53 protein-coding genes (1 of these 53 running past the window's edge) are annotated in these 57,671 nt (G+C 45.8%); 22 read left to right on the forward strand and 31 right to left on the reverse strand.

Annotation, left to right across the window (positions count from 1 at the left end):
- Positions 1-49: 49 nt before the first annotated feature.
- Positions 50-889 (reverse strand): PIN domain-containing protein, encoded by an 840-nt coding sequence (locus tag GA0116948_RS17725; RefSeq protein ID WP_089714691.1) that lies wholly within the window; start codon positions 887-889, stop codon positions 50-52.
- A gap of 22 nt (positions 890-911) precedes the next feature.
- A complete protein-coding gene (locus GA0116948_RS17730) occupies positions 912-1,145 on the reverse strand; it encodes a hypothetical protein (protein ID WP_123891855.1) in 234 nt (77 codons plus the stop codon).
- A 655-nt stretch (positions 1,146-1,800) separates the two neighbouring features.
- On the opposite strand from GA0116948_RS17730, the gene GA0116948_RS17735 reads away from it, so the two are divergent.
- The 3 genes from GA0116948_RS17735 (at position 1,801) to GA0116948_RS17745 (ending at position 5,293) form a co-directional block, all read left to right on the forward strand.
- Positions 1,801-3,552 (forward strand): N-acetylmuramoyl-L-alanine amidase, encoded by a 1,752-nt coding sequence (locus tag GA0116948_RS17735; protein WP_165798522.1) that lies wholly within the window; start codon positions 1,801-1,803, stop codon positions 3,550-3,552.
- Positions 3,553-3,863: 311 nt separating this feature from the next.
- Positions 3,864-4,208 carry a carboxymuconolactone decarboxylase family protein gene (locus tag GA0116948_RS17740; RefSeq protein ID WP_089714697.1) on the forward strand — a complete coding sequence of 115 codons (345 nt, stop codon included), beginning with the start codon at positions 3,864-3,866 and terminating at the stop codon, positions 4,206-4,208.
- A 47-nt stretch (positions 4,209-4,255) separates the two neighbouring features.
- Positions 4,256-5,293: a 2-oxoacid:ferredoxin oxidoreductase subunit beta gene (locus GA0116948_RS17745; RefSeq protein WP_089714699.1), complete on the forward strand. Its 1,038-nt coding sequence runs from the start codon at positions 4,256-4,258 to the stop codon at positions 5,291-5,293.
- A 93-nt stretch (positions 5,294-5,386) separates the two neighbouring features.
- Here the strand turns inward: GA0116948_RS17745 and GA0116948_RS17750 are convergent, their stop codons facing one another.
- On the reverse strand, positions 5,387-6,022 hold the full coding sequence (locus GA0116948_RS17750; protein ID WP_089714701.1) for a LysE family translocator: 636 nt from the start codon (positions 6,020-6,022) through the stop codon (positions 5,387-5,389).
- A 94-nt stretch (positions 6,023-6,116) separates the two neighbouring features.
- Entirely contained in the window at positions 6,117-7,655 is a 1,539-nt protein-coding gene (locus tag GA0116948_RS17755) for a GH3 family domain-containing protein (protein ID WP_089714703.1), read from the reverse strand.
- 183 nt (positions 7,656-7,838) lie between these two features.
- On the opposite strand from GA0116948_RS17755, the gene GA0116948_RS17760 reads away from it, so the two are divergent.
- From GA0116948_RS17760 to GA0116948_RS17770, 3 genes are all read left to right on the forward strand, one after another.
- Positions 7,839-8,612, forward strand: a complete 774-nt coding sequence (locus GA0116948_RS17760; protein ID WP_089714704.1) for an inositol monophosphatase family protein — start codon at positions 7,839-7,841, stop codon at positions 8,610-8,612.
- 120 nt (positions 8,613-8,732) lie between these two features.
- Positions 8,733-9,764, forward strand: coding sequence for a thiamine-phosphate kinase (gene thiL, locus GA0116948_RS17765; RefSeq protein WP_089714872.1), 1,032 nt, complete (start codon positions 8,733-8,735; stop codon positions 9,762-9,764).
- A gap of 151 nt (positions 9,765-9,915) precedes the next feature.
- The gene (locus GA0116948_RS17770; protein WP_165798523.1) at positions 9,916-10,584 is read left to right on the forward strand and encodes a DUF2490 domain-containing protein; all 669 of its coding nucleotides are present in this window, start codon (positions 9,916-9,918) and stop codon (positions 10,582-10,584) included.
- A 141-nt stretch (positions 10,585-10,725) separates the two neighbouring features.
- Here GA0116948_RS17770 and GA0116948_RS17775 read toward each other — a convergent pair whose 3' ends face one another.
- The 14 genes from GA0116948_RS17775 to GA0116948_RS17845 all read right to left on the reverse strand — a co-directional run bounded on the left by GA0116948_RS17775 (position 10,726) and on the right by GA0116948_RS17845 (position 27,585).
- Positions 10,726-12,402, reverse strand: a complete 1,677-nt coding sequence (locus tag GA0116948_RS17775; protein ID WP_089714707.1) for an ArnT family glycosyltransferase — start codon at positions 12,400-12,402, stop codon at positions 10,726-10,728.
- Positions 12,403-12,417: 15 nt separating this feature from the next.
- Positions 12,418-13,515, reverse strand: coding sequence for an N-acetylglucosamine-6-phosphate deacetylase (nagA, locus tag GA0116948_RS17780; protein ID WP_089714709.1), 1,098 nt, complete (start codon positions 13,513-13,515; stop codon positions 12,418-12,420).
- An 11-nt stretch (positions 13,516-13,526) separates the two neighbouring features.
- Positions 13,527-13,940 (reverse strand): VOC family protein, encoded by a 414-nt coding sequence (locus tag GA0116948_RS17785; RefSeq protein WP_089714711.1) that lies wholly within the window; start codon positions 13,938-13,940, stop codon positions 13,527-13,529.
- 70 nt (positions 13,941-14,010) lie between these two features.
- Positions 14,011-14,799, reverse strand: a complete 789-nt coding sequence (locus tag GA0116948_RS17790) for an amidohydrolase (protein ID WP_089714713.1) — start codon at positions 14,797-14,799, stop codon at positions 14,011-14,013.
- Positions 14,800-14,921: 122 nt separating this feature from the next.
- A complete protein-coding gene (locus tag GA0116948_RS17795; protein WP_089714715.1) occupies positions 14,922-15,380 on the reverse strand; it encodes a regulatory protein RecX in 459 nt (152 codons plus the stop codon).
- 75 nt (positions 15,381-15,455) lie between these two features.
- Complete coding sequence (locus GA0116948_RS17800; protein ID WP_089714717.1) at positions 15,456-17,783, reverse strand: ATP-dependent helicase; 2,328 nt, start codon at positions 17,781-17,783, stop codon at positions 15,456-15,458.
- Positions 17,784-18,020: 237 nt separating this feature from the next.
- A complete protein-coding gene (locus GA0116948_RS17805) occupies positions 18,021-18,515 on the reverse strand; it encodes a Dps family protein (RefSeq protein WP_165798524.1) in 495 nt (164 codons plus the stop codon).
- A 971-nt stretch (positions 18,516-19,486) separates the two neighbouring features.
- The gene (locus GA0116948_RS17810) at positions 19,487-21,001 is read right to left on the reverse strand and encodes a M28 family peptidase (protein WP_089714721.1); all 1,515 of its coding nucleotides are present in this window, start codon (positions 20,999-21,001) and stop codon (positions 19,487-19,489) included.
- A gap of 114 nt (positions 21,002-21,115) precedes the next feature.
- Entirely contained in the window at positions 21,116-21,574 is a 459-nt protein-coding gene (gene rpiB / locus GA0116948_RS17815) for a ribose 5-phosphate isomerase B (RefSeq protein WP_089714874.1), read from the reverse strand.
- 178 nt (positions 21,575-21,752) lie between these two features.
- Positions 21,753-22,607, reverse strand: a complete 855-nt coding sequence (gene tatC, locus GA0116948_RS17820) for a twin-arginine translocase subunit TatC (RefSeq protein ID WP_089714723.1) — start codon at positions 22,605-22,607, stop codon at positions 21,753-21,755.
- An 822-nt stretch (positions 22,608-23,429) separates the two neighbouring features.
- On the reverse strand, positions 23,430-24,698 hold the full coding sequence (locus tag GA0116948_RS17830; protein ID WP_089714726.1) for a hemolysin family protein: 1,269 nt from the start codon (positions 24,696-24,698) through the stop codon (positions 23,430-23,432).
- A gap of 149 nt (positions 24,699-24,847) precedes the next feature.
- Positions 24,848-25,417 (reverse strand): guanylate kinase, encoded by a 570-nt coding sequence (gmk, locus tag GA0116948_RS17835; RefSeq protein WP_089714728.1) that lies wholly within the window; start codon positions 25,415-25,417, stop codon positions 24,848-24,850.
- 120 nt (positions 25,418-25,537) lie between these two features.
- On the reverse strand, positions 25,538-26,848 hold the full coding sequence (gene murA / locus GA0116948_RS17840; protein ID WP_089714730.1) for a UDP-N-acetylglucosamine 1-carboxyvinyltransferase: 1,311 nt from the start codon (positions 26,846-26,848) through the stop codon (positions 25,538-25,540).
- Complete coding sequence (locus GA0116948_RS17845; RefSeq protein ID WP_089714732.1) at positions 26,845-27,585, reverse strand: DUF4290 domain-containing protein; 741 nt, start codon at positions 27,583-27,585, stop codon at positions 26,845-26,847. Before GA0116948_RS17845 ends, murA begins: the two co-directional genes overlap by 4 nt.
- 400 nt (positions 27,586-27,985) lie before the next feature.
- Here GA0116948_RS17845 and GA0116948_RS17850 point away from each other — a divergent pair, with 400 nt between their 5' ends.
- The gene (locus GA0116948_RS17850; RefSeq protein WP_089714734.1) at positions 27,986-28,771 is read left to right on the forward strand and encodes an SDR family oxidoreductase; all 786 of its coding nucleotides are present in this window, start codon (positions 27,986-27,988) and stop codon (positions 28,769-28,771) included.
- Positions 28,772-28,924: 153 nt separating this feature from the next.
- On the opposite strand, the gene GA0116948_RS17855 is transcribed toward GA0116948_RS17850, so the two are convergent.
- A complete protein-coding gene (locus tag GA0116948_RS17855; RefSeq protein WP_089714736.1) occupies positions 28,925-29,851 on the reverse strand; it encodes a tryptophan 2,3-dioxygenase family protein in 927 nt (308 codons plus the stop codon).
- 329 nt (positions 29,852-30,180) lie between these two features.
- Entirely contained in the window at positions 30,181-30,648 is a 468-nt protein-coding gene (locus GA0116948_RS17860) for an Lrp/AsnC ligand binding domain-containing protein (RefSeq protein WP_089714738.1), read from the reverse strand.
- Positions 30,649-31,115: 467 nt separating this feature from the next.
- Here GA0116948_RS17860 and trmB point away from each other — a divergent pair, with 467 nt between their 5' ends.
- The 7 genes from trmB to GA0116948_RS17895 all read left to right on the forward strand — a co-directional run bounded on the left by trmB (position 31,116) and on the right by GA0116948_RS17895 (position 36,091).
- Positions 31,116-31,817 (forward strand): tRNA (guanosine(46)-N7)-methyltransferase TrmB, encoded by a 702-nt coding sequence (trmB, locus tag GA0116948_RS17865; protein WP_089714740.1) that lies wholly within the window; start codon positions 31,116-31,118, stop codon positions 31,815-31,817.
- Positions 31,798-32,004 carry a DUF5522 domain-containing protein gene (locus GA0116948_RS17870; RefSeq protein WP_089714875.1) on the forward strand — a complete coding sequence of 69 codons (207 nt, stop codon included), beginning with the start codon at positions 31,798-31,800 and terminating at the stop codon, positions 32,002-32,004. The genes trmB and GA0116948_RS17870 overlap by 20 nt, the downstream gene beginning before the upstream one ends.
- The gene (locus GA0116948_RS17875) at positions 31,928-32,455 is read left to right on the forward strand and encodes an MGMT family protein (protein WP_317041931.1); all 528 of its coding nucleotides are present in this window, start codon (positions 31,928-31,930) and stop codon (positions 32,453-32,455) included. Before GA0116948_RS17870 ends, GA0116948_RS17875 begins: the two co-directional genes overlap by 77 nt.
- 38 nt (positions 32,456-32,493) lie before the next feature.
- Positions 32,494-32,937 (forward strand): IPExxxVDY family protein, encoded by a 444-nt coding sequence (locus GA0116948_RS17880; RefSeq protein WP_089714742.1) that lies wholly within the window; start codon positions 32,494-32,496, stop codon positions 32,935-32,937.
- 76 nt (positions 32,938-33,013) lie between these two features.
- Positions 33,014-33,244 carry a 4a-hydroxytetrahydrobiopterin dehydratase gene (locus tag GA0116948_RS17885; protein WP_089714744.1) on the forward strand — a complete coding sequence of 77 codons (231 nt, stop codon included), beginning with the start codon at positions 33,014-33,016 and terminating at the stop codon, positions 33,242-33,244.
- A gap of 21 nt (positions 33,245-33,265) precedes the next feature.
- Complete coding sequence (locus GA0116948_RS17890) at positions 33,266-35,344, forward strand: histidine kinase (protein WP_123891856.1); 2,079 nt, start codon at positions 33,266-33,268, stop codon at positions 35,342-35,344.
- 6 nt (positions 35,345-35,350) lie between these two features.
- Entirely contained in the window at positions 35,351-36,091 is a 741-nt protein-coding gene (locus tag GA0116948_RS17895; RefSeq protein WP_089714748.1) for a LytR/AlgR family response regulator transcription factor, read from the forward strand.
- A gap of 118 nt (positions 36,092-36,209) precedes the next feature.
- Here the strand turns inward: GA0116948_RS17895 and rho are convergent, their stop codons facing one another.
- Positions 36,210-37,928, reverse strand: coding sequence for a transcription termination factor Rho (gene rho, locus GA0116948_RS17900; RefSeq protein ID WP_089714751.1), 1,719 nt, complete (start codon positions 37,926-37,928; stop codon positions 36,210-36,212).
- Positions 37,929-38,422: 494 nt separating this feature from the next.
- On the opposite strand from rho, the gene asnS reads away from it, so the two are divergent.
- The 3 genes from asnS to GA0116948_RS17915 all read left to right on the forward strand — a co-directional run bounded on the left by asnS (position 38,423) and on the right by GA0116948_RS17915 (position 41,573).
- Positions 38,423-39,862, forward strand: coding sequence for an asparagine--tRNA ligase (gene asnS / locus GA0116948_RS17905; RefSeq protein WP_089714754.1), 1,440 nt, complete (start codon positions 38,423-38,425; stop codon positions 39,860-39,862).
- Between the two features lie 165 nt (positions 39,863-40,027).
- Entirely contained in the window at positions 40,028-40,558 is a 531-nt protein-coding gene (locus tag GA0116948_RS17910; protein WP_089714879.1) for an ExbD/TolR family protein, read from the forward strand.
- A gap of 58 nt (positions 40,559-40,616) precedes the next feature.
- A complete protein-coding gene (locus tag GA0116948_RS17915; protein ID WP_089714757.1) occupies positions 40,617-41,573 on the forward strand; it encodes an isopenicillin N synthase family dioxygenase in 957 nt (318 codons plus the stop codon).
- 76 nt (positions 41,574-41,649) lie between these two features.
- Here the strand turns inward: GA0116948_RS17915 and GA0116948_RS17920 are convergent, their stop codons facing one another.
- The gene (locus tag GA0116948_RS17920; RefSeq protein WP_089714759.1) at positions 41,650-42,690 is read right to left on the reverse strand and encodes an alpha/beta hydrolase; all 1,041 of its coding nucleotides are present in this window, start codon (positions 42,688-42,690) and stop codon (positions 41,650-41,652) included.
- 134 nt (positions 42,691-42,824) lie between these two features.
- On the opposite strand from GA0116948_RS17920, the gene chrA reads away from it, so the two are divergent.
- The gene (gene chrA, locus GA0116948_RS17925; RefSeq protein WP_089714761.1) at positions 42,825-44,024 is read left to right on the forward strand and encodes a chromate efflux transporter; all 1,200 of its coding nucleotides are present in this window, start codon (positions 42,825-42,827) and stop codon (positions 44,022-44,024) included.
- A gap of 44 nt (positions 44,025-44,068) precedes the next feature.
- On the opposite strand, the gene GA0116948_RS17930 is transcribed toward chrA, so the two are convergent.
- The gene (locus GA0116948_RS17930; RefSeq protein WP_123891857.1) at positions 44,069-44,299 is read right to left on the reverse strand and encodes a hypothetical protein; all 231 of its coding nucleotides are present in this window, start codon (positions 44,297-44,299) and stop codon (positions 44,069-44,071) included.
- Positions 44,300-44,340: 41 nt separating this feature from the next.
- Complete coding sequence (gene ku / locus GA0116948_RS17935; RefSeq protein WP_089714881.1) at positions 44,341-45,150, reverse strand: non-homologous end joining protein Ku; 810 nt, start codon at positions 45,148-45,150, stop codon at positions 44,341-44,343.
- An 88-nt stretch (positions 45,151-45,238) separates the two neighbouring features.
- Between ku and GA0116948_RS17940 the strand changes: the two genes are divergently transcribed.
- The gene (locus GA0116948_RS17940; protein ID WP_089714764.1) at positions 45,239-45,592 is read left to right on the forward strand and encodes a hypothetical protein; all 354 of its coding nucleotides are present in this window, start codon (positions 45,239-45,241) and stop codon (positions 45,590-45,592) included.
- A 62-nt stretch (positions 45,593-45,654) separates the two neighbouring features.
- Here the strand turns inward: GA0116948_RS17940 and GA0116948_RS17945 are convergent, their stop codons facing one another.
- Both GA0116948_RS17945 and GA0116948_RS17950 read right to left on the reverse strand, forming a co-directional pair.
- Positions 45,655-46,755 (reverse strand): DNA topoisomerase IB, encoded by a 1,101-nt coding sequence (locus GA0116948_RS17945; protein WP_089714765.1) that lies wholly within the window; start codon positions 46,753-46,755, stop codon positions 45,655-45,657.
- Between the two features lie 25 nt (positions 46,756-46,780).
- The gene (locus GA0116948_RS17950; RefSeq protein ID WP_089714766.1) at positions 46,781-47,065 is read right to left on the reverse strand and encodes a hypothetical protein; all 285 of its coding nucleotides are present in this window, start codon (positions 47,063-47,065) and stop codon (positions 46,781-46,783) included.
- A 283-nt stretch (positions 47,066-47,348) separates the two neighbouring features.
- On the opposite strand from GA0116948_RS17950, the gene GA0116948_RS17955 reads away from it, so the two are divergent.
- Positions 47,349-48,776: an ATP-binding protein gene (locus GA0116948_RS17955; RefSeq protein WP_089714767.1), complete on the forward strand. Its 1,428-nt coding sequence runs from the start codon at positions 47,349-47,351 to the stop codon at positions 48,774-48,776.
- A gap of 63 nt (positions 48,777-48,839) precedes the next feature.
- Positions 48,840-50,282: a hybrid sensor histidine kinase/response regulator gene (locus GA0116948_RS17960; protein WP_089714768.1), complete on the forward strand. Its 1,443-nt coding sequence runs from the start codon at positions 48,840-48,842 to the stop codon at positions 50,280-50,282.
- Between the two features lie 68 nt (positions 50,283-50,350).
- Here the strand turns inward: GA0116948_RS17960 and GA0116948_RS17965 are convergent, their stop codons facing one another.
- The 3 genes from GA0116948_RS17965 to GA0116948_RS17975 are packed head-to-tail and all read right to left on the reverse strand — an operon-like array spanning position 50,351 to position 54,540.
- The gene (locus GA0116948_RS17965) at positions 50,351-51,841 is read right to left on the reverse strand and encodes a sigma-54-dependent transcriptional regulator (protein WP_089714771.1); all 1,491 of its coding nucleotides are present in this window, start codon (positions 51,839-51,841) and stop codon (positions 50,351-50,353) included.
- A gap of 55 nt (positions 51,842-51,896) precedes the next feature.
- Complete coding sequence (locus tag GA0116948_RS17970) at positions 51,897-52,241, reverse strand: response regulator (protein WP_240619250.1); 345 nt, start codon at positions 52,239-52,241, stop codon at positions 51,897-51,899.
- 25 nt (positions 52,242-52,266) lie between these two features.
- Entirely contained in the window at positions 52,267-54,540 is a 2,274-nt protein-coding gene (locus tag GA0116948_RS17975; protein WP_165798525.1) for a glycosyltransferase, read from the reverse strand.
- Positions 54,541-55,278: 738 nt separating this feature from the next.
- Here GA0116948_RS17975 and GA0116948_RS17980 point away from each other — a divergent pair.
- The gene (locus GA0116948_RS17980; RefSeq protein ID WP_123891859.1) at positions 55,279-55,515 is read left to right on the forward strand and encodes a hypothetical protein; all 237 of its coding nucleotides are present in this window, start codon (positions 55,279-55,281) and stop codon (positions 55,513-55,515) included.
- Positions 55,516-55,662: 147 nt separating this feature from the next.
- On the opposite strand, the gene GA0116948_RS17985 is transcribed toward GA0116948_RS17980, so the two are convergent.
- Both GA0116948_RS17985 and GA0116948_RS17990 read right to left on the reverse strand, forming a co-directional pair.
- On the reverse strand, positions 55,663-56,688 hold the full coding sequence (locus GA0116948_RS17985) for an NAD(P)H-dependent glycerol-3-phosphate dehydrogenase (protein WP_089714777.1): 1,026 nt from the start codon (positions 56,686-56,688) through the stop codon (positions 55,663-55,665).
- 125 nt (positions 56,689-56,813) lie between these two features.
- Positions 56,814-57,671: the 3' portion of an efflux RND transporter periplasmic adaptor subunit gene (locus tag GA0116948_RS17990; protein WP_089714778.1), read on the reverse strand. It continues 504 nt past the right edge of the window; the window shows 858 of its 1,362 coding nt (coding positions 505-1,362); its start codon lies off the right edge, out of view; it ends in the stop codon at positions 56,814-56,816.

Here is a 57,671-nt window from a genome sequence, read left to right on the forward strand (position 1 = left end):
GGAAATTGAATCAGGAAAATATGTAGAAAAATTCAGGCATTCGACAAAGTTAACCTTCAAACCAATACCGCCTTTTTAACTTCCCGGAGGGACACACATAGATTTCATTTACTTTTTGAACGTGCGCATTATCGAAGATTATTTTCAAAAACCTTTCACCAATTTTATAACCATTAGTTGTGACCTTTAATGTGCCGATTTTCAATCTTCGTTTTTTGGTAAAAACAGGTATTATATCTCCGTAATTTTCGTCAACGTCTTCTACCTTAACAAAAAGAAAGGCAGATAAGACATCATTTTGATAACATACATAGGAAATTTCATCTGCTTTTTTGTTAAACCATTTATCAAATCCTTGGTAGTCTTCTCTGAAGCTGTCAAAAAAATTATTCGCCAAATCTACCTCACCAAAAAATTGCTTTTTTACAGATAAAACTTTGTAATCGACTAATTCGGGATGTTCGGCAGTTATTTTCTCTAAGAAGGTATCTATTTTAAATACCTTCTCTGATATGTTTAATAACTCAGCCTTGTAATGTATCTTTCTGTCTTCTGAAATCAATAAGTCAACACGGCCAGCATAAACTTCTGCTAGTATCCTTGAATCGTTGATATCATTATCGCCTTTATCAACCTTATCACTAACCTGCTTTACCTCACCGCTGAAAGGTGCTTGCGTCTTTAAGGTATCATAATTGGCAACTTTAATACCCATCGTTTTGACGATATCAGGATTGCCATGTTTGTTTAATTCTTCAACAGTAATAGGGTGAATACATTTCGTTGCCCTAATTTTATCAAGCCAGTTAAATAGTATTCCTATGTCAGGATTATTACCGCGTCCAGCTTCTCTATGAATTATAATATTGGTGTCTAACAAAACTCTCATTAATGACTATATTTTAACGTGGTTATAATTGCAGAATATTTTCTGTCCTCCAGATATTTATTGGGATTTTAAGAATAATTGATTTCTTATTAGGGTAAGCTAATTTTTGAGATTGGAATTTACTTAACAAATTCCAATCATATTGTTTTTTATCTCTTTTTTCAATCATTTCTTTGATAGCTGTTACATCGTCGACAATGATATTTAAGGAGAAAGGGTTGATTTTCTTAAATGTTTCAAGAGGTATTTTAGACACTGAATTATCTGTACCTAATAGGCAATAATGGCCATCGAGCAAATATTCTTTTCCTTTGCTGGGGGACCACACCTTGATGGTTACAAAGGGTGGTTGGAGGATAACAACTTCCGAAGCTTTCTTTATTCAAAAACGGATAGTTGAATAGACCTAAAAACTCTTTGATCGTGTCGTCCATTTTCCAATTAAAGGTTCGCGGGTCAATCTTCCTGGCAACTTAATATCTTACCTATCATGCCTTAGGAAATTTACTGACTGTTCACTACTGTATAATTTTATCAGATTTCCCAGCATGCCATCAATAATTTTGTATCGATTATTGTCTTTGAACTTTACTTGTGCAATTAATATCAATGGCACAGGATGATCTCTCAAATTACCAAAATTTACCCCTAGAGGGTACTGGGAGGGTGCTAGGAGGGTGCTAGGAGGGTGCTAGGAGGGTACTTGATAGGTACGGGAAGGTACGGGAAACAAAAAGAACCTATGAATAATTCATAAGTGCCTGATTTTCAGAAGTAAATAATAATGGTGTCGAAACGATGGCCACTTGCATGCCATACATAAAAGTGCCGGGAGCTATATGGCTTCCGGCATTTTTTTGTGCCGTAATACGGGTAAGAAAATATCCTATCTTCACGGCAGACAGGAACCCATGAAGCGATTAATACAGCGTATAGCTATCACCGTTATACTAGGACTTTCCACTGCACCCGCATTTTCCCAGGCCGGCATCTTCCTGGTGCAAGGCAACCGCGAGCGTTATAATGTAAGCAACCCTAGACAATTTCTTTCCGGGCACGTATGCCGCGACTGCCGCCTATGGCTGAATAATGATAGCCTGCACGTGTACCCCACAGGGTCTTTTGCTACGGTTGTAAACTTACAGCAGGGAGAAAATACGGTGACCCTGCGCAGCGAAGATCCCGAGGGCCACAGCATACTCAAATCCATTTTATACTACTTTACACCCACCCCTGCCCCCGTGGCCACCAGCAGCCTGCGCGTGGAAACTATTAATATTATGCCTTCCGGCAACCTGTGGCTAAGCGAAGGCGACACCCTGCGCATCCGCATGAAAGGTTACCCCGGCTGCCAAGCCACCTGGATTAATGAGCAGCCCCTTCAAGAACTACCGGCCAGCCGTAGCGGCGGAATACCCGGTTATTACGAAGGTGCTTATATAATTCAGGCCACAGATTCTTTACTGAATAACAAACTGAAAGTAGTACTCCGCGATCCGCAAGGCAGTACAGTGGTAAAGGAAAGCGCCTATCGCTATCGCTTCCTACCCGGTAAATTCCTCTACGGCCGCACGATCGACAACCGGTGCTACCTTACCACATCGCCCGTGGGCGACCGGCTAGGACCCGAGAAACTGGAATACCTAGACCAGGACGTGCTGCTGCGCATCGTGGGCAGGGTAAATGATTATTACAAAGTAAAACTCTCACCACAGCGATACGCCTACATTCCCGAACCACTGGCAGACACCGCCAGCTCAGCCGCACCGGTGCTCCCCAGCCAGGTAGGATCACTCATCACCTGGTCTGATGTGCTGTACGACTACGCCGCCATCCAGCTCAGCGAAAAGCTGCCCTATGCCAGCACCCAGCAGGTAGCGCCAGGGCGCATTTCCATAGATGTATTTGGGGCCAACCTGGCCCCAGGCACCACCTACCGGGATAGCACCTCCACCAGGGAAATAACACATCCCTTCTTGCAGCAGGCGCAGCCTGATGTAGTGCGTATTACGCTTCCCTTGCAGCATGCCCAACCCTGGGGATATAAAATTTATTACGAAGGCACCCGCCTTATTGTGCTGGTAAAACGGCCACCACCCCATCTGGATTTTGCCCACCTGACCATTGGCATAGATGCCGGACATGGGGGCAGTAATCCTGGTTCCATGGGCCCAACCGGCATGAATGAAAAAAATCTGACCCTGCAACTGGCGCTGGCCCTGCGCGATACGCTGGCAAAGCGGGGAGCCACCCTGTTGATGACCCGCACCCGCGACGAGTCGGTAAACAATGAAGACCGCTTTTCTAACTTCCGCAACCGCAACCCAGACCTGTTGGTAAGCATTCACCTGAATTCTTCTGCCAACCCCGTGGACGTAAAAGGTAGCGCCACCTATTATAAACAGCCCATGAGTGAACCCCTGGGCTCGGCGGTGCACGAGCAGTTACTCCAAACCGGCCTGCGCGATTTTAAGAATAACGGCCATTTCAACTTTGTGCTGGTGCAACCCACGGAGTTTCCCAGCCTGCTGATCGAGACCCTTTTTATCAGCAATCCCGATGATGAAACGCTGGTGCTGGACCCTAGCTACCGGCAACTGCTCGTTGATAAGATGGTGCAAGGCCTGCAAAATTTCCTTGACAAAGCAGCTAAAAATCAATAATTGCCCGGCAGACCTTCTCGCCTAAAATGCTTACCGGGTCTGTCTTTGATGTGTCATAATTCCAAACCTGCCATTTATCAGTTTACAAAACAGGCTAAAAAGCTACATTAGCCCCCTGGCCAGGAGGCCGTGCTGCCACCCTTTCCAGGCCAGTGTAACCATAACGTCTGTTATCCCGGATAACCAATAGTTATAGGTACTACCCTACAAAGCCAGTAGGTTTAACCTATATTTGTGTATGGTGCTTTTTGCGGCGAATAGCCTAATTTTGCATCCCTATCCGGTACCCCGGGGGGGAAAATATTAATCACATGTCCGATCAGATCAAGGAATTTAACGACTACCGTGGCAAAATGAATGAGGTGATACTTGGTAAGCAGAATAAGGTGATAAACCGCCTTTTTAACCTGGATACCAACACCTATGCAGAAGGCGCGCTAAGCACCAAAGTAAAAGAAATGTTAGGCCTGGTATCCAGCATGGTACTGCGCTGCGACGATTGTATAAAATATCACCTCGGCAAATGCTACGAACAGGGCATTAATACCGAAGAAATGTACGAGATCTTCGCAGTGGCAAACATCGTAGGCGGCACCATCGTAATACCGCATACCCGCCGGGCAGCCGAATACTGGGAGATATTGCAGGCACAATAATTAAAACCAATCGAATTATTTTAAACAGATTACCAATCGTTTTATAAATGTCAACAGCTACTATCGCTCCGCAGGCATTAACATCCAAGGATTTTGCAACAGACCAGGAAGTGCGCTGGTGCCCGGGCTGCGGAGATTATTCTATACTTAAGCAAGTGCAAACGATTATGCCAGGACTGGGTATTCCCCGGGAAAATATCGTGATCGTATCCGGCATAGGCTGCTCCTCGCGCTTCCCGTATTACATGAATACTTATGGTATGCACTCTATCCATGGGCGGGCCACCGCTATTGCCTCTGGTCTTAAAGCCACCCGCCCCGAACTGAGCGTGTGGATTGTGACTGGTGATGGAGACGGCCTCTCCATTGGCGGCAACCATACCATACACCTGCTGCGCCGTAATTTTGATGTGAACATTATGCTGTTCAATAACCAGATTTACGGGCTTACCAAAGGCCAGTATTCTCCTACTTCCGAAGAGCATAAAATTACTAAGTCTACCCCCATGGGTAGCATAGATCACCCATTTAATCCCCTGGCCCTGGCCCTGGGTGCAGATGCCAGTTTCATAGCCCGCAGCATGGACCGAGATCCCAAACACCTGCAGGAAATGCTGAAACGTAGCAACGCCCATAAAGGCGCATCGCTGCTGGAAATTTATCAGAACTGCAACATCTTTAACGACGGCGCCTTCGAGGTATTCACCGAAAAAGGTAGTAAGGCAGAAGAAACCTTGTTCGTAGAGCATGGCAAACCCATGATCTTCGGTGCCACCAAAAATAAAGGCATCCGCTTCAACGGCCTGCGTCCCGAAGTGGTAAGCCTGGAAGACGGGCAGTACAGTGCTGATGACTTGTGGATACACGATGAAAACGATTTTTATAAAGCCCAGGTACTGGTGCGGATGTTTGACGATCCCCGTGTGATCGGGCACTTCCCCCGCCCCTTCGGCGTATTTTACACAGCGCATCGCAACACTTACGAAGAAAGCCTGCAACTGCAACTGGACGACGCCATTGCCCGCAGAGGCCCTGGCGATCTTGACAAACTACTGGCCGGCAATGAAACCTGGGAAATCAAATAATACCCACATTCACTTATAAAAAAGGGAACCTTCGTCAGAACGTTCCCTTTTTATTGGCACGGAAACCCGCGTTTGCATTGGCCACAAGCCGGATCAATGACCCATTGGCATATCAAATACAACTTTGTACAATAGCACTATCCCGAAAATAATCATACTGCCCCCCGCGATCTTATTGAGCAGGATCACGGTTTTGAGGGTAAGTTTATGCCTTATTTTATCAGCTACCACCACCTTTCCGATATCGGTGGCCAGTACAAAAGCCAGGCATACGCCAAACATGATTACCCGGTGAAAAACCGGAGTAGCACCCGCACCCACGCATACCGTAAGCCAGAAAATAATAACCCCGGGATTGAACGCATTCATCAGGAAACCGGTAAGCCAAATGCCAGCATAGTGGTGGGTTTTAAAGGTTTCTGGTTTTTCATCGCCGGTACTGATCTTTACCTTTTTAAATAGCAGGCCATAGGTACCCATGGCAATCAATAAGCCGCCGCCGCCTATGCCAATATAATTAGAATACTCCTCGATGTTGCCTATGAAAGAAGAAGCCAGGTTACCAATTACCACGTAAAGAATATCAGAGAAAGATACCCCCAGCACGAAACAGATGCCCGCCTTGAAACCATTGTTGATGCTATGTTTGATGATGGCGAAAATGACCGGACCCACAGAAACGGCCAATGACAACCCTAGTGCCAAACCTGCTAAAATCGCTGCTATCATGTATTATTCCAAAATTAAAAGGATGGTTGGTCCTATAGAAAAAGGGTAACCCGGCTAAAGTTACCCTTTTTTTATAAAGTGAAAAATGAGATCGCTATGGCTTCACCGTTTTGCCGGTAGTAAAGGCTTCCCAATCCTTGAGCTTGTCGCCCTTGAGTACACGGGGAAATTTATTCATGGCGCCCTCCTTGCCCTTGTTACGCAAATAATCAATGAAAACCTCGTTGGGCAATACTTCCACAAATACTTCTTTTAACGCAGACGTGCGCTCCACGGCATAGTCATCGTTCACTTCGCTGAGGGTTTGGTCTATGATGGCACGTATCTTAGCAGGATCGGCGTCCACATCGTCCGTGCCAATGTACCAACGGTGCGCAAAAAGGTTCTGGTAGGGAAACCCAGCCACGGTAAATTCTTTCACCGTAATGCCCAGTTTTTTCTGCACGGTATCGATGGCCTTGTTCATGTTGTCTACGCTCATGTGTTCTCCACACAGGCTTAGGAACTGTTTGGTGCGGCCCACGATGGTGATTTCGTGTTCTTTCACGGAGGTGAATTTTACCACATCGCCAATGATATAGCGCCAGGCGCCGGCACAGGTACTCAGCATCACGGCATATTCCACATCTTCCACCACCTCATGAATCATGTATGCTTTAGGATTTTCCTTGATCTCGCCCTCACTATCGAAGTTCTCTTCATTGAATGGGATGAATTCAAAGAAAATACCGGCATTGAGTACCAGTTTTATCCCTTTCACACCTGGTCGGGCTTGGAAGCCAAAGCTGCCTTCGGAGGCCATGTAGGTTTCGATGAAAGTGATGGGCTTGCCCAGCACACGCTGAAAGCTCTCGCGGTAAGGCTCAAAGGATACACCGCCATGAATGTATACGGCCAGGTTGGGCCATATTTCATGAATATTTTTTACGCCGTGATATTTTACAATCTCTTCCAGCACAATCTGTACCCAGGCCGGTACACCGCATACGGTACCTACATCCCATTGGGGTGCCTTGCGTACAATGAGCTTAATACGCTGCTCCCAATTGGTCTTCTTGGCAATTTTGCCACCGGGTTTGTAAAAACGGCGGAACCAACGGGGAATATTTTTGGCCTGTATGCCACTCATATCCCCTTCGTAATAATCTCCTTGGTCATATAGCGAGGTGCTGCCTCCCAGCATGAGAATACCCTTCTCAAAAGAACGGGGCGGGATGTTAAAGTTGGCCATGGAGTACAATTGCTTCACGCCCACCTTCCTCACTGTCTTGAGCATGTCGCGGGTTACCGGGATATGTTTGCTGGCAGATTCTGATGTACCGGAGCTGAGGGCAAAATATTTTACCTTGCCGGGCCAGGTAACATTTGGCTGCCCGTCCAGGCATTTATGCCACCACTCCTCGTGCATTTTATTGTAATTATGTACGGGAACACGTTCTTTATAGAGGGAGATAAATTGCGGGCTAGACAATATCTCTTCAAAATCATAATGTTGGCCAAATTGTGTATCCTGGGCTTTGAACAATAACCGGTGCAGTACCTGCAGTTGGTATTGGCGTGGCGTACCTAACTTTAAAGAGAACTTTTTCCTGATACGCAGGGACCTTGATATAAGATTACCGATGATGGCCATTAAAAATTTCGCTGAGTTTTGTTACAAAAGTACGTAGTATCTGGCATATACCTGCAAGCACAGCCAGCGCGTATTAAAAATATAAAAAAGGTGTTATGTATACTAGTTTAAAGTAATGTTAATATGACCAGCCCGGGAGAATTAAGGATTGGGCATTTAAAATTTACCATCGATCTTTGCGACATGTTAAAAGCAACGCTATTGAAAGCCGCCCATGCCGGCGGGCAAGTAATACTGGATTATTTCGACGGCTCATTCGAGATTTCCAGCAAAAGCTCTGTAAACGACCTCGTAACGGCAGCCGATAAGGCTTCGGAAACCGCTATTATTGCCGTGATCCGGGAAACGTTTCCCGACCATTACATTCTCAGCGAAGAAGCCGGTGTATTAGACACTGCCTCTACCACCCGCTGGATTATAGACCCGATAGATGGTACCGTGAATTTCGCCAATGGTGTACCCATTTGCGCCGTGAGCATAGGGGTAGAAGTAAATGGGGTGATGGAGCTGGGTGTGGTGTACAATCCGGTGATGAAAGAATTTTTCTTCGCCGAAAAGGGACAGGGCGCTACCCTCAATGATAAACCCATCCATGTATCTGTGAAGGACGATCTGAACCGCTCCTTCCTGGTAACGGGTTTCCCTTATCATTGGGAAGATATGCCTAACGACCCGATGGTTGTTTTTGGCCGTTTCATTAAAGCTGGCGTACCCGTACGCCGCCTGGGCTCTGCCGCTATAGATCTTTGCTGGGTGGCTTGTGGTCGCTTCGACGGGTTTTATGAACATAGTCTCAATGCCTGGGATTCCGCTGCCGGTTACCTTATGGTGCAGGAAGCAGGCGGACAAGTCACCGATTTTGAGGGTCATCCTTATTCGCCCTACCAACCCAAAATCCTGGCCACCAATGGTAAGATCCACCAGGCATTATTAAAAATGATTAACGGTGAGGAATAATATAGCATAAAGCAAGGGCCTACGGGCCCATGCAAACACGCCACCTTCATGCCTGGTGCATGGTACCACGTACACCGGGCAGGGCACCCCTACATAGCACCTGGTACAGCAATAAAAATTATGGAAGAAAGAACAGAAGTTACCACTCTCGGAGAGTTTGGGCTGATCGATTATCTGACCCGCAATATTGAGATTCAGCAAGCCAGCACCATCGTAGGTGTGGGAGATGATGGCGCCGTGATAGACCATTTCGGCAAGCAAACCGTTATTTCCACCGACTTGCTGGTTGAAGGCATTCACTTTGACCTGGCCTACGTGCCGCTGAAACATTTGGGCTATAAATCGGTGGTGGTAAACTTGTCAGACATTTACGCCATGAATGCCATTCCCACGCAAATCACTATGAGCCTGGCTTTCAGCAATCGGTTCCCGGTAGAGGCGCTCAATGAATTTTATGAAGGCGTATATGCCGCCTGCGAAACATATGGGGTAGACCTGGTGGGTGGCGATACATCCGCCTCCCTGAAAGGCCTGCTGATCAGCGTTACCGCCATCGGCGAAGTAGCCCCCGGCCAATTTGTAAAACGCTCTACTGCACAGAAAGGCGACATCCTCTGCGTAACGGGTGACTTGGGCGCAGCCTTCCTGGGACTTACCATGTTGGAAAGGGAAAAGAAAATATACCTGGAAAGCCCAGGCGTACAGCCCGATCTGGAAAACCGCACCTATATCCTGGGCCGCCAGCTAAAACCGGAAGCCCGCAAGGATATCATTGAATTCCTGGCCGATCAGGGCATTACCCCCACATCTATGATGGACGTAAGTGATGGCCTGAGTTCGGAAATCCTTCATATCTGCAAACAGAGCAACCTGGGCGTAGTATTGTACGAAGAAAAAATTCCCATACACCAGGAAACCAAGGAAGTAGCTATGAATTTTGGCCTAGATCCTACCGCCGCAGCCCTGAGTGGCGGCGAGGATTATGAGCTGCTCTTCACCTTAAAACAGGATGATTACGATAAGATCACCCTCAATGAAAACATAAGTCCCATCGGCTACATGACGGAAAATAGCGAAGGTGCCCATATCCTTACCAAAGGCGGCAACAAGTATAAGCTGGTGGCCCAGGGCTGGAATGCTTTTGAACAATAACAAATAACTAAGAACTATTACTGCGCAACACCTTAGCTGGCGAATAATACCGCCGGTTAAGGTGTTGCGTTTTTTATGACCACCTTTTTTTATAGCAACTTATATGTATTTGAAGCGAATCTTTTTATCCCTAATTTTTTGCGGCGTTGCAATGGTGCAGGCGCAGGATGTTAAACATAATTACCAGCAGTGGTATACTTACTTTGGCAATATGAAACTGGCCCCGCACTGGGCCATTCATTTCGATGCCCAGGCCCGTATCCGAAATGGGTTCAGTGATAAAGGCCAGTTGCTGGTGAGGCCCGGCATTCAGTACGTGCAAAACAAAAAAATTAATTACACGCTGGGGTATGCCTATGCGCCAACTTACAACGACGCCACTGGACGCTGGTTTCCGGAACACCGCCTCTTTGAACAATTCATATATCGCGACCAGGAAAAACATTTTGATATGCATCACCGCGTGCGACTGGAACAGCGCTGGGTAGGTCAGAAGAATGCGCACGGCGATATCACTACCTGGAAATACGGCAACCGCTTCCGCTACTTTAACCGTACTTATCTGCCCCTGGGTCCCAAGCCCCGGAAAGGCAGTTATTACCTGGCCCTGCAAAATGAGATCTTCCTCAATCTCTGGGGCAATACCATTAACCCTAAAGTATTTGATCAGAACCGTTTCCTGGTGGCTCCTGGGTACCAGCCTACTGCTTCCCTGCGGCTGGAAGCGGGTTACATGAATCAATTTGTTCAGGCTGCCAGTGGCGATAAAAGTATGAACCACATTTTACACCTGTCGGTGCTGCATAATTTTGCCTGGTAGTTTCGCGGTGTTGAGCCGAATAATACAATTAATTGGCTCATGACGTATAATTGGCAGCAAACACACTGGCAGTATGGATATGTAGGCGGACGCCTTAAAGCAAACGGGCCGTTCTTTTTTAGAAGCGCGGCCTGTTTCCAATTATTGCACGTTTAAGGTAATGTTCTGGCTATTGTGCGTAGGCGGCAATGGACTGTCGAATACGCTGAATTTTAGTTTGTACAGACCTGGAGTAGCGGGTGCTTTTACCGCAATGTCTACGCTATCCTGCCCCAGCACTGCGGGTAGTGTAAGCGCCGTTTTTACCGGGGGCAACTCATCTTCCAGGTGCAAAAAGCTATATCCTATCAAGGGAATATTCGCCGTATCATAGGCTATACTCGATGCATAATTATTCTTTACTGCCAGGCGAAAATGCAGGTCTGCATTTGTTTTCACAGCGCGGGTAGCGGTATTGGTCTCAAACTGAATGAGCTGGTAACTATAGTAGCGCGGCGATGCATATTCATGCAAACGGATGTAAGGCAGGATCAGGCTATCTGTTACCGGCAGGTAGTCTTCCTGGTGAAAAACAACCAAGGCGGGCTTGCCCCAGAGCTGGGTTTCCGTATCCCAGAAATTATATTGGTTGCGACGGCTGGCGCGGTCGTTCACGCAGTAGGCCGTTTCGCCGGTGTAGAACATGTACTTGGAAGGTAACTGATAACTATTGATAAACACTACCGGCCTACCGGCCGCCTGCTGCTGTAAACGGGCCGTCCAGTTTTTGTTATTATGCACCTCCGGACGTATACGGATACCTGGTATAAAATCATATACCAGGTAAATGCGTGCCGCAATTACAATCAGCAGGGTAATAGGCACCAGTATGTACAAAGGCTTGCGCGAAACCCGCCGCCGAAGTATATATTGATGGGCAAGGTACATTACCGGGGTAAACAGCATCACCGTCCAGTTGCCCTCTACCCTTCCTTTCAAAGTGCTGAGTAGGAAAAACAGGAGAACGCCTATCAGGCAGTATTTCAACCCTCGCTCAAAGGCCGTTTTCAACGGGCAGGCAATACCATAATACAGGAGGAGCCAGCCTGCTACCGGCCCAAAAAGTAACACCTGGCCAATCAGATAATCCGTGGTGAAAGCGCTTTGATACACTACCGCATTGCGCTCCACGAGGTGGTATTGCAGAGAAGGAAAATGATGTGAGTACTGCCAGTACAGGTGAGGGAAAAACAGCACCGTGGTAATGGCCACCGCCACATAAAAGCGGAACACGCGCAGCAGGTTCAAATTAGAAAGCACGATAAAAAACACCAGCAGGATGCCATGGTATTTACTATAAAACATTAATGCCATGCTTAGCCCCAGCAGCAACGTATTTTTCCAGTTTTGTTTTTGCAGGAAGTTGCGGTATACCAAGAAAAAGTAAGTGGCAAAAAAGATCAGTGGCAAATCTGGTACGGCTATCATACCACCCACTTGCATAGCACCCATAGCTCCCAGCAGCCAGTAGTATAAGCGATTGTCTTTCTGAGGAAGCATGCGTTGCAGCAGCCACAGGGTAGCAACATTAAGTAGCACCACTAACAAACGCACCCCCAGTTCGTTATGAAACAGGGCATAACCCATTTTTATAAGCAGGGCAATCATGGGCGGGTGATCAAAGTAGCCCCAGTCCAGGTGACGCGAGTATACCCAGTAATAGGCCTCATCGTCCATCAACTCCGTATAGCAGGCCTGCAAGAGTCCCAGCAGCAGCCATAGGAGCAGGAACAGATTTTTATATTGGTCTTTCTTGAAAAATCGTCGAAGTGCCTTCATAAGTACAAATATAGCCTATACAATCACTTCCTTCAATTGCAACGCTGCATCCAGCACCACGAAGTGAGCGTTATATCCGGGGGCTATACGGCCCATGCTATGCAAACCTGCCACCCGCGCAGGGTACAGCGAGGCCATGCGCAGACTTTCGGCCAGGGATAGACCTACTTTCTCTACGCAGTTTTTTACGCCCTGCAATTGGGTAAGGCAAGATCCTGCCAGCACCCCCTGGCCGGTTACGTAGCGATCCTCCCGGAATACGTATATATAATCACCGGCAGCATTTTCGGTTACCGCGTCGGTAATCAGGAAAAGGCGGTCGCCCAGTATCTGTTTGCTGATACGGATGGAGTTAAAGTCTACATGCACCCCATCTGCTACCACGCTCACCGCCACCCGCGGATGGTCGTAAATAGCGCCCACCATACCTGGCTCACGGCCCTGCAAGGCCGACATGGCATTGAACAAATGTGTGGCGGCAGGAATGCCCCGCTGAAAGGAAAGGATGGCTTCCGCGTAGGTAGCATTGCTATGCCCCGCCGATATTACAATGCCTGCTGCCTGTAAACGCGCTACCAGCGCAGGATCGCAACGCTCCGGGGCCAGGGTCATATATTTTACGGTTGATTTGCCCTTTTCCAGTATCCAGTCAATATCCGCCGCAGTGGGTTGTTTAATGTATTTTTCAAGGTGCGCCCCTTTCTTTACCGGGTTCATAAAAGGCCCTTCCAGGTGCAGGCCCAAACAACCCTGCCCACCCTGTGTCCAGTAGTCGCTTATGGCTTGCATACCTTGCTCCATGATCTCAAAAGAGGTAGTGGGCAGGGTTATCATAAAGTGGGAAGCGCCGCCAGCCAGGCAATAAGCGTAGGTAGCTTTGATAGTGGCCACATCCGGCTGCTGCATAAGCAGGCGGCCATTGCCCCCGTAAATCTGCAAGTCTATGAAGGCCGGGGCCAGCAGCGCTCCTTGCAGGTCTATTTGTTCCGCACCAGCGGGTATGGCGCTCACCTGCAGCACTGCTACTACGCGCTTGTCTGCTACTAATACGGCATGATCTTGCACGAAAACTTCACCCGTGAAAATGCGGGCGTTATGATAGGCTGTAAGCATGGAATATTCTTTTAGGCTTTTTCGTCTGATCGTGGCTTGGCAATTTCATACAGCTCCAGTGGCAACCCGTCTGGGTCCTGGAAAAAAGTAAAGCGCTGCCCGGTGTAAGGATCTACCCGGATAGGTTCTGTAAATACCCCTTTGGCTTGCAGGGCATTCACCGATTGCGCTATATCAATTACGGCAAACGCCAGGTGGCGCAGTCCCTGAGCCTCAGGCCGGCTGGGCCTTGGCGGAGGATCAGGGAAGGAAAATAGTTCAATAATATACTGCCCCTGAAGGGCCAGATCCAGTTTATAAGACTGGCGTTCCTCCCGGTACACTTCGCGCACCACGGTAAGGCCCAGCACATCGGTATAAAATGCCTTACTGCGCGCGTAGTCGCCGGCAATGATGGCAATATGGTGAAGGGAATGTAAATTCATAAGCCTTGTTTTGGTGCAAAAACAAAAACGTTCCTTACCAGGGCAAGGAACGTTTTTTTATCCGTACCCATTAAAGTACCTGGAATTTGTCGGCGTCTTTCAGGAAGGGAATGTTTTTGCGGATCTCTTCCAGCTTTTCACGGTGCAGGGTGTAAGTAAATACATCTTCATCATGGGCTTTCTGATACAGGATTTCGCCCAATGGGTCAATAATGCTGCTGTCGCCACTGTGGTAAATATTATTGCCATCGTTGCCCACCCGGTTCAGGCCTATCACGTAGGCCTGGTTTTCAATAGCTCTTGCCTGCAACAAAGCTTTCCAGGCAGTATTGCGGCGCTCCGGCCAGTTGGCCACATTGATGAGTACATCATAAGCCACTCCATCCTGCTGAATGGCATTGCGCGACCATACGGGGAAACGCAGGTCGTAACATACGTTGAGATTTATCTTCCAGCCCTTCACCTGTGCAATGAGGCGTTTATCACCGGCATGATAGTGATTGTCTTCGCCGGCATAGCCAAACAAGTGGCGCTTATCGTAAATGCCATACACGCCATTGGGCTGCATCCAAAGGAGGCGGTTCACGTAGTGGTCTCCATCTTTGATAATAAGACTGCCAGTGAGGATCACATTTTTTTCCCGGGCCTTTTGTTCCATCCATATCACTGCGCTGCCTTCCATCGTTTGGGCAAGTACTTCTGGGCGCATACTGAAACCAGTGCTAAACATTTCCGGAAGGATCACCACTTCAGTGCGCCCTTGGATGGCATTAATCTTTTCATCGAACAAACGCAGGTTAGCGTCAATATTCTCCCAATTTAAATTTGCCTGGATAAGTGTTACGGTAAGATCGGCCATGATGGTTACTGGTAATATTTAACAAATTTACGAAATGTGGGATAGCTTTTTTTTAAAAAAGGGGCGCTGGGAAATGGTATTATTCAACAGCCTACCCTCCGGCAGGCTTGGAAGCGCAAGAGTTAATCATCCTCCTTGGTGAGTTGTTCCACCACAGCAGCTACCAGCCCTGGCTCATATCCTTTCTGCGCCAGGTAGGCCCAGGTTTTTTGCTTACGCCTGAGTAACGGCTCCCGTTGCAGGCTTTCAAATTTTTTACGGGCCAGCTTATGCAGGGTAGCCTGGTAGTCGGCATCCTCAATTTCCAGTAACCCCTTTTTGATACAATACGCCGCCACCTGAAGCTGCTGCAATGCTGCGGCAATCTTTTTCCGGCCCCACTGCTGCATGCGGAATTTGCCACCTGCAAAGGCAATGGCAAACCGCTCCTCGTTCAGAAAATCTTCACTGATCAGTTCCACGATGGCCTGGTCTATTGCATCGCCGCGCAGGCCCAGCTCCAGGCATTTTTGCCTTACCTCGCTGTGGCAGCGCTCCTGGTAAGCACAGTAATTCCTTAATTGCAATATGGCTGTATCCATAACATTTAAAATACAGGAATGGCCGGAACGCTGCTATTAGCAGGCTTTTCCGGCCATTCCTATTTATTAAGAAGGTTATCGTTTAGTGATCATCAGCTTGGCGTAGTTGAGCATGATTTTTTTCTCCCCTCCGGCTTTCGGAAATACCACGGTAGCAATCCGGTTGTGAGAGGCGCCTTCCATAGCGGTAATGGTGCCAAAGCCAAATTTCTGGTGTTCTACTTCCATGCCGGCCTCCATGGTGGCCGGGTCATCCGGTGTGAAGTTGGGGGATGGCACATGCGTGCTGACCACCGGCATGGGCTTGGGCGTGGAACGCACACCGGTAGCTGTAGGCGGTTGGGTTACCACCGTTTTCTTACGGTCAAACATATTATTACTGTTGCCCCAGCCGCTATTGCTGCCGCCAAAGGCGTTGCGCACCCCGCCGCCGGCATAACTACGATCTATATATTTTTCCGGCATTTCGTCCAGGAAACGGCTGGGTTCATTCTGCACCAGGTTGCCAAAGCGGTAGCGGCTATTGGCGTAACTGATAAACAGGCGGGTTTTGGCGCGGGTCACAGCTACATAGAACAAGCGTCTTTCCTCTTCCAGCTCCTCCCGGGTGTTAATAGACATGGAACTCGGAAACAAGCTTTCTTCCAAGCCCACATTAAATACCACCGGAAACTCCAGCCCCTTGGCAGCGTGGATAGTCATAAGCTTTACCACATCGCTATTCTCATCGCTGCCATTGTCGGCATCGGTGAGCAGGGATATCTGTTGCAGGTAAGTACCCAGGCTTTTCTCCAGCAGCTCCCCGTCTTCCGTAGGGGTTTCGGTAAATTCCTTGATGGAGTTCAGCAACTCCTGAATGTTTTCGTAACGGGCCAGCCCTTCAGTGGTCTTGTCATTAAACAATTCTTTTACTATGCCAGTAGATTTACCCACTGCAATGGCAATGTCGTATGCATTGTGCTGCTGCTGGACCATGGCCTGGAAACTCTGGATCATGGTAACGAAACCATCTATGGCTTCCAGCGTGCCGCCTTTGAATCCAAATTCACGGGCGCGTACCAGTACTTCCCAGAAAGGAATATCCTGGTCATTGGCCAGCACCATTGTTTTCTCAATAGTGGTTTTACCAATACCACGGATGGGATAGTTAATGATACGTTTAATATTTTCCTCATCGCGGGTATTGCTCACAACCCTCAGATAAGACAGGAAGTCCTTGATCTCTTTGCGTTGATAGAAAGAAATACCCCCAAAAATCCGATAAGCAATATTCATGCGGCGCAAGCTTTCCTCGAAGGAACGGCTTTGTGCATTGGTGCGGTACAGGATGCAGAAATCACGGTTGTTGTAATGGTTACGCAGCTTTTGTTCGGCAATAGTATCGGCTACAAATTTACCTTCCTCATTGTCCGTCATAGTGCGCACCAGTTTTATCTTCTCCCCTTCTATATTGTCTGTCCACAGGGCCTTTTCAATCTGGCCCTTGTTATTGCCAATCACTTCATTGGCTACGTTCAGGATAGACTTGGTACTGCGGTAATTCTGTTCAAGTTTTACCACCTTGGTATCTTCATAATCTTTTTCAAACTGGAGAATGTTCTGAATAGTGGCACCCCGGAAGGAATAAATACTTTGGGCATCATCACCTACCACACAGATATTTTCATGGGCGGCCCCCAGTAGTTTAATGATCTCATACTGGGCCGGGTTGGTATCCTGGTACTCATCGATCATGATGTACTTAAACTTGTGCTGGTACTTGTGCAGCACTTCCGGAAAGTGTTTTAGCAGCAAGTACATTTTGTACAGCAGGTCGTCAAAGTCCATGGCCCCGTTCTTAAAGCAACGTTTGGCGTAGGCCTCATAGATATGGCCTATCATAGGTCGGTTGGCCCGCATGTCTTCCTGCTGTATGGCATGATCATGCTTGTATTCCTCGGGGCTCATTAGGTTATTCTTGGCGGCGGAAATACGGCCATACACTAAGTTTGGCTTATAATGCTTGTCATCCAGGTTCAACTCATGGAGGATAGTTTTAATTACGCTTTTGGCGTCGTCGCTATCATAAATGGTAAAATCGCTGGGATAGCCAAGTTTAGTTGCTTCTGCGCGCAGCAGGCGGGCAAAAACAGAATGAAATGTACCAATGTAAAGGTTACGGGCTTCGGAACTGCCCAGGATACGCTCCACACGTTCCTTCATTTCCTTGGCTGCCTTATTGGTAAAAGTGAGGGAAAGTATATTAAATGCATCTACCCCATTGCGCAGCAGGTGAGCAATGCGGGTGGTCAGCACTTTAGTTTTGCCGGAACCGGCACCCGCCACGATCATGAGGGGGCCGTTAATATGCATCACCGCAGCGCGTTGCGGCTCGTTCAGTTCGCTTAAATAATTGTCATTCATCCGCAGGAAAGCCTAGTTGTTTGTATGAAAAATGGAAGGTAACAAAAGTACGAAAAAACATGCGCACCTTTTGCATGGACATGGCACAAAACCACCCACTCCCAGGATGGTGTGCTCTTAAAAATACATCCATTTACCTAGGGAAGGCTTTCATCCTTCATTTTTCCTGCTTAAACGGCTATAGCGGTGGGAAAACAAAAAACAATTATAGCAGATTAGGTAAACAATGTCTTCAGTTTACAAATAACAACGAATTAGTAAAATCATACTCTCGTGTTCAGCCACTAGATCTTCCAGGAAATCACCCGTTCCGTACATGCGATACGTTCTATCTAGCGAGCGTTTCATACGTTGCAGGTGCTGAATAACGGTCTCATGGCTTTTGATCAGGTTATTCAGTTGCTGCAGATGCTGGACAGGAAATGCTTCCTCGTTCAGATGGGTGTGCTTCAGGCATTCGGAAAGCCGTCCTTCGGCCAAATGCCCTAAGGCTCTCACCCGCTCAGCAAGCGATTTCATCATACGCTCCACCTGCTGGTATTGCTCCGCGTAAAAACGGTGAAGCTCGATAAAGTTTATACCGGTAACATTCCAATGATATTGCAGCAGCATTGCATGCAATACAAATTCATCCGCCAGGATCTTGTTCAGGCCAGCAGCCTCGATTTTCATATTTTGCTCCAGGGCAACCATGTCTGAAGGGGTCGTTTGTTGCTTTGTTGTAGTGTTCATGTGCATCGGGTTGTTTAAATGGATCATGAATTAATATAAGGACGTTGTTGCGCTGATACTGGTTTTGGGTTCTATATGTTGTTGAACGCTTATTTAATCAAAACAATGTTTAAGTAGGTCAATACTTAAATTATCACACATATAACAGTACTGCTCCTTGTGATGGGAAAGGACAGGAGTATGGTAGTGAGCGGGCGGGCCATGTACTTTTATCATAACAAGCATCAGGAGGTGTAATAAACAAAGCTTGCTTCCGCATATTCATGCTCAGCGGCGGCAGCATAATAAGTACGGAGCTAAAATGCCCCTTATATGGAATGTTTAAGCTTGATCAGTAGAGTAAGTGACACGTAAAGGAATGTAGGATTTCAACAAAACATTCTCAGTGATCATTCACATCCAGACCTACACCTGGTTTAGTACCGTTGTTGTAACCTTTACAATCGCTATATACTTCCAATACCTGCGATAGCCATAGCACTAAGAAAATAATTACGACTGTAACCTTAAACCTTTATACGACTTAATAACATATACTAGGTTTGTTTAAATAAAATTTATTTTTTGAAAACTGAAAAAATTTCTTTCTAAATTCTTTCTAAATATGATTCATAAAGTTGGCAATTATGAACTCCTTGCAGTGATGGGTTTAACGCTTGCTTAATTTTTATAGTTTCCTTTAAATAAAGTCATATATCCAGGCGGCTGGAGCGTAGCAAATAGAAGAACAAAGTGCATCAATAAGCTATCCTAAAAGAAGGATCATTACAAATGTACCAACGTTTTTATATTTTTAAAAAAATATATTGTATAACCTTCACTTCCCCAAAACAGGCCACCATCAATAGTTTCAATGGATTTAATTCAAAAAAAAGGTTGGAATTCAAACATATTAAAGAATAACATAAATATTTGCTATAACAATAAATAAGCGGATTATCTACCTGGATAGCCCGCTTTTTAATCTATCGCTATTGTTCATGACTGTCTACCGGCAACTTCTCTTCACGGTTGGCGATATCCCAGGCGGTGTAAAATACCAATTGGGAGCGACGTGCCATGAGGTTGAAATGAATCTTGTCTACCGTATCGGTAGCACGATGGTAGTCTTCATGAACACCATTGAAATAGAAGATAATAGGAATCTTATGTTGTGCAAACATGTAATGGTCGGAACGATAATAAAAACGGTTTACATCCTTTGGATCATTGTAAGTATAGTCCAGGGCCATCCGGGTAAATTGCTTATTGGCGGCCTCACTAATGGGACGCAGGGCAGTACTCAGTTTATTATCGCCGATGATATACACATAGTTCGTATCATTCTGATGGGCAGGGTCTATCCGGCCTATCATATCCGTGTTCAGATCCACCACCGTACTATCCAATGGGTATAGCGGATGCTCTGTGTAGTAGCCAGACCCCAATAAGCCTTCTTCTTCACCAGAAACAGTCATAAATACGATACTTCGGCGGGGGCCTTTGCCGGCTTTTTTTGCTGCTGCAAACGCATGCGCCAATGCCAGCACAGAGGAAGTACCGGAAGCATCATCATCCGCACCAATAAATATTTTATCTCCTTTTTTCCCCAAGTGATCGTAATGCCCGGTGATGAAAAGCACTTCACCTTTTTTATCACTTCCTTCCAGGAAAGCCAACACATTGCTAGGCTTTACTTCACGGCTTATTTTTTCAAATACAATGGAGGTTTTATTGGGTAATACCTTCGGTGAAACCTTTGCCAGTGCGGCTGGAGGCATGCCTGCTATTAAAGTGGCCGTAGCAACATCTATCAGGTATAGGTTGGCTCCGCTTATGCTGCCATTGCGGCGCATGCCCAGGCGTCCGGTACGGGAGGGGGCTTTAGGTATACGGGTAGAATCTACCACCAGCAATACAGCTACTGCCCCTTTTTTGGTGGCACTGTTCACCTTGTCCATCTCGCTAAAATGACCATGGCTGGTTTTTCCACCGCTGCTATCAAAAGAAAAGTCTTCAGAGAGTAGCAGCACGATCTTGCCCGTTACATCCTGGTCCTTATAATCATCGCGTGTATCAGTTACAATGCCCTGGCCGGCAAAGACTACTGGCAGATCTGTAAGCGTGTCGCCATGGTTGCGGCTTATATTGCCGAAAAAACCAGCACCATATTCTACACTTTTGCCCTGTACCTGCAGGACGGTATGACCACCCAAGGAATCGGCATACATCGTGTAATACTGGCGCCACTGCCCATTGGCACCGGGCAGCAAGCCAAAACTTTTAAACTGTTCTTCAATATAAGCAGCAGCCTTTTCCTGGCCAGGGGTGCCAGTTTCACGGCCTTCCATCGCTTCACTGGCAATAATACGGAGATGACTTTCTAAAAAGGCAGGAGTAATCGTATTGGCAAAGGGAGTGGCCGCCGATAGTTGCCGGACTGGCATTTGGGCGTGAACCGCCGTGGCCAATAGCAAGCAGGCAGAGAACAATGTCTTAAATTTCATAGCAATACTTTGGTTAAAAGGATAGCCAGGCCAGTTGCAGGCACAGGCTACTTCAACAAGATAGGAATTTCCGGAAGACAATTACAGACAGACAGGGCCAGCGGCCAATACGCTTTATAAATGCAATACCTTGCGAACCCGTTCTTCATGCCGTCCTCCTGCAAATGATGTTTCCAGGAAAATATCAGTGATAGCCACCGCCTGCTCCGGGGCTACAAAGCGGCCCGGAATGCACAATACATTGGCATTGTTATGCGCCCTGGCCAGCCGGGATAACTCTTCCCCCCAGCACACGGCGGCACGCACGCCCTGGTATTTGTTTGCCGTCATAGCCACACCATTACCCGTGCCGCAAATTAAAATGCCCAGTGACGCCTGGCCCCGGTCTACCAGCTTGGCTACCGGGTGGGCATAGTCTGGATAGTCTACCGCATTGCTCCCATAGGTACCGAGGTCTTTAACTTTAAGTCCCTTACCTTCCAGGAAGGAAACAAGCTGCTCTTTGCAGGCTACACCGGCATGATCGGCCCCGATGGCCACCGGCTGTGAAAAATCAAAACTAAATGGTTGCATAAAAAAAGCTTTTAGCGTAAATACATCCAGCGGTGGCGTGTCCACAACCCATGAGGCGCTAAAAGCCCATAAAAAAGCCTTTGGCTATCCGCCCTCAGCAGTAAACATGCCGCCTTAAAAGACGCAAGATTTTGTGCTAAGAGCGAATGGCTAAAGGCAGATAGCTACTTACCTTGCGTTATGACCATTCCTGAACGGCGGTTTCGTCCTTGCCTTCCATTCTTGTCCGGTAGGCCCGTTTGGAGATAACAATACTAATTTCGTATAAAAGATATAAAGGAGTAAATACAATCATCTGGTCTATCACATCTGGAGGTGTAATCACTGCCGCCAGTACCAGCAGCACCACGATGGCCTGCTTACGGTATGACTTTAAAAAGGTAGGTGTAAGAATGCCCACTTTGGTCAGAAAATATACCAACACCGGGAGTTCAAATAAAAGTCCCATGCCCACTACAATCTGGGAGATCAGGTCAAAATAATCGTCGATAAAAAACTGGTTAATGGCCTTGTCTGTTACGGTATAGCTGGCCAGGAAGTTGATCGTGAACGGCATCACCATGAAGTAGGCAAACGAAATTCCCAGGAAAAATTGTAAAGACACCCAAAAGATCACCCCCTTTGCTCCTTTCAATTCCCGCTCTTTGAGAGCGGGCTTTACGAAACTCCAGAATTCCCAGAAAATGTATGGGAAGGCACATACTATGCCCATCGTAAAGGCCAGTTTAAATTGCAACATTACCTGCCCCGCCATCTGGAAGTTCTGAAACTGTATTTTTTCCGGTGTAATGCAAAGTTTATCGCCCATGTGCAGCGCATGCCCCAGCTTGCAAAGCGCCGTGTAGGTAGGGAAATATGCATTGGTAGGCCCGAAAATAACATTATCGAGGATTTCCTTCGTATAAACGAAACCAAATATACTAACGACAACGATGGCTAAAATGGAGCGAACGATATGCCAACGCAGGTCTTCCAAATGATCGAAAAACGACATTTCCCCTTTGCTGGAGCTTGCAAAAAATTTCTTCAACATATTTTGATACCGCGATGCTATTCACCTACGCATCCCGCGTCACAAATATAAACGATGAATTGTAGAGTTGAAGGCTTAATATTTTAAGGAAAAACGTTTATGCATACACCACTTATTCATCTTCCTAAAAAGCTTTTTATTAAATAAGCGGCACCTGCTAGGCTATATTAACCTATAACGCATACTCAACTAAGCAATTTGAAGGATAATTATTACCCAGCAAATTCATACCCTATCCCGACTAATTATCAGCAAATGGTAACGTGCATCAAAAATTAAGTAATAAAACTAGCTGTTTAAGCAGTAAAGTGTTAAGAAGAAGGAGTATGATGTGCTGAAATACAATACAGGGAACAAAATCTGGGAGCAATTGGGAGGGTTTATAAAAAAAAAGAGCCAGCCCGAGAAGAATCAAGAGCCGGCCTTTCATCCATTGTTTGTTAACCCCAAAAAAGTTGAATTCGAGAATGTCTTTGGCTTCTGGTATGTAAATTATCCTTCGATTTGGCAAGCTTTAGATAATATTACGTTTTCCAGATGCTTTAATCGTTATGCAAAAATATAAAGAAATCTGTTATTATCAATGTTGCAACAATTTTTTTTACAGCTTTTTAACAAAAATCAAATCATTGTGTTACAAACTTGAACAAATGTAAGTGATCTCTGTGACTTTCCTACAAATTTTCGCCAAAACGTTTTAGCTAGAAAATGAGGTTTCTTCGACCCAAAAGACCTTTCTGGGATCGTTTGCGCTAACTAAGATAATTAATTAGTTGGAATAATCAGTAAAGACAAGCATGCTTAACTTCTCATTAACGGTTGCTAAGAAAGTAGTTTCATTTTGACCATCTCTATACGGGTTTCCGTAACGTTCAGTACATCAAACTCATAATCGTCAATGATAATACGCTCCTTCAACCGGGGAATGGTTTCATAATGATTAATGATGTAACCGGATAAGGTTTCGCTCTCATCCTCTGGAAAATCGAAACCATATTTTTCGTTCAGGTGGTCTAACTCCAGGCGACCGGAAAAAATATATTCCTTTTCGGCGATCTGTTTTTCCACAAATTCTTCCACATCATGCTCATCTTTGATCTCGCCAAAGATTTCTTCCAGTACATCCTCTATCGTTACAATACCCGCTGTGCCGCCAAATTCATCTACTACCCAGGCAATACTTTTGCGCTCCTTATTAAACTTGCTGAGCAAATCAATGGCGCTCATCGTTTCAGGCACGGCTAGTATGGGGTGCAGCATAGACTGAATACCCTGCGGATCTTTAAAGAGGTCTAGCTGATGCACATATCCCAGGATATTGTCTATATCCCCCTCGTAAATAATTAGTTTGGACAAATTCGTCTCCATAAACATCTTACGGGCATCGGCCAAAGGACTGTTTACCTCTAATGCCTCAATTTCCCGGCGGGGAATAAGGCAGCCCCGGATTTTTACATGGGCCAGGGATAGGGCATTTTCAAATAATTCAGTGTTCAGGTCTTTGTTCTCTACCACATGCTGCTGAGACTGACGCAGGAAATGCTCTACATCCACCCGCGGAAAAGTATCCCTGTTTTCCAGTATACGCACATTGAATAAATATTTCAGTATCCATTCGGAAATAGATACCATCATATTGCCTATTACAAATAAGGGTTTGGAAATTACTGAAATAGGAAGGGCAAAGAAACCCAGCAATCCGTCTGGCCAAGAACGGAAGATGACACGGGGCAGGAAAAACCCCACCAGGCACATCAGGGCTGCCGACAAAATAATTCCAAGGCAAAGAAATATCGGATCGTACCGCACATCATTATAGGAAGCAGTTACATTTTTCAGATATGGGAGTAGGCTGTCTGCTACCAAAATACTGTAAATCACTACGATAATAGTGAAGCCCAGCAGGCTGGTAGCCAGGAAGCGGGAAGGATGTTCGTTAAAACCAGCGAGGATCTTTCCGGTGGCCCTACCCTGTTTTTTCTTTAACTCCAGGCTTAACTTATTGATATTGGCGAATGCCGTTTCAATACCTGAGAAAAATCCGGCGGCCAATAATAATGCAATAAGAATTACGAGTGTATATGTATCCATATATTATAAAGATAGTGAATACTAAATTGGGCAGCAATCAATTTCCAACAGACTAAAAGCATGCCAGGCGGGGCTATGGGTGATGTCGGTAATTAAAGATAATGGCATTTAAGCAGCATTCCAGCGAACGCTGCTATTAAAAGACAATTTTAGACCAAAAATTTTTCGATCAGGGCCTTTACTTCCTGGTAAGCATGTTCCAATTCATCATTCACGACAATATTATCAAATTCGTGGGAGAAGGACAATTCATAGCGGGCCTTCCCCAATCTTTCTTCCAGGGAGGCCTGGTCTTCCGTGCCACGGCTGCCTAGGCGAGCGGCCAGGGCTTCGATGGATGGCGGTTGTATAAAAATGGTGAGGGCCTGGGTATGGTATTTATCTTTTATAGACAATGCGCCTTTTACATCGATGTCTACCATGGGAATGCGGTGTTCATTCCAAATGCGTTGTAGCTCGCTTTTCAAGGTGCCGTAATATTTGCCGGCGTACACCATTTCATATTCTGCAAATTCGTTGAGATCAATGCGGTGCTGGAATTCTTCCGTGCTCATAAAATAATAATCCCGGCCATGAACTTCATTTTCACGTGCAGGGCGGGTAGCGGCAGATACGGAAAATGCCAGTTGGGGCATGGCTGCCAGCAGCTTTTTCACAATAGTAGTCTTGCCTGCGCCGGATGGAGCCGTGATAATAATGATCTTGTTTTTTGAATCCATGCCGCAAGTTACACAAAACCAACATTGCTGGAGATAGCAGGCGCCGCTTTTTCATCACGTTTTAAAAAAATAGCGGCCCGCTTTAGGCAGGCCGCGACTCCGGATATTTTCCAGGCAAAATTATATGCGTTTAATATCAGCCCCCAATGCAATGAGGCGCTGGTCTATGTATTGGTATCCACGGTCTATCTGATCAATATTCTGGATGGTACTTTTGCCTTCTGCACTGAGTGCGGCAATGAGCAAAGAAACGCCGGCACGGATGTCCGGCGAAGACATGGTAATACCTCTCAATTTGTGCTGGCGTGCAAGCCCTATCACCACAGCGCGATGCGGATCGCACAAAACAATCTGAGCTCCCATATCTATCAGCTTATCTACGAAAAACAGGCGGCTTTCAAACATCTTTTGATGGATCATTACGCTACCCTGCGCCTGCGTGGCAGTGACCAGCACAATACTCAGCAGGTCTGGTGTAAAACCTGGCCAGGGATGATCCGAAATGTTAAGAATAGAACCATCCAGGAAAGTCTGTATCTCGTATTTTTCCTGGAAAGGAATGAAGATATCATCTCCCCTGAATTCCATCTGTATGCCCAACTGGCGGAACTTTTCGGGGATAATGCCCAAATGTTGCAACCCTACGTTCTTAATGGTGATCTCGCTTTGGGTCATGGCAGCCAGGCCGATGAAAGAGCCAATTTCGATCATGTCTGGCAGCATACGATGTTCACAACCCTTTAAGGTATTCACTCCATCAATAGTAAGCAGGTTAGAGCCTACGCCGCTGATCCTGGCCCCCATACTGATCAGCATTTTAGAAAGCTGTTGCAGGTAAGGTTCGCAGGCCGCATTATAAATAATAGTCTGCCCCTTGGCCAGCACCGCGGCCATCAAAATGTTGGCAGTGCCGGTTACGGAAGGCTCGTCCAGCAGCATGTAGGTGCCCTGAAGACCGTCTGTTTGCAGGTGAAAATAATTATCGTCGTTATCGTAAACAAATTTGGCACCCAACTTTTCAAAGCCAATGATGTGGGTATCCAGCCGGCGACGGCCTATTTTATCGCCCCCCGGCTTAGGCACATAAGCCTGTCCGAAACGGGCCAGTAGTGGGCCTGCTATCATCACAGAGCCACGCAGCTTACCGGATTTTTTACGGAACTCCGGGCTTTGCAGGTATTCCATGTCTACTTTATCGGCCTGGAAAATGCAGGTATCGCGCGACACGCGTTCCGTGGTTACTCCCATATCGCCTAATAGTTCGATCAGGAGGTTTACATCTACGATATCGGGAATATTTTTGATCGTCACTTTTTCCGACGTAAGGAGTACGGCGCTGATGATCTGTAATGCTTCGTTTTTGGCGCCCTGGGGTATAATTTCTCCCTTTAAGCGGTTTCCGCCTCTAACTTCGAAAGCGCTGCTACTCACTTGTTCCTGTTTTTGTATTTGTTTTGTTTGTTGTTGCTTTTACCGTTGCCGTTATTCTTGAATTTCGGTTGGAAATTCTTATTGCGCTTGCTGGGGCCACCATTTCCGTTAGCACGGAGGAAGCCCGCCTCACTGTTGCCGAAGTTGGCATTGTTGCCCGGGCCTGGGTTGCTGGCGGGTGCTGCGGGGGGTACATAACCGGGCTGGTATTCCAATTCTCCACGGGTAAGGGCCAGCAACTCGCCTTTGATGGCGTCATCGTGGATGCTTTCTTTATGCCAGTTAGTATAAGCCAATTTCATGTAGTTGCCAATGCATTGCACAAAACCCTCTTTCTTTTCAGGGTTTTCTTCCTTTACGGCGCGTTCAATGATCTGCTCTATGTTTTTGCCCAGGTGTCGAAACTTTGGATATTGTTTCGGGTAAGGCATGGGTTCGGGACGGGCGCGCAATTTTTCCCGGGTGGGGATCGGATAAGGCGACTCAACCTTTAATTTGAAATCGGAGATCAGGAACAGGTGGTCCCAAAGTTTATGACGAAAATCTTCGACATTGCGTAAGTGGGGGTTTAGGGTACCCATCAGCTCAATAACGATCATAGCGTTACGCTGGCGGTCTTCCGGGTCTTCAATGGTGAGTAAAAACTCCACCATTTTCTGGACATTTCGCCCATACTCCTTCATTATCAGGTGGTTGCGGTCCGTATTATACGTACCTTCGATATTATTAAATTCCATATTGGTAGTTGAAAGAAAATTTTTGTTGATGAAGCTATACAGGGGAAACCATAAGCGGCAGCGTGTAAGCTCAGTGCAGTAGGCAACAAAATTAAGGTAAAATATCCAGAATTGCTGCCCACACTGCGCTTTACTCCAGATAGGCTGGCCAAACGCAGGAAGAAGGCATTATTTTTTTACAAATGCGCTGTCGGCAAACGTAAAGTTTTTTCGTTATAAGGCATACAATCTAATTGTTAAAGTTTACAAAAACCGCCCAGCAGTAGCACCACAGCGCTATTACACGCAATCATTTCCCCTATTATAAACTGGCACAATGCTTTGGTTTATATATATTGTAGTTTATATAAAGTCTAGTTTATAGAAAACATAACAGGTTAAATTACCTTATACAATCATTATGAATATTTCTCTGAAAGGCAAGACTGCCTTGGTTTGCGGGGCATCGCAGGGGATAGGGCTGGCTGCTGCGCAAGAGTTAGCACTGTTGGGCGCCAGCTGCATACTGGTATCCCGTAATGCGCAGCAGTTAAAGCAGGCCTTGCATACCCTGGCCACAACAGAAGGCCAACAGCATATTTACATGGCAGCAGACCTGGGCCTGGAGGATGAGGTTAAAACATTGGTTATAACCTTGCAAAGTGCTTTACCCATCCATATCCTGGTAAATAATAGTGGCGGCCCCAAAGGCGGGCCTATCCTGGATGCGCAGCCGGAAGCGTTTACCCAGGGTTTTGCCCAGCACGTATTATCCAGCCAACTACTGGCGCAAGCCCTGGTACCGGGCATGAAATCAGCAGGGTATGGACGTATTATACAGATCATTTCCACTTCTGTAAAGACCCCATTAAAAAACCTGGGCGTGTCTAATACCATCCGCGCAGCGGTGGCCAATTGGGCCAAAACCCTGGCTGGGGAGCTGGCGCCTTTTGGCATTACCGTTAATAACATATTACCGGGTTCCACCAAAACGGCGCGGTTGGAAAGCATATTCAACACCACATCCCAGCAAAGGGGAGTAGATAAATCAGTGATTGAACGGGAGTGGCTGGCGGAAATTCCTGCAGGCCGTTTTGGTGAAGCCCATGAAATAGCCGCCGCGGTGGCATTTCTTGCTACACCCGCCGCCGCGTATATTACAGGTATCAACGTACCGGTAGATGGAGGACGTACGCCGAGTTTATAGCATACCCCTAGCCATTCCCTTCCACTACTCAAATGTCTTCGCAGCGGTAGGAAATGGCTGTTTTAAAAATTCTTGCTGGTAGGTGACTACTCGCCGGGAATAGTTTTTTAAGTGTTGGTTGAAAAATCATTGTATCACAAAAAATGCTCCCGCTTACATATCTTGGGCAGTACCCCAGCGGATTAATTCTTCCTCTGTCCACAATTCGGGGAAGAAGGTAATGCGCTTGTGCTTGGGAGGCAGGAACTGCTGCCAGTTGGTTCCACCGGTAGCCGCAATGTCTTCCGGTTTTTTATGCAAATAACGCACGGCGGATTTATAGTGCATGAGTGGCCAGCGGACGTTAATATTAAAATCGTACGCTTTCAGCAAAGGAGTAAGGGCCTCCTGTTCTGCCGGGGGCAACTGCCGGTAGCGGGTGTGCAGGTTGGTATGTTCATGTTTAATAGCCAATTCCAGGAATTGCTGCATGTACTTTACCTCAAACTGTTTGAGGGTAAGGGTACGCTTGCCGGAGGCAAGTTCCGTAGCGCCGCTGCGCCAGTAAATATGATTGAGAATATGCTGCAGGTCTGTGTGGCTGCGCAATTCTTCGCGCTGCGTTACGTACACCAGGTTGCGCAAATTGGTGGAGCAGATCTCAATCATGCGGAACTGCCCGCTCTGGAAACCGCTGGCCGGCAACAGGGCCATGCGGAATTTCAGGAATTGTTCTTTGTCCATCCCTTCCACCATGATCTCGAAAGAGGAGATCAGACTTTTGAAGTAATTGTTAATTCGCTTCAACTGTACAGTAAATACCTGCACATCTGGCTCCCCTTCACAGATCTGGCCAATGGCCTGGAGGGTGAGTTTAAAATACAACTCCGTAATCTGGTGGTAAATAATAAAGATGTTCTCATCCGGTATAGGCGTCCTCGGATGCTGCAAGTTTAATAATACATCAAGTTGAATGTAGTCCCAATAGGTAAGGTAGTCTGCATACAAGAGCCCATCAAGATAAGCAGAGAGGCTTTGCCCCATTGCGGCATACTTTTCTTCCAGTTGCCGGATTTTTTCAGCAATTTCAGTTGTAACCATGCCGCAAGATTACAGATAATTTTTTTTTCAACCCGTAGAAAATGAGCGCCCAACAGACCTGTATATGTACCTGCAGTTGCAAATCCTTCCTGGAACCAGTAAGGCTCAGGACACAACTTTGCGGGTCCGGTATGGCCGGACAGTTATGCAGGTACTCATTGCTGGCAGTTGAAGATTTCCCTCCTACACCTGGTATACAAGCTACAACAGGCCAGGGTGCTACATAAACGGGGAAATGAAAACCGGTTTTTGCGCGGCAAAATTTTTAACTGAACGTGGAAAGTGCTGGCAACATACAGGCGGCAATTTCTCCGGAAACGCAGGGGCGGTTACTCCACTACGTTAATCGTCCGGGAAAAACTTTCTTCCAGGGAAATAAGGGTTTCCGTTCTTTCAATGCCTTTGATCTTTTGAAGTTCATCATGCAGGATGCGGCGCAACTGGGTGATGTCTTTACAAATAATCTCGGCGAACATGCTGTAACTACCGGTGGTGTAATTCAGGCGCACCATCTCAGGAATTTTACGCAGATCGCGGGCCACAGCATCGTACATAGAACTTTTTTCCAGGTAGATACCGATAAAGGCAATCACATCATACCCGATCATTTTCAAATCTACATGCAATTTTGTACCTTTAACAATACCCAATTCCTGCAGCTTCTTCATTCTAACGTGAATGGTGCCTCCTGACACAAAAAGCTTTTTCCCCAGGTCGGCGTAGGAAATCTCTGCATTCTGCATCATCTCACTGATGATTTGCAAATCAAGTTTGTCAATATTCAAATTGTTGACCATTTTTACAATTCGTTTTTGATTGTTTTAAACCGATATGCAAATATTTAAAAAAAATCGAAATTTCAAAAATTTTTCTTAAATAATTTGCAAGGAATGTACCCTTCCTTTAGATTTGCATCATAATCATTGTTCAAAACGGCTTTTACAAAGTAAAAAACAGTGGTTTTCACTCTGTGGGGTGATGAAATTGGCAGACATGCCCTCTTGTCTCGAGGGTGAGGATAACAGGATAAACGGAGCATAATGGGTTGACCACTAATCTTATTTGTACTCTGGCTAACTGCCTCGTGGAGGTTCGAATCCTTCTCCTACAGCTTCTTAAAGCCTGCAACCGGTATGCGGTTGCAGGCTTTAATGTTTTACGTGCTGTAAGGTACTATCTATTATGTACAAATACGGGCTAATTCCCGTTCTCCTCCTTGTATCCCTGCACCGGGTACTCCCTACATTTATTATTTTTGCACCACATGGGACAACACAAATTAGAACGCTTTGCGGAAATTGAAACATTTCCGAATGTGCTTATCTACCCAGAAGGCATGCAAGGCAACTGGAAAAATTTTTATAAGAATACACACCCGCTTACCCTGGAACTCGCTTGTGGCAAGGGCGATTACACCCTTGGCCTGGCCCGCCTGTATCCGGAACAAAATTTTCTGGGCGTAGACCTGAAAGGCAACCGCATTTGGCGGGGAGCCAAAACTGCTCTGGAAGAGCCTTTGATAAATGCCGCTTTCCTGCGTACCCAGATCGATAAATTGCCTGATTATTTTGTACCGGGAGAGATATCCTCCATCTGGATCACCTTCCCGGATCCTTTTTTGCGGAAATCCAAATCCAAGAAGCGCCTCACCCATCCCAGGTTTTTGCAACTGTACCAACCCTTGCTGGCAAAGGGCGCAGTCATCAACTTAAAGACAGACTCACCGGAACTGTACCAATTTACGCAGGAAGTGATTGCTGCGGTGGGCTGCGAACTGCTTCAGGATATACCAGACGTGTATGCCCTGCCGGAAGTTCCTGCGCTGTTAAGCATACAGACCTTTTACGAAAAAATGCACCTGGCGGACGGGCGAACCATCCGCTACCTGCAGTTTCGCCTGCCGGCCACCCCGCTAGACTGGCGCAGTATAAAATTGCCATCTGATGATGCACCCGAAGCTGATTGAGGGCGTAGATTATTATTTTAATGAACAGGGATACATGGTTTTTACCGCAGCGCACCACCTGAAAAGGGGTGTCTGCTGCGGCAATGGTTGTAAACATTGTCCGTTCGCATATGAAAAAGTTCCCGAACCAAAGCGCAGGCAGCTCCTTACCCAACAAAAAGGCCGCAATGAAAATGGTGAAGCATAAAATGTCCGCTATGGCTGTGATGAAGACCAGCTCGGCTAATCGTCCGCCTTCTCACCCCGGCAACGGGGCAACGAAGACCGGTGCAACGACAAGTAAGGAATCTTTTTTTACGGAGGTATTCCGGCTGGTGCGCCAGGTGCCGAAAGGGCGGGTTACCAGTTATGGCGACATTGCCAACGGTGCGCAGGCCCGCATTACAGCCCGTATGGTAGGCTGGGCCATGCACGCGGCGGGCACCGCCAAACCTCCGGTTCCCGCACACCGTGTGGTAAACAGTAGCGGTGTACTGAGTGGTAAACAGGCATTTCCTACTCCTACCCTCATGGAAGAATTGCTAGCCCAAGAAGGGGTAACAGTAAAAAATAACAAGGTGCAGCACTTTGCAAAAATACGCTGGGCACCGCCGCCCGCTAAAAATAAAGCGATGCCCGTGATCAAACATTTAAAATAAAGTGAGCCACATTCGCAGCAAACTTTTAACTTTCCCCCGTGTCTGTACTCAAACTAAAACTCGACCAGGAGCAACTGGTAGAAGATTTTTTCGAAGGAACTTTCCTGGCCGGCATTATGTCGCAGGCCCGGGATTATCAGCTTTGCTGGCAGATTAACCGTTTTCTGGGCTGCCAGTTCCGGGTGAACAATGCGCTGGAAATTAGGCTGGCCAAGAACAACCGTTCCTTTTTCTTTACCGTGTTCGATTACCCGGAACAAACAAAATCGGTAACCCACTACCTGTACAATAATCATTGCCAGGCAGAGTTTTTGCTGCCGGAACTCCGCAACATCGACTACCTCTGGTTGGTGAAAGGGGATTATTACCAGGCTGAAGAGATGAAAAAATTATTTGAGCAATTGAGGCAGCTGGAGCTGGTACAATTAGTATCTTTATTGGATATCAAGGATATAAAAAACAAGATGAACCTCATTTTTTAAATTTCCGCAAACGTTTTTCCAATTTATCCTCCCTGAAAAGACCCGCCTTACATTTCATTGATCAATTAATTTTTGTATGTGGCAGGAAAAAGATAACCAGTTACACCGTGCATTTGTTTTTAAGGATTTCAGCCAGGCATTTGCTTTTATGACGCGCGTGGCCCTGCTGGCCGAACGGCAGGAACACCATCCTTACTGGACAAATGTTTATAATAAAGTAGACATCTACCTTCAGACACACGATGCAGGCAATATTGTCTCGGAAAAAGACTTTACATTGGCCCGTGCTATAGATGATTTGATTTAACGCAAGACCACCTTAAAAACAGTGAATCGAATCATCGCGCTCCTTACTTATCTTCTAGTGGCTGGCCAGCTTCAGGCCTCCCCCATGGCGGCAAGTGATACACTTGCGCTAGACCTGTCTGCCCCCCCTGCACAACTGGACCTCCGTCCTTATATTTTTAGCTTCGATGACGCCGGCTATACGCTGGTCTCATCCAAACTGCCCCTTGAACTTTTTATAAAGAATCCCCGCATTTTCCATCCGGATACTTTGTACAACAACCATACGCATAATGTATGGATGTATTTGCGTATACGCAATACTGCATCCGTAACCGGTCATGTTACGGTATTTGCTGGTTGGCATGATCAGATGGAATGGTATGCCCAGGATGGAATTAATCCTCCACAACATTTGATGACAACGGGTTTTATGGTGGACAATAGTAAAGACCGCTGGCATCATTACGGCTTTCTGGCCGAAGTACCAGGCGGAGCCACCCGCACCTTTTACCTGCGCATTCTTAACCGCAATCTGGCAGAACATGCTCTTATGCCCGTAGCCTTCAATGACCTTACGCTGGCGCATTTTGAGCAAAACAAACAGGTGTTTTACCAGCACCAAGCTGTGTTTATCCTGGTGCTACTGGGCATGTTATTGATATTTCTCATCACCGCCATCATCAACTACATTCAGCTTCCAGACCGTTCCTACTTATACTTTGCAGCATATATCCTGGGGCTTATTTTTTATTTTGCCCTGCGGCTGGATAACAAACCCTACCAACTGTCCTGGTTTTATCCCTGGCCCTCCCTGAAATATTATTGGGATGTACCGGCGCTACTGTTCTGCTTTTATTTCATGTACCTACTTTTTGGGAATGCCTTCCTAAACCTGCGCGAGCGTTTTCCATTTCTGGAACGGGTTTTTAAGGTGGTAAGTTTTCTGATTGTCTGCATAACGCTGGTATGCGTGGGCTTCATTGCCCAGGGCTTTTATCATATTTCCTACCGGTTATATGGTTATGTGTTTCTGGCCAGCCTGCTTCCTTCTATCAGTGTATTCATCATATTAACCCGCCGCTCCAAACATCATCCTCTCATACGCTTTTTCGTGTTTGGCGCCGTTTCGCTGAATGCTTCCTCCCTATACGCCTTTACCACGCACCTGGGAGAAAATGGCTTCTATAGCGGCACTGCCCAGCTAACAACTCCTTCCTATATCATTGTGGTAGGCATGCTGTTGCAAGCTATGTTCTTCCTGGCGGGACTAAGCTACCGCAACAAGCTAGTACACCAGGAGCGTACCAAAACCCAAGAAATGCTCATTAAACAGCTGAATAAAAACAAGGAACTGCAACGCAAACTCAATGAGCAACTGGAGGAATTGGTGAAAGAACAGACCACTGAAATACTCCGTAAAAAACAAGAACTGGAAGAACAACGTAAAATCCAGAGCGATTTTGAATATGGTAAAAAACTGGCGGAAATAGAGCTGAAGGCCATACGGGCTCAAATTAATCCTCACTTTATTTTTAATTGCCTTAATTCTATACAACTGTTTGTAATGCAGCGTGATTTTGAGCTGGCCCAAAAATATTTGTCAGATTTTTCTTATCTTATACGAAAGACTTTAGACTTTTCCCGCCGTAATTTTATTGCACTCACGGACGAGATTACGTACCTCAATACATACCTTGGCTTGGAAAAAATGCGTTTTGAGCATAAAATGGAATTTGAAATTCAGGTAGATCCAGACCTGGCAATTGCAGAATTAGAAGTTCCTTCCATGCTACTTCAGCCTTACGTTGAAAATGCTGTGAAGCACGGCATGAACAACAGTTTTCAGCCAATAGGGCATCTGATGATCAGCTTCCGGCAAACGGCTGCTGATGTGCTGGAATGTACTATTGAAGACAATGGTATAGGTATTGAAAAAACCAAGGCATTACGCACCTTACCCAAAAGCCATCAATCGTCTGGTATGGAGATAAGTTTTAACCGGGCCGAGTTGCTCAATAAAATGTTTAACACTGGCATTCAGATAGAAATCATTGACAAAGCCACACAAGATCAGCAGCACAGTGGTACCATGGTGCGCGTGCTGATACCACAACTATAGATTTTTATGATCAAGGCCATTATCATTGACGACGAACGAAACAGCAGGGACATCATTGCCCTGATGCTGGAAAGATATTGCCCTAATGTGGAGGTACTGGCGTTGGCCAATGACTGTGCCGAAGGCATAGTAAAAATAAAGGAATACCAGCCCGACCTCGTTTTCCTGGATCTTGAAATGCCCGATGGCACCGGGTTTGAAGTACTACAAGGCCTGGATGATATAAATTTTGAAGCCATTTTTGTAACGGCCTTTGAAAAAAAATTTGTGCATACCATCCGTTTTAGTGAAGTAGAGCTTATCCTAAAACCTATTGATAAAGAAAGCTTGCTACAGGCCGTAAACACGGTACAGCAGCGCATCAGCGGCCAGGTAAGCAAACAACGGTACAAGGTACTGATGGAGAATTTTCTCCAGGGCAGGCAGGAACATTGGCAACTGGTACTACCCAGCGCAACCAGTGAAATAATGACAACAATGGACGAAATATTATACCTCGAAGCGGGCCAGGAGCAGTGCATTTTCCATTTGCGCAAAGGCGCACCGGTTACGGTGGAGCGGCCCTTCCGTTATTACCTTGACTTACTGGGCAATATGCCTTTTTTTCAGATCAACAATACCCAAACAGTAAACCTCAAAGCTGTGCTGCAACTTAGTGCAGATAAGACACAGGTGGTGCTGCCTAATAATATCCGGCTGGACATGACAGACAGGCGAAGGAAAGAATTCATGAGCAAATGGAAGTAATAATTTTTTAATAATCTCCGTTGCCGGCTTCCCATGGGTTTATCTTTATTGCCAGCTACTTGCATAAAAAAGCCCGCTGATCATTGACCAGCGGGCTTTTCAATATAATACATGAAAATTATCCATTCATGGAGATCAGGAATTCTTCATTATTGCGGGTGCCTCTCATGTGTTGCAACAGGAAGTTCATCGACTCTTCGGTATTCATATCCGCCAGATGTTTGCGGAGGATGTACATGCGTTGTAGTACGTCCTTATCTAACAACAGGTCATCCCGACGGGTAGAGGATGCGGTTACGTCGATGGCTGGGAACACCCGGCGGTTAGCCAGTTTGCGATCCAGGGCCAGTTCCATATTACCAGTACCTTTAAATTCTTCAAAGATTACTTCATCCATTTTAGAGCCTGTATCAATCAGGGCGGTAGCCAGGATAGTAAGAGAACCTCCATTTTCAATTTTACGGGCAGCGCCGAAGAATTGTTTGGGTTTCTGCATAGCATTAGCTTCCACACCACCGCTCAATACCTTACCGGATGCAGGGGCAACAGTATTGTGTGCGCGTGCCAGGCGGGTAATAGAATCGAGCAGGATCACTACGTCGTGTCCGCACTCTACCAGGCGTTTGGCTTTCTGCAAAGCGATGGCAGACACCTTCACATGCTTTTCGGCTGGTTCGTCGAAAGTGGAGGCAATTACTTCTGCTCTCACACTGCGTTCCATATCGGTCACCTCTTCCGGGCGCTCGTCAATAAGCACCACCATAAGGTATACTTCAGGGTGATTGCTGGCAATGGCATTGGCCACTTCCTTTAATAGCATGGTCTTACCTACTTTGGGTTGTGCCACAATCAGTCCGCGCTGGCCTTTGCCAATAGGCGTAAAGAGATCCATCACCCGCATGGAATAATTGTTGGCGGTGGTGGTCAGGCGCATTTTTTCAAAGGGGAATAGCGGCGTTAAGTAGTCGAATGGTACGCGATCGCGTACTTCTTCGGGCTGTTTATTGTTAATGGTTTCAACCTTCAGTAAGGCAAAATATTTTTCACCTTCTTTGGGCGGACGAACAGATCCTTTTACAGAATCGCCTGTTTTAAGGCCAAATAATTTTATTTGAGAAGGCGATACATAAATATCGTCCGGGGAACTCAGGTAGTTATAATCTGAAGAGCGGAGGAAACCGTAACCATCGGGCATCATTTCCAGTACACCTTCGCTAATAATAACACCGTCGAATTCCACATTGAAAGGCAATTCCTTCTTGGGCGCGAAACGTTGCAATTTCTGCGGCACAATGGCCACTTCATCGGGCATTACGAAATCGTCATCATCCTCTTCTTCTTCCTCTATCTCGTCTTCATCTTCCACGACCGGTTCACTCTGTGGTTCTTGCTCACGCTCTACTATAGCGGCTTTGGCTGCTTGTTCATCCTCTGTAAATGCAGGTAGGATAATATCATCATCATCATCGAAAGTAAGAGAAGGAATATCAAGATCTAATTCGAGAAGTTTGGATTTGGGCTTGGGGGGAGCAGGCGCTTCTTCTTCCTTTTTAGGGGCAGGCTTGCGGCCACGCTTAGGCTTTTCTTCAGCTTGGGAATATTCTTCATGCACGCTCAGGGGTAGTTCATCTTCTTTCTTTACAACTTTCCGCTTACGCGCTTTCTTTTCTTCCCCATTATTGGCATTTGTTTCTGAGGCCATAACTGCTTGTTTATCGAGAATTTTATAAATAAGGTCTTGTTTTTCTACTTTTTTCGGGCTGGTAATTTCTAGCTTTTCGGCAATATCAAGCAACTCCGGAACGATCATATCGTTCAATTGTAAGATGTCATACATCATCTGTGTTGTCTAAATTTTTGAAGTATCATTAAGGCGGGTACTATTGCATACCATGCTCTCCGGTATCAAAATATTCTGTGTCCAATAAATGCTTTGGTTACGACTTTTTGGTAGGGAGTGAAGCAGGAACTGCTGATGAAGATGGAACGAAAAGGTGACTTATCAGACAGGTTGTATTTGCAACATTAAGACAACTTTTATAATTCACCAAAAAAAAACCGATAACAATTACCGTATGGGTTCGCTGGCAAGCAATTTATATATTATAATAATATAAATTTGTAGTAAATATCCTTCGAACGTTCACTGAATTCGTGGTATTAATAGCACAAATCTAAAATAAATATCTGATCAAAAATACGGGCCTTACCCTGCCATACATGTGCTTACACTAACTTTATCTATTTTTTAACAGATAGTGGATTCCGTTACACTATTGCTGGAGAACAATTATTTTTGCAATCCATCAATTAAAATCAAACATTTATTTTATGAGCCAAAGAGTGAAAGTAAAACAGATCCTGGCCGATGACAGGACTCATTACGCGGTAATAGTAAAAGGTTGGGTGCGGAGCTTCCGTAACAACCAGTTTATTGCAGTGAACGACGGCTCTACAAATAATAATCTGCAGGCAGTACTTGCGCTGGACAGTTTGGATGCGTCATTGCTGAAGCGCATCACCACCGGTGCCGCCATCAGCCTAAGCGGAGAGATCATCCCTTCCCTGGGCAAAGGTCAGCGCGTGGAGCTAAAGGTAGCTACCCTAGAAATACTGGGCGACTGCGACCCGGAAAAGTACCCACTACAATTAAAAAACAGGCCCAGCCTGGAATACCTGCGGGAAATTGCCCACCTGCGTTTCCGTACTAATACTTTCGGCGCAATATTCCGCGTACGTCATAGCCTGGCGTTTGCCGTGCATAAATTTTTTAACGAACGTAACTTTGTATACCTGCATACTCCTATCATCACTGCCTCCGATGCAGAAGGGGCCGGCGAGATGTTCCGCGTGTCTACCCTTGACCCGATGAACCCGCCCCTGGATGTAGATGGCAACATCGACTACTCGGAAGATTTTTTTGGCCGCGCCACCAATCTTACCGTTTCCGGTCAGTTGGAGGGTGAACTGGCAGCCATGGCTTTCGGAGACATCTACACCTTTGGCCCTACTTTCCGGGCCGAAAATTCTAATACCACCCGCCACCTTGCAGAGTTCTGGATGATTGAGCCAGAAATGGCTTTCTACGACCTGGAAGACAACATGGCGCTGGCAGAGGCTTTCGTGAAATCTGTGATTGGCTATGTGCTGGAAAACAACCGGGAAGACCTGGATTTTCTGGCTACCCGACAGGAGGAGGAAGAAAAACAGAAACCACAGGCAGAACGTAGCGATATGGGCCTGATCGAAAAGTTGGAATTTGTACTGAACAATGAGTTTCAAAAACTCACCTACACAGAGGCGATTGAGATCCTGAAAAACAGCAAACCCAATAAGAATAAAAAGTTTAGCTATATCATTGAAGAATGGGGCGCTGATCTTCAGAGTGAGCATGAACGTTATCTCGTAGAAAAACACTTTAAAAAACCAGTGATCTTAACAGATTACCCCGCAGCTATCAAAGCCTTTTATATGAAGCAGAATGAGGATGGTAAAACAGTGAGAGCTATGGATATTTTGTTTCCCGGCATCGGTGAAATGGTGGGCGGTTCCCAACGGGAAGAAAACTATGAAAAGCTGGTAAAACGCATGGAAGAAATGCACCTGCCGGTAGAAGAAATGTCGTGGTACCTGGATACCCGCCGTTTTGGTGCCTGTCCACATGCTGGCTTTGGACTTGGTTTTGAGCGCCTCATGCTCTTTGTAACCGGCATGACCAACATCCGCGATGTAATTCCTTTCCCAAGAACGCCAAAGAGTGCCGAGTTTTAGTTTTTGATCTAAATAAGATTATAAAAAAGCCGCTTCTGCTAAAACCGGAAACGGCTTTTTTGTTATTCTTCTCTCCGTCTATGGAAAAATGACCTCTTCGCGTCTTATGATCAGAAAGCGCTTTTCATCCAAATATATTTCGTATACTTTTAAAACGTTATGGTCATGGCTGAAATGAATACTAATACCCAAACCCATGCGCGGGGCGGCGGGCAGCGCAGCAAAAAACTATCTACCCGGGTAGATATGACTCCCATGGTAGACCTGGGATTTCTGCTTATTACTTTTTTCATGCTTACTACTTCCCTGGCCAAAGCCCGTGTGACGAACCTGATTATGCCGGCAAACGATGGCCAGCAAATGCCCCTGAGCGCCAGCAAGGCCCTTACTGTTTTGCTGGGGCCAGACAGTCGTATCGCTTTTTATGAAAGCAATGGCGAAGAAACTGCCCCACACCCGCAGGACATTCACACCACCACTTACGCAGAGGCCAGTGGCATAGGATCAGTCATTCGCCGCAAACAGGCACTGCTGGCTGCTGCCGGTAAGCCAGGAGAATTGATGGTACTCATTAAACCCACCACACAATCTAATTATAAAAATGCCGTGGACTTGCTGGATGAGCTGTCTATTAACCGGGTAAACCGGTATGCTTTTATGGATATCTCCACTTGGGAGGCTGGGTATTTTCAGTAGGTTGCGCATGCGTAGTATTAACTTTTCGCTATCTTAGCCCGGTAACTTTTCATGCAATATGGCACATCAACATTCCATCCCATCGATAGATCTGTCGGACTTTACTTCCGGCAATGCGCAACGCAAGGCCGCCTTCGTGGCACAGCTTGGAGAGGCTTATGAAACAGTAGGTTTTGTAGCCGTAAAGAATCATGGCATCGCTGATCAGCTCATCGCAGATCTTTACAAGTATGTACAGGACTTTTTTGCGCTTCCCTACGAAACCAAGCGCCGGTATGAAATACCTGCACTGGCCGGACAACGCGGCTACACCTCCTTTGGGAAGGAACATGCAAAAGGCTTTGATGCGCCAGACCTGAAGGAATTTTTCCAGTTTGGACAAACCGTAGAAGACAACGATCCTGTGGCAAAAGAGTACCCGAATAATGTGCAGGTAGCAGAAGTTCCATCGTTCAGCCCTACTTTTTTCCAGGCCTTCCGGGGTTTTGAAACGTCTGGTAAAGCGCTGCTACAAGCGATTGCCATTTACCTGGGGCTCGATGAATTTTATTTCGATGATAAGGTACATAACGGCAATTCTATCCTGCGTGCCATTCACTACCCACCCATCACCCAGGAGCCAGCATCTGCCATTCGCGCAGAACAGCATGAAGATATTAACCTTATCACGCTGTTGGTAGGCGCTTCCGCAGATGGATTACAAATACTGGATAAAAATAACCATTGGGTACCCGTAACCTCGCTGCCGGAGCAGATCGTGGTGAATGTAGGCGACATGCTACAACGCCTTACCAATAACCGCATGAAGAGTACCACCCATCGCGTGGTGAATCCTCCTCGGGAAAAATGGAATACCTCTCGCTACTCTATTCCTTTCTTCCTGCACCCTAAGTCTACTGTGAAGCTGGATTGCCTGGAAAGCTGTGTAGATGCAGACCATCCGCTGGCTTATGCCCCCATTACTGCCGGCGAATACCTGGACGAAAGACTGCGGGAAATTGGCCTCAAAAAATAAAATGTTTTCAGTATGCCCATAAAAAAATCCGCTGTTGTCAGCGGATTTTTTTTGATATGTATTAAGTGGAATTTAATCAATCTCTTCCCGTGCTGGCTTTACTGGTGAGCAACGGGGCGGTGTTTTTGCCTGGCAGCATGGATACTGCATTGCCACGGAGCAACGCGCTAAAATACATTTTCATGTCGTCGCTAAGTTGGAATTTACTAAAAGGGAAATTTAGAAAATAACTATGTTTCCAACCAACGTAATCGTGGAAATTAATGTAGTGCGCATTGGGTGCGCGTTGGTGTATTTTTTCGCCCAACTGGTCCTGGAAGGTAAGCAGGTGAGCGCCCTTTAACTGAATATCATTTTTGTTGTAATGAATGTAGATGTTACCGGCAAAACGGATATCTTTCACCCAGGCGATATGATCGCGTTGTGGCACACAGGCCGCGTTGATGACTACATTATCTACAAATGGATAACTGTTTAACGCCGTATAATGTTGTGTCAGCATCATTTGTCGCAGGATGATGTTGCCCATACTGTGAAAAAACAAGGTTAACCTTTCTCCCGAAATCCAGGGAGCATTTGCTTCGCGGGCAGCCTGGAAATCTTTCATCAGTGTAAAATATTGGCCTGCCGAAATGCGGGCATTGGTCCTGGCAAACTTAAAATTTTTAGCCGGCTTAAAAGTGGTGTTGATCGATGAATAATCAAACATTACCACATTTACCCCATATTGTGTAGTCATCAGGTAGGCACGCTCCACGTTGTTCGTAAAAATTTTCCCCATCCCTTCGGCATACACAACGATGTCGCGCCGGATGGGCAATAGTTCCATGGCATCGCTGAGAGAAGTGGTTTGAAATACCTGCCATTGGGGCCCCTGTTTGCGGAGGAAAAAATAATTTAAATGAGAGGTATCCACATATTCATCCAGAAAGCGCAGGCTGTCGCGCAGGAAATGACGGTTGCTAACAAAAACCAGGCAGGTGTCGTTCGCTCCAGGCTGTGGCACTGTGTCCTGCATGGAAAAACGAGACCAGCCAGTATCGCTATTATAACCCCCATGCTGTGCATTTGTAATAATAGGTAAGCATAATATCAAAGCCAGGAGTATGCATTTCATCAGAGCCGGTTTGGATTTATCTTAAATACAGGCGGATATTTAACGAAGGGAAAAACTTATCAATTAGTTGCAAGGATTATGCCCTATTTTTACATGGCAAACCAAATTATTGGCAGCCGGCATAACTAACCTAAGTGTTCCATCGTCATACGTCCTTTTTAAAAGCCGTTTTTTTCCACAGCATCACCGCTTATGGTGGCCCACAAGGTCACTTAGCGATGATGATGAAAACATTTGTACAGCAACGTAAGGATGTTACCCCCGAAGAGTTGATGGAATACAATGCTTTTTGCCAGTTACTGCCGGGTGCTTCCTCCAGCCAGACGCTCACCCTCATTGGTTATAAGCGTGGAGGGGTTCCACTGGCTGTTATTACCTTGCTGATCTGGATTACGCCTGCCTGTGTGATGATGGGGGCTTTAAGTTTTCTGCTGCAATATTTCGACAAGCGGGCGCTTTCCATCGATATTTTTAAGTACGTACAGCCTATGGCGGTGGGCTTCCTGGCTTATGGCAGCGTACGGGCTTACCGCATCAGCATTGGCAGCCTAGCCACTTTGATGATCATGGCCATAAGTATGCTGATCATGTTTTTCCTGCGCTCGCCCTGGACTTTCCCTTGTCTGATCCTGCTGGGTGGGCTGATCTCCAATTTCAGTAATAAGCGTATCCCTGACTTCGACGAAAGGCCAAAGAAAATACAATGGACTAACATCTGGTTGTTTGTACTACTATTTGTCTTGGCGGGGGTGATGTCTGAATATGCGCGCACGCATGAATGGCTTACCCGTAGGCCTTTTAATCTATTTGAAAACTTTTACCGCTTTGGCAGCCTGGTATTTGGAGGCGGCGACGTATTAATTGCCATGATGTTGGAACAATATGTATCCCGGGGCAAAACACAGTTCCTCAATGCTGAGGAATTGCTTACGGGCGCAGGCATCATGCGGGCATTGCCAGGTCCCACTTTTTCAATTTCCGCTTATGTGGGCGGCATGGTGATGCGCAGCATGGGGCCGGGCTTCCAGCTGCTGGGTTGCATGTTGGCACCTATAGCTATCTTTTTACCCAGCTTGCTGCTGGTACTTTTCTTTTTCCCTATCTGGCAGAATTTAAAGAAACATGTGATCATCTACCGCGCCTTGGAGGGGATCAATGCGGTAGTGGTAGGCGTGATGTGGGCAGCCACCTTAATTCTGCTGCTAGCCATTGCCAAACCCATGCTATGGTACAATCTTATCATACCAGCCTGTGTATTGCTGTTACTTAGCTTCACCAAAATACCGGGTCCTGTAATTGTACTGGCATGCCTGATCATGGGATGGCTATTGTAACACCGCAGTGTACTAACATTATTTCCCAAACCTATTTAATAATTTTAATGAGAGGCAGCGCCTAGTCCGCCAGCCGGACTGGTATATTGATGTTGTCCCCAACGGCTCCATCCGCTATCCTGGCCGGTATGTTTTAAATGTTCTTCCGCCAGATCTGCATCGTATTGTGTAGAATTCTTTTTACGCAATGACCATATCATCCATGCCACCGCACCACCAGCCAGCACTAGTAATATCATGGAAGAGGCCATTTTTCCCGGAACATATTTTCTCATAGCATCTGCTTTAAAGAAAGGACGCAAACACTATTCCACAACTAGGAAGCGCGCTTGCGGGTAGTAGTTGCGCCCCTAGATGTGTTGCGGGCGCTGCCAATGCTGGCCTTCAACTGGCTCAGCAAATCGTTGCTGCTGGTGTGAACGATCTTTAGTTTTTTCACCACCGGCTTCTTACCGCTGGCCTTGGCTTTCACTATTTTCAACAGTTCCGCGCGGTATTCATTTTTGTATTGGGCTATATCAAAGGGAGCGCTGTATTGTTTAACTAATGCAATGGCCATATCCAATTCTTTTTTCCCAATTTTAGTAGCGCCGTCGGGGAGGCTTAATTCATCTGGTTTGCGCACGTCTTCATCAAAGCGTAGTTGCTGCAACAACAAATGATTTTCGCGGGGCCTTAGTACGGCCAGGTGTTCAGTACTGCGTAATACAAACCGGGCAAGGCCCACCTTCCCAGTTTTCTCCAGCGTCTGCAACAATAATTCGTAGGCTTTGGCCCCCGATTTTTCCGGCTCTATAAAATAAGGCGTATCATAATAAATATCATCGATATCACCTTGATCTGCGAAAGATTCTATTTCAATCATTTTACTTTTCTTAGGAGCAGCCTGCTCAAAATCTTCATCTTCCAGGATTACATATTCATCATTATAGAGATACCCTTTCACAATGTTTTCCCAGGGTACTTCCTTTCCTGTATTTTCATTAACACGGTGAAATTTTATATGCGCATGATCCCGCTTATCTAGCATGTCAAGGTCCAGTCGACTTTCGGAAACGGCACTGTACAATTTGATGGGAATGTTCACCAGCCCGAAGCCGATGGTGCCAGACCATATTGCTCTCATAGTTAAAACGTTTAGGTGAATTTTTATTCCAAACAGCATGCCATGGGGTGGCATAATTGTTGGGTTCATTCTTTTAAAATCATACTTTATGGAAGCATACAAACCAGGTATAATGACCACACTTTCTGCCGTAATGGAAAAGATGCGTAAAAATGGCTTCGACCATGAATTGAAAATGAGTGACCATGGCAGGATGCAATCTGCAGATACCCAGAAAATATACAACCCGGACGAATTAACCATCATTAAAACATACCGTTTTGAAGGCGAGTCCGATCCGTCTGATTCTTCTATTTTGTACCTACTGGAAGACAAGGATGGCGATAAAAGCTATTTATTAGACGCATATGGGACCTACAGTACCCATGATGAGGCTGGGTTTGATGAGTTTATGCAAAAAATACCTGTGGAAGACCGGGAAGATCAGCTGTTATTTGGTTAAAAGGATTGCAATCTTCCATCGCCTAATAGCGGATATATCATCCGTTTTGTGCCATATTGAGCTTAGTTCGAAATAAGTTTTCGCCTGTTTTTTTTATTTCTTACCAGGTCTTTCAAAAATTGAAGTAATACTTTCTCATCATTATGAAAAGCTCCCTTATCAGATCTATTACGCTGTAATCTTAGAAATTCCAGGTAAGGATTTAGCAATCCCTCTTCATAACTGCTAATCAGTTGGGGATGGATGTAATATTTTTTGCTTACTGCACGGGTATTGCCCAGCTTAGCAGCCACCCCATCTATGATAAATAACACATTGCGTTTGCATTCACTGGCAGTATGAAATGGTTCCAGGTCTGCCAGCAAATTGAGAGCATGTAATGTGCCGGCCCAGGTACGGAAGTCTTTGGCGCTGAAATCCTCCCCGGTATGAGTACGTAGAAATTCATTTATATCACCGCTATCCAGGCAGCGATGTTCTCCATTTTCGCAATAATATTGGAACAAGTCCTGCCCGGGAATATCCTTCACTCTTCGCAGTAGCCTTGTAAGGGAGGAATGTTTTAACGCAATTTTATGCTGCACCCCTTTTTTACCTTTAAAATTAAAAAATGCTATACTGCCCTGGAAAGTTACGTGATTATTGTGCAGGGTAGTGAGTCCATGCGATCCATATAATTTTTCATACGCGTTATTACCAACACGAATCAATGTTTCCTCCATTACACTGATCGCAATAGCAATTACCTTTTCTTTATCCAATTGGTGATGATGCAACGCATGTTTCAACTGTTTGCGAAGCTGCGGTAGTATTTCACCAAAATGCAGGAGCCGGTGATACTTGGTTTCACTGCGCACCTCGGCCCAACGCATATGATAGCGGTATTGCTTACGGCCTGCAGCGTCTATGCCGGTAGCCTGCAAATGACCATTAGCATACGGGCATATCCACACCTGCTTCCAGGCTGGCGGCAGTACCAGCCCACCAATGCGGTGCAAGGTGTTTTCATCTTTAATTACAGCTCCGTGTGTGTCCAGATAGCGAATTCCGGAGGCGCGCATCACGCGTGTGAAACCTGGTTGGTTGCCCCGAACATAACGCAATTTTGCCGTATGTGCCAGGGCCACAGGATCATGATTATCCGTTAGTGACTTCGCCTCCATTAAAAAATTTTACTTTAAAAGGTGCTTAATACCGAATGTTAGGGAAAGGGAAACGGTCTTTAAGTAACCTCCCTTGTGGATTGTAATCTTGGGTTGGTCCCAACTTTTCATCTGCCAGCGCATTATCTTCGTCATTCGGGCTACTGGGTGTACGTTTAATATCGTGATCAGGCACTTCATTCGGCAAGCCGGGCTGCATAGGCAATGGCTGCGGAGCTGGTGGCTGGATAGGTGGTTGAATATCGGGCTGCTGCGGTTGTGGCGTCATTGGTTGTTCCGGATCATGACCGGGTTGTAGGATCGATTCCATAAAAATAAATTTAAAACGTGAGCAATATAAAAGAGCGCATCATGGTAAACGGTGGAACTATTGCTATAGTAAGTTGTCCTTTACAACTTAAAAGACAAAGTTCATTCCACGTAGCACGCATCAGTAGAAGGCCACTAACAAGGCTAAAATTGTAGAAAGATATCCACGGAAAAAGCCATTGGTAGCCAAAAATGAAAGTATTCGCAGCAAATTCATCTATCAGAATTCATTTCTGCCTTTAAATTGGTAATTTGGTAATGCGCTGTTCAAAAAGAATAAAGGAATGCATTCTGCTGTCCATAAAAAAATTAAACTGGGGTTTTATATTGCTTTCACCATCATGGTTGGAGCGGCTATTTCTTCTTATTTAATTGCCATTAACTTGACCAACAACGCAATCCGGCTCAATCGCTCTATAGAAATCTCCAAGCGCTTAGAAGTTATTCATGCCGAATTGAAGGAGGCGCAAGCTGCTATAGCGTGCTTTAGCATTACGCGCGATTCTAATTTCCTGCATCCGAGCTTGCAGGAACGTATCACCGGGATTGAAAATCAATATAGGCAATTGCACCATTTAACGGCGAAAGATACCGCGCAGCAGCACCACTTGGACACGTTAAAAGATTTGTTATACACCAAATACACACAACTCTTACTAAATACCCGGACAGACACCCTCAAAGGGAAAAGCCAGGTGAATTATCTAATTAATAAAGACAGCGGGCGCATTGAGAGTAAGATCCGCGATATGGAGTATCGCGAAAATCAGCAGCTAGCTGAAAAATCGGCACTGTTTAATTTTTTCTCTTCCCTGTGGCTACCTGTGATTTTTGTGACCTCTCTGCTGGCCATCATTATCTGCGTGTATGCCTTCGTGTTGCTGAATAAAGAATACCGGCTACAACTTCATATCGACGACCGTCTTAAACAATACCAGCACGAACTCCAGCAACATATCACGCTACTTGCTACCTCTAACCAGGAGTTAGAACAATTTGCCTATGTAGCCTCTCACGACTTGCAAGAGCCCTTACGCAAAATAGCTACCTTCAGCGACCGGCTGCAGGGGAAATATGGCCCTCTGTTACCTACAGACGGGCTGGAACTATTAGGCCGCATGCACAGCGCCGTGAGCCGTATGCGGATTTTAATTAATGATCTCCTCGCATTTTCGCGGGCAGGACGCTTGTCGCCAGCGAATTTTTCGCAAGTAGATTTCAACCAAATATTACAAGAAGTGAAGAGCGACCTGGAACTGGCCATTCAGGAAAAAAATGTAAGCATTCACTGTGACCACCTCCCTACGCTTTCTGGCCAAGCCACGGCCTTGCACCAGCTCTTCTTTAATTTGCTGAGCAACGCCATTAAATTTGCCGCCCCCAACCGCCCGCTGGCAGTAAACATCACTTGCAAAATAGTGCGGGGTAGGGATTTGCAAAACTTAATGAAAAACCTCAGTCCGCAGGAAGATTACTACAGCATCAGCGTGGAAGACAACGGGATCGGGTTTGAACAGGAATATGCAGAACGCATTTTCTTGCTTTTCCAGCGCCTACACGGCGTGAGCGAATATGCCGGCACCGGCATTGGGCTTGCTATTTGCAAGAAGATCGTAGAAGGCCATCAAGGAGCTATCCAGGCCTTTGGTACACTGGGAGAAGGCGCACGTTTTGAAATATTATTGCCATTGAAACAATCTGTATATGCTTAAATAATACCTGCCATAAAAGATTAGCATCCTTATTGCAATTGCTCAATTACCGAATAATTCCATATGACAGACAAACCGATCCATATCTTAATGGTAGATGACGACGAGGACGATTTTTTCCTCGTGAGTGAACTACTTCAGGACATCTCACCCGCACAATACAATATTGAATGGGCCTCCACTTATGCCAAAGGCCTGGAAGAGATTGAACAAAAACGACACGATATTTATCTGATCGATTATCGCCTGGGACCATACACCGGGATCGATATCCTGCATCATTTCCAGCAGCTTCATTATAAAGCCCCGGTAATTATGCTAACCGGCAAAGGCGATTACAACATCGATAAAGAAGCAATGGAGGCGGGTGCCAGCGATTATCTGGTAAAAGGAGAGATTAGTCCGGCCATGCTGGAACGCTCTGTGCGTTATGCACTGGACGAATTTAATCACCTGCGCACCCTGGAAAGCAGCGAGAAAAAATACTACGGGGTTTTTGAAAAGGCGCACGACCTTATCCTGCTGGCAGACCGTAACAAGCAAATCATCGATGCCAACCCCGCCGCCCTGCGTGTGCTGGAATACAGCAAAGAAGATTTATTGCAAATGAATCTGCAATCCTTATTTCTCCACTCCGACCAGAGCAATTTTTTCATGGCCCACATTGGCGATGAAAGTATAACTGGGCAGGTAGAATATAACTTTAGTACCCGGCTTGGAAAAAAACTTATTGTGCTGGCTAATGGTGTTATGCTGGATGAGCAGGAGCAAACATTTCTCTGTGTAGCACAAGACATCACCGATAAAAAGCAAAAAGAACTAGAACGCTCTCAACAGGAGAAATTTGCCATTACTGGCCGCATTGCCCGCGTCATAGCACATGAGGTTCGCAATCCCCTTACTAATATACTACTGGCCGTCAGCCAGTTTAAACAGGGAGAATTGCCCACCTACGATGAAAATCTGCTGTATGTGGATATTATTGAGCGCAATTGTACCCGCATTAACCAGCTTATTACGGAACTGCTGCACAGCACGCGTATGAGCGAAATGAATATGCAATATTATATTGTCAATGACCTGGTGAAAAAAACCCTGCAACAGGCGGCCGACCGTTTGCAGCTAAATGAAATTATGGTTCACCAGAACTTCATGCTAAGCGATGCCCTCGTAATGGTTGATGAAGAAAAAATTCTCATTGCATTACTAAATATTGTGATTAATGCCATTGAGGCCATGACACCAGGGAAAGGCATTCTTTCCGTGGCCACAGAACTTCACGGTGATAAAGTATACATTACCATCACCGACAACGGCGCCGGCATTCCGGAAGCTAACAAGGCCCGTCTTTTTGATCCTTTCTTTACAAATAAACCTAAAGGCACCGGCCTGGGGCTTACCAGCACCCAGAATATCATTATCAATCACAAAGGCGCTGTTCATGTAGAAAGCGAAGAAGGTAAGGGTACTACATTCCAGATTTCTTTCCCGGTTCATGACCAATAGCCTACTTACAATACATCCCCTGTTACCAACAGTAGCAACAGGGGATGTATCAGTATACAAGTAAATGCTTAGTAGTTGATGTTAAGCAAACGGAGTTTGTTATACAACGTTTTACGGTCAATATTGAGCAGTTGGGCCGCCTTGGTTTTGTTGTATTTCACTTCTTTAAGTACATTAATAATCTTATTATACTCTGCCTGAAGTGCTACCGTTTTTAAGTCGTTATCCTTAGCCATCTGCACCAATTCTTCTACCTGGTCTTCTACAAAATGTTGGGTGAAAGACTCTTTCATTTCCAAAGGCAGGGTACTCATGGTAATTTCTTCGCCCTGTGGAGTGAGCAGGCAGGCGCGACGAATCACGTTCTTTAATTCACGGATATTGCCAGGCCAATTGTATTTCTTAAAACATTCCCATACTTCTGGTGAAATATGGCCTGTTTGTTTTTGCAATTCTTTTTCCACCTGGCGCACAAATGCGGTTACAAACAATTGTATATCCTCATAACGTTCGCGCAATGGCGGAATGTAAATCGTAAACTCATTGAACCGGTGAAACAAATCTTCCCTGAAACGTCCTTTCTGTACAGATTCTGACAGTTTTTCGTTCGACGCTACGATGATGCGCACATCAATAGGAATTTCTTTCATACTGCCTACACGACGAATTTGTTTTTCCTGTACAACGCGCAATAGTGCCACCTGTATTTCATAGGAAAGATTTGCAATTTCATCCAAGAATAAAGTGCCGCCCTGAGCTTGTTCAAACGCACCTATCTTGGTGTTAATAGCACCCGTGAAAGATCCTTTCTCATGGCCAAAAAGCTCGCTGGCAGCCAGCTCTTTGGATAGGCTCCCGCAATCCAGCGCCACAAAAGGCTGCCCCCTGCGTTTGCTATGCTGATGAATAAGTTGCGCCACAGATTCCTTACCAGTACCTGTCTCACCAAAGATAATAACACTGTAATCAGTTGGTGCCACTAGATTTATTTGGCGATACAATTCTTTGGCAGAACTACTGTCTCCATAAACATACTTTTCATCACGACGGTGGTCCAGCGCTTCTGAAGCCGGCTCCTTGACATCAGTCCCGGAATGCCCAGTAACGGATGCAGCTGCTGCCGCTGGAGCATTTGTTTTCAATGGTACACTACCTGGTAGCGGGGGAAGGTTGTTACCATACTGCTCTTTCACTGATTCCTGATGAACAAATGCTTTATGAATAAGATTGAGTATCTCATCCGGATATAAAGGTTTAGAAATGTAATCGTAAGCGCCGTTTTTCACCATTTCCACCGCCACGCGTACATCCGTATATCCTGTAATAATAATCACAATTGTTTGCGGACTCAATACGCGGATATCCTGCAATAATTGCGCGCCATCGGTGTCCTTTAGCCGGTAGTCGCACAGTGCCAGATCATACGTTTTTTCTTTCATCATTTTCAGTGCAGTAGCACCAGACATAGTAGTATCCACCCTAAACCCATGCTTGCTTAAAAATTTGCTGAGTAAAGTGCAGATGTTTATTTCATCATCAATGATAAGAATGTTCTTCATAATTTACATAATTGGCGATGGCCATTAAATGAACGAATATATACTTTGGAGTTAATTAACTTTTAATGTTGTTGATCAATTCATCCAGGTTCTTTACACTGAATGGTTTAGCAAGGAAATAAGAAGCACCTGTGGCTAGTGCCTGTTGCCTTTCTGGACCGGTATCATATGCGCTAATGGTAATGACCGGTAGGTTGGGACATTGTTTTTTAATACCGGGAAGTGCATCTAATCCTGAACCATCCGGTAAGTTAATATCCAGGAATAATATATCTGGCTTTTGATCTTTCAAGCATTTCAATCCTTCCGACAAACTGTTTACATATCTCACCTGGTAACCATGTCTTACTAAGCTCAATTGCAAAAGCCGACAAATATCTTGTTCATCATCGATGATCAAGATAGACTCACTCTTTTCGCTATGATTAGTTAAGGCTGAGATATAGTGGTGGTCTTGCCTCGGTATTTTTTGATGCAACATATATTTGCTTATTCCATTGTTCCATTAATAAACGGGCCATTAAATAGCATACGGTAGACTCAGCACCCTGATTTTGGTTCACACTACTTGTTTCCAACCCATCATAACATCCGTAAGTCAATGGATTGTATATAACTTGCCTCAGATGATTGTTACCAAGGTACCAGCTAAAAGCGATACGCATCTTTTCCAGATAAGCGGCATTTGCCGTGGCATCATAGAAAGTTTGTAAGGTGAACATGGTGTATGCAATCTCGATTGGTTGTTCTCCTCCTTCTGAACTATGGTCTACCCCATGCTGATGAAACCAATTGCGGTTGTTAATAACTTTCATATAACGTTCCCGGAACGTTTTACTGCATAGGAATTCAAAACTTTGTTCTGCAATGTGTTTATAAGCAGCTTTACCTGTAATCATCCACGCCATCATCATCGCTTCCGGCAGTACAGCATTTCCGTAGGTAAGACAAGGTTCGTACCACTTCCATTGATCATCATGCGCATTGGTATAGAATTTTTGCAGTCGGGTGGCAAGCTTGCTCAACAAGCCGACTACCGTACGGGAGCGCTCATACTGAAGATAATAATGCAAACCTTTGATTGCAAAAGCAATAGCTCTAGGACTATTGAGGCTTTCTATCCAGGTAAAGCAATTACGTATATATAAATAAGCCTGTTTTACAAGAGAAGTAGGTAAGTGCTGGTATTGCGACATCAAGTAACCTAGAGCCCATACGGCCCGCCCATTACTATCCTCCAGGTTACATCCCTCATTATCACCAGTAAACTGGTGGTTTACATCCACATAATTCAGGAAGCGGAAATCTGGCTGTTGACAAAAACCAATGAAATTCAGGTATTTATGCGCCAAATTTAGAACATAACGGTTAGTTTCAAAATATTTAGAATACATGCACATGGTGATAAGTGCACGGGCGTTATCATCCAGCGTATAGCCAGAAGAAGGATCGGGCACATCGAATTTGGCAAACTGTATCATCCCAAATTCGTCGGTAAGGCGGTCTGCATGGTCCAAGTATACAGGAGGTAGATTAGGCATCATTACCTGCTTTTCCCGTTGTATGTCCTGGTACATGGCCATGTGCGCCAAAGCTACATTTTCCCAGATGGATGGTCTAGTTTTTTCAATGGCTTGCTTACGCATGGAAGCGCGTAGGGCATCATCGCCCAGCAGCTTAATAGCAGCGGTAGCCAGTTGCTCATGATTATTAAAGTCAATAAGAAATCCGCAGCTTTCGTCCAGCATTTCCCTGGCCTGTACAAAGGAGGTAGCAATTACCGGGCAGCCGGCGCTCATGGCGTAAACAAAGGTGCCACTTACTGCCTGGTCTGGATCAATCGATGTAAATAAATAAATGTCGGTGATAGCCAGGTAGTCCAGCAGGTTTTCCAGTGTTAAGTAACTGTTCACAAAACGCACCTGGTTTTCCAGACCACTTTCCTTGATTAAGTCTTGCAGTCGTTCGCGATAGCGCTCCCCCTCACGGGCAAGGATAGTAGGATGCGTTTTACCAAGAATAAGATATACTGCATCAGGAAATTGAGCCGCAATTTTTTTCATAGCACGTATGCCCGTTTCCAGCCCCTTATTTTCACTCAGCAGGCCAAAGGTGGAAAGCACTTTTTTCCCTTGGAGACCTAAACGTTTCTTCACCGTCTCTCTGTCTGAAATAATATGGGCGTGAGTTCCATGCGGAATGTGTACTATCTTTTCTGCAGGGAGATGGTAGGTTCCAATAAGTATATCGGCCGAAGTTTGGGTCATAACCGTCACTTTCGATGCTAGGGCACCGATAAGACTCACTGTTTTCAGGCATTTCTGATCCGGGTTGGGGAGCACTGTATGGAAGCGTACGATAAAGGGTTTATCCAACAAGGACAAAAGGCCTAGCAGGTGATGGCCATAATCGCCACCATATAATCCAAATTCGTGTTCTATACAAACAATGTCTATGTCAGGATTTGCATTAATTGTATGGGCCATTTCAACACAACTTTCTGCATTGTGTGCATTTAGTGTGTAGCGTACCGGAGATTCATACACCACTGGTACACCTGGTTCCAACAGGGCACAAATTTCTATCTTTAATTGTCCGGCAAAGGTTTTATGCATTGCATTCACCAAATCCTGGGCAAATGTGGCAATCCCGCACTGGCGTGTTGGGTAAGAAGTGATAAAAAGCAAGGTTTTGTTCATAATACATAATTTTCGGTCACACACCCTGGCCATTGTTTCTCTTCGTTTCTCGAAATAGTTAGGAGCTGGCAGTTTTGGGGAGGTAACTTCAAATATCAATCCAGCCAGCGGTTAGGGTCGGAGCTTGAAAGAACGTTTAAGTAAATGTAGAAAAAATTCCACAACTTTTGTTGTTTTTCCTTCCACTATCTACCCGAAAATTTATGCAGCGAAGGTTTTTGTTACGATGGTATAGTAATTGCTTTTAATAAGATCTCAGAATTAAAACACGGACAGTAAAACGTAATAGTCTATACTAGTAGATAGACGCTAAACGGAAATCATTATTTCGATGTTATCGAAACCTTTGTTTGTTAAAGGAAGACCGCCTGAGCGTGTCTTCCTTTCTCCTTTTAGTATATAATGGATTTTATATTTAAATATCTTATCCAACCGGTACATACCTATTAATGTGATTAATATATTATCACACACCAACTCCGCCGCTCTGGCTGGTTAAAATATGGAGTTCTAATTAACAAAGCGTTTACACTTGTGTCAGCAAAACATTTGATATTTGAATTATAAAATAAAGCAAATCGCATTTTTTTTCGGATGATCTTCATTTATTAGGGAATAACATACTTTTTTGAAATGATAATTCACAATAGTAATTTAAGTTGAACAACTATTGTTCCCCTCTCTTCTTTGATAGCCTATTATACGAGTTTGCTATGTATGGTCCAAATCCTAGCCACCATGAGAAGTATGTCTTTTACCTTTACCCTCAACGGGGTAACCCGTATTGTAATGGTCCGCAAAATTCCCTGGAAAACCCAGGTAGCTGTTTTGATCGATGATGTGGAACTGTATTATGATTTACAGGCACCTGGGGGTGTCAGCCTAATAGCTGGCAATCACCCACCGCCAGAACCCGCCCTGGAAGAGAAGATTATCCAGGTGCTTAAATTATATTTCATCACGCCTGCCACCTGAGTGCTGCATACCGGCATATAAATGTTGCTTTCTTTGCGGATTTTTCCATTACTGACAGCTACTTAATTTAAGGTAAATAGTGCTGTATACGCAAAATGCCACCTCATTGCAGCAGGAAGTATTGCACAAAGGGTATTTCTGTAGGATTTAGATAAAGCCTTTCTCCAGCGACAAAAATGCTTCCGCAGCATTTTGATCTTCCCAGAGGATAGCATATACCGCTTGGGCCAACGGCATGTAAGCGCCTACTTCTTTGTTTATCTCATAAATACATTTACTCGCATAATAACCTTCCGCTACCATGTTCATTTCCAACTGGGCCGATTTCACACTATAACCTTTACCAATCATATTACCAAAGGTGCGGTTGCGGCTATGCAGGCTGTAACAGGTAACCAGCAGATCACCAAGGTAGGCGCTGGCATTGTAGTCATGCTCCGGTGCCAGATGGTGTTCTGTGCCTGCATAATGCCCATACTTTTCCAGGAAACCCTGCATCTCACGGAAAGAATTTGTAATGAGTACGCTCAGAAAGTTATCTCCATAATCCAGCCCATGGGCGATACCGGCACCGAGCGCATAAATATTTTTGAGTAGCGCCGCATACTGCACCCCGATAACATCGGTATTCACCACGGTCTGTAAATTAGCATTGGTAAATAATGCTGCCATGGCCGACGCCGACGCCGGTTGCAGTCCCGAAAAAGTAAGATAGGAAAGCTTTTCCGCCGCCACTTCCTCTGCATGACACGGACCCGTGATGGTAAAATACTGCTCCAGCGGCAGGCTGAATTTATTGAGCAGGTATTCATTAATGAGGCGGTTTTCATCGGGGATCATGCCTTTGATGGCGGAGATCACATTTTTATTCCGCAAAGCATCTGCCGGGAGTGCGTCCAGCACCGATGTAAGAAAGGCCGATGGAACGGCGAGAATAACCGTGTCACAAGCCGCAATTACCGTTTGCAGGTTGTCGCTCAGTTGCAACAGGGCAGTATTAAAATATACGGAGGTGAGGTAATGTTTATTGTGATGGCGTAGTTGCATATGGCGGATGGTATCTTCATTGCGTATCCACCAGTATACACACTGGCCGTTGTCGGTCAGGATTTTGGCCAAAGCGGTGGCCCAACTGCCGCTGCCTACGATGGCGATCGGATTTGCCTTACTCACGTTCTTGGGTATTTTTGCGCAAAGTAACTAAAAGGAATGTATTACTTAGCGCGTACCTTCTTAAAAACAGATGTCCCGGGATGCGCATGTGGCAACCAGGGACATCTATTTAGGATGAAGCATCCTTATTTTTTAACATCAAAAAGATCTTTGGCCGGTACTACTTTCACTTTTTTCCCGTTTTCCAACTGCCGGGAAATGGCCGGATAGGGTGCGCTCACCACTTCATCCCCTGCTTTCAGGCCGGTTTTGATCTCTATATAATCGTCGTCCTGTACATCAGTTGTTACTGCTACCTGTTTTACCGTACCATCTTTCTGCACTATGAATACCACTTCTTTATTGTCGTCTGTATGCCCTGTTTCACCGGTTTCGGCCCGGCCCTCCTTGCCTTTTATTTTGGTAGTATCTTTTATTTCACGGGTGGTCACTGCGTTCACGGGTACGGCCAGCACGTTTTTATGGGTACGGGTCTGAATGTTTACGCTGGCGCTCATGCCTGGGCGAAAAGGAAAGTTTTTGGGATGGGAAGGGTCTATCAGGTCTGCGTAGCTATTGCGTAACAGGCGGATGTGTACTACATAATTCGTCACCTGCTCGGCGGAGGAACTACTGCTGGTGGTGGTATTAGTGAGCGCGGCGCCTTTGTTGGAGGCGGCAATTTGTGTTACAATGCCTTTGAACTTACGGTCGCTGTAGGCGTCTACTTCTACAATAGCGGTATCGCCATAATGCACTTTGGGTACGTCGTTCTCTCCCACGTCTACCTGCGTTTCAATTACGCTCAGGTCGGCAATGCGCAACATTTCAGTACCCGTCATCTGGGCGGTACCTACCACGCGTTCACCCTTCTTAACAGATAGCAGGGAAATCACCCCAGACATGGGAGCGTCTATGGTGGTGCGGCCCAATGTTTTATTGGCTTCCGTAACGTTAGCCTGGGCGCTGGCTACGGCAAATTTGTTACTGTTAATAGATTGCAA

The organism is Chitinophaga costaii, from assembly GCF_900094705.1.
GTDB lineage: Bacteria > Bacteroidota > Bacteroidia > Chitinophagales > Chitinophagaceae > Chitinophaga > Chitinophaga costaii.

Coding starts and splice junctions, on each gene's coding strand:
- GA0116948_RS17725 (WP_089714691.1), bottom strand. CDS start 889: ATGAGAGTTTTGTTAGACACCAATATTATAATTCATAGAGAAGCTGGA.
- GA0116948_RS17735 (WP_165798522.1), top strand. CDS start 1,801: ATGAAGCGATTAATACAGCGTATAGCTATCACCGTTATACTAGGACTT.
- GA0116948_RS17740 (WP_089714697.1), top strand. CDS start 3,864: ATGTCCGATCAGATCAAGGAATTTAACGACTACCGTGGCAAAATGAAT.
- GA0116948_RS17745 (WP_089714699.1), top strand. CDS start 4,256: ATGTCAACAGCTACTATCGCTCCGCAGGCATTAACATCCAAGGATTTT.
- GA0116948_RS17750 (WP_089714701.1), bottom strand. CDS start 6,022: ATGATAGCAGCGATTTTAGCAGGTTTGGCACTAGGGTTGTCATTGGCC.
- GA0116948_RS17755 (WP_089714703.1), bottom strand. CDS start 7,655: ATGGCCATCATCGGTAATCTTATATCAAGGTCCCTGCGTATCAGGAAA.
- GA0116948_RS17760 (WP_089714704.1), top strand. CDS start 7,839: ATGTTAAAAGCAACGCTATTGAAAGCCGCCCATGCCGGCGGGCAAGTA.
- thiL (WP_089714872.1), top strand. CDS start 8,733: ATGGAAGAAAGAACAGAAGTTACCACTCTCGGAGAGTTTGGGCTGATC.
- GA0116948_RS17770 (WP_165798523.1), top strand. CDS start 9,916: ATGGTGCAGGCGCAGGATGTTAAACATAATTACCAGCAGTGGTATACT.
- GA0116948_RS17775 (WP_089714707.1), bottom strand. CDS start 12,402: ATGAAGGCACTTCGACGATTTTTCAAGAAAGACCAATATAAAAATCTG.
- nagA (WP_089714709.1), bottom strand. CDS start 13,515: ATGCTTACAGCCTATCATAACGCCCGCATTTTCACGGGTGAAGTTTTC.
- GA0116948_RS17785 (WP_089714711.1), bottom strand. CDS start 13,940: ATGAATTTACATTCCCTTCACCATATTGCCATCATTGCCGGCGACTAC.
- GA0116948_RS17790 (WP_089714713.1), bottom strand. CDS start 14,799: ATGGCCGATCTTACCGTAACACTTATCCAGGCAAATTTAAATTGGGAG.
- GA0116948_RS17795 (WP_089714715.1), bottom strand. CDS start 15,380: ATGGATACAGCCATATTGCAATTAAGGAATTACTGTGCTTACCAGGAG.
- GA0116948_RS17800 (WP_089714717.1), bottom strand. CDS start 17,783: ATGAATGACAATTATTTAAGCGAACTGAACGAGCCGCAACGCGCTGCG.
- GA0116948_RS17805 (WP_165798524.1), bottom strand. CDS start 18,515: ATGAACACTACAACAAAGCAACAAACGACCCCTTCAGACATGGTTGCC.
- GA0116948_RS17810 (WP_089714721.1), bottom strand. CDS start 21,001: ATGAAATTTAAGACATTGTTCTCTGCCTGCTTGCTATTGGCCACGGCG.
- rpiB (WP_089714874.1), bottom strand. CDS start 21,574: ATGCAACCATTTAGTTTTGATTTTTCACAGCCGGTGGCCATCGGGGCC.
- tatC (WP_089714723.1), bottom strand. CDS start 22,607: ATGTTGAAGAAATTTTTTGCAAGCTCCAGCAAAGGGGAAATGTCGTTT.
- GA0116948_RS17830 (WP_089714726.1), bottom strand. CDS start 24,698: ATGGATACATATACACTCGTAATTCTTATTGCATTATTATTGGCCGCC.
- gmk (WP_089714728.1), bottom strand. CDS start 25,417: ATGGATTCAAAAAACAAGATCATTATTATCACGGCTCCATCCGGCGCA.
- GA0116948_RS17845 (WP_089714732.1), bottom strand. CDS start 27,585: ATGGAATTTAATAATATCGAAGGTACGTATAATACGGACCGCAACCAC.
- GA0116948_RS17850 (WP_089714734.1), top strand. CDS start 27,986: ATGAATATTTCTCTGAAAGGCAAGACTGCCTTGGTTTGCGGGGCATCG.
- GA0116948_RS17855 (WP_089714736.1), bottom strand. CDS start 29,851: ATGGTTACAACTGAAATTGCTGAAAAAATCCGGCAACTGGAAGAAAAG.
- GA0116948_RS17860 (WP_089714738.1), bottom strand. CDS start 30,648: ATGGTCAACAATTTGAATATTGACAAACTTGATTTGCAAATCATCAGT.
- trmB (WP_089714740.1), top strand. CDS start 31,116: ATGGGACAACACAAATTAGAACGCTTTGCGGAAATTGAAACATTTCCG.
- GA0116948_RS17870 (WP_089714875.1), top strand. CDS start 31,798: ATGCACCCGAAGCTGATTGAGGGCGTAGATTATTATTTTAATGAACAG.
- GA0116948_RS17875 (WP_317041931.1), top strand. CDS start 31,928: ATGAAAAAGTTCCCGAACCAAAGCGCAGGCAGCTCCTTACCCAACAAA.
- GA0116948_RS17885 (WP_089714744.1), top strand. CDS start 33,014: ATGTGGCAGGAAAAAGATAACCAGTTACACCGTGCATTTGTTTTTAAG.
- GA0116948_RS17895 (WP_089714748.1), top strand. CDS start 35,351: ATGATCAAGGCCATTATCATTGACGACGAACGAAACAGCAGGGACATC.
- rho (WP_089714751.1), bottom strand. CDS start 37,928: ATGTATGACATCTTACAATTGAACGATATGATCGTTCCGGAGTTGCTT.
- asnS (WP_089714754.1), top strand. CDS start 38,423: ATGAGCCAAAGAGTGAAAGTAAAACAGATCCTGGCCGATGACAGGACT.
- GA0116948_RS17910 (WP_089714879.1), top strand. CDS start 40,028: ATGGCTGAAATGAATACTAATACCCAAACCCATGCGCGGGGCGGCGGG.
- GA0116948_RS17915 (WP_089714757.1), top strand. CDS start 40,617: ATGGCACATCAACATTCCATCCCATCGATAGATCTGTCGGACTTTACT.
- GA0116948_RS17920 (WP_089714759.1), bottom strand. CDS start 42,690: ATGAAATGCATACTCCTGGCTTTGATATTATGCTTACCTATTATTACA.
- GA0116948_RS17930 (WP_123891857.1), bottom strand. CDS start 44,299: ATGAGAAAATATGTTCCGGGAAAAATGGCCTCTTCCATGATATTACTA.
- ku (WP_089714881.1), bottom strand. CDS start 45,150: ATGAGAGCAATATGGTCTGGCACCATCGGCTTCGGGCTGGTGAACATT.
- GA0116948_RS17940 (WP_089714764.1), top strand. CDS start 45,239: ATGGAAGCATACAAACCAGGTATAATGACCACACTTTCTGCCGTAATG.
- GA0116948_RS17945 (WP_089714765.1), bottom strand. CDS start 46,755: ATGGAGGCGAAGTCACTAACGGATAATCATGATCCTGTGGCCCTGGCA.
- GA0116948_RS17950 (WP_089714766.1), bottom strand. CDS start 47,065: ATGGAATCGATCCTACAACCCGGTCATGATCCGGAACAACCAATGACG.
- GA0116948_RS17955 (WP_089714767.1), top strand. CDS start 47,349: ATGCATTCTGCTGTCCATAAAAAAATTAAACTGGGGTTTTATATTGCT.
- GA0116948_RS17960 (WP_089714768.1), top strand. CDS start 48,840: ATGACAGACAAACCGATCCATATCTTAATGGTAGATGACGACGAGGAC.
- GA0116948_RS17965 (WP_089714771.1), bottom strand. CDS start 51,841: ATGAAGAACATTCTTATCATTGATGATGAAATAAACATCTGCACTTTA.
- GA0116948_RS17975 (WP_165798525.1), bottom strand. CDS start 54,540: ATGAACAAAACCTTGCTTTTTATCACTTCTTACCCAACACGCCAGTGC.
- GA0116948_RS17980 (WP_123891859.1), top strand. CDS start 55,279: ATGAGAAGTATGTCTTTTACCTTTACCCTCAACGGGGTAACCCGTATT.